The sequence below is a fragment of the Pseudoalteromonas sp. APC 3358 genome (assembly GCF_030408075.1).
Classification (GTDB): Bacteria; Pseudomonadota; Gammaproteobacteria; order Enterobacterales; family Alteromonadaceae; genus Pseudoalteromonas; species Pseudoalteromonas arctica.
Genome location: NZ_JASDCE010000002.1, coordinates 288,358 through 346,028 on the forward strand (window position 1 = coordinate 288,358; position 57,671 = coordinate 346,028).

Consider the following 57,671-nt stretch of genomic DNA (forward strand, 5'->3'; position numbering starts at 1 on the left):
TCCACTTAAGCAAAAGCAATTATTAAAAGGCTTAGTACAGCTTTCTGAAGAAGGTGCTGTGCAAGTATTTAGACCGCTTATAAACAACGATTTAATTGTGGGCGCGGTAGGTGTACTTCAGTTTGATGTAGTTGTAGCGCGCTTAAAAGCCGAATATAACGTAGATGCTATTTACGAAGGTGTAAACGTAAATACAGCGCGTTGGGTAAGCAGCGACGATGTGAAAAAGTTTGAAGACTTTAAGCGCAAGTGCGAAAGTAATTTAGCACTCGATGGTGGCGATAACTTAACTTACATTGCGCCGAGCCGTGTAAATCTTAATTTATCGGTAGAGCGTTACCCAGAAGTGACATTTAACCACACTCGCGAAAACTAGAATCGACTGACTACAGTTAACTGAAAGCCTGCTTTGGCGGGCTTACAAAGGTAAAAAATATGAATATTCGTACTATTTTAATCGAAAAAGCCATTGCCGCAATGGCGGGCGCAGGCTTACCTGAAGATACAAACCCAGCAGTAACACAAAGCACACGTCCACAATTTGGTGATTACCAAATTAATGCAGCAATGGGCGCGGCTAAAAAAATGAAAAGCAATCCACGTGAGCTTGCGCAAAAAATTATAGATAATCTTGATGTAAGCGATATTGCTCAAAAGACTGAAATTGCGGGCCCTGGTTTTATTAATATTCATTTAAAACCTGAGTTTTTAGCGCAAAGCGTTAAAGCAGCTAACAGTGATGCAAAGCTTGCTGTAAACGAGCATGCTAACCCGCAAAAAGTGGTTGTTGACTATTCATCACCAAACCTTGCTAAAGAAATGCACGTAGGCCATTTACGTTCAACCATTATTGGTGACTCAATTGTGCGTGCGCTTGAATTTAGAGGCGACACGGTTGTACGTCAAAATCACATGGGTGATTGGGGCACGCAATTTGGTATGTTAATCGCGCATTTAGAAGATCAAATTAGCGAAGGTGTTGATTTAGATTCTGTAGCGCTTGCCGATTTAGAAACCTTTTATCGCGATGCTAAAAAACGCTTTGACGACGAAGAAGGCTTTGCTGATAAAGCACGTAATTACGTTGTTAAATTACAAGGCGGCGATGCGCACTGTGAAAAACTTTGGAAACTGTTTATAGCTACCTCAGTTAAGCATTCTGAAGAAGTATACAAGCGTTTAAATGTAACACTTACTCAAGCTGATATTATGGCTGAAAGCGCATACAACGCAGAACTTAACGATATTATTAGCCTACTTAAAGATAAAAATATTGCAGTAGAGTCGCAAGGCGCGCAAGTTGTGTTTTTAGATGAACTTGCCAACAAAGATGGTGAACCTTCTGCGTTTATCGTACAAAAATCTGGCGGTGGTTTTTTATATGCAACAACCGATTTAGCGGCATGTGATTACCGTTCAAATAAATTAGGTGCTGATCGTATCTTAATTTTTGTAGATGCACGTCAAAATCTACACTTTAATCAAGTAGAGCTTACAGCGCGTAAAGCAGGTTTATTACGAGACGAAACAAGTTACGAGTTTTGCCCGTTTGGCACCATGATGGGCGCTGATAACAAACCATTTAAAACACGTACTGGCGGCACAGTAAAACTTGCTGACTTATTAGAAGAATCAATTAACCGTGCAGCTGCAAAACTAGCTGAACGTGAATCGGATTTAAGTGATAGCGATCGCAGCGAGATTGCACGTAAAGTAGGTATTGGCGCAGTTAAATACGCCGACCTTTCTAAGCACCGTACCAGCGATTACATTTTTAACTGGGACAGCATGCTAAGCTTTGAAGGCGCAACCGCTCCTTATTTACAATATGCTTATACACGTATACGCAGTATTTTCCGCAAATCAGGCGTTGATGCAGCTACATTAAATTCAGATGTTGCAATTATTGAGCCTCAAGAAAAAGCACTAGCACTTAAGCTACTACAGCTTGAAGAAGTACTTGATTTAATGATCAGCGAAGCAACACCGCACGTACTATGTGGTTACTTATATGAGCTAGCAAGCTTATACATGACATTTTACGAAGCCTGCCCAGTACTTAAAGAGGGCGTAGAGCCAAGCGTGCGCGATAGCCGTTTAGTGCTGTGTAATTTGGTTTCTAAAACATTAGAAACGGGATTGGATTTGCTAGGTATTGAAGTCATGGAGCAAATGTAATCACCGTCGTATTTTAACCTAATACTACGTTATCCACCCCAACTTACCCTAATCACATACAAACCGTATGCTCATAGGGGTAAGTCGGGTTGGACGCCTTGTCTTAGGCTAAACTACTTAGGTGAACCGTCTGCTGCGTGTAGTTCGCTTTGACTGCGTTGTCGTGCTTTTTTAGCCTAAGTCACATACTAAATGTATGCTCCTTGGCATAAAAAAGCACTCCGTCTTGTCAGCACTTCTACACTTGCAGATATCTGAGTTGTGTAGTTCGCTTTAGCTGCGTTAAGAAGTTTATTTAGCCAAAGTCACATACAAACCGTATGCTCCTTGGCATAAATAGTTTTACCGCCTTGCTAGGACTCCTACACTTGCAGATATCTGAGTTGTGTAGTTTACGTTGTAGGTTGGGTTGAGTGAAACGAAACCCAACGATACACCTGAGACTCTATGTTTACTGCTATCGAATACACCCGAGGCTCGGTGTTATTGTTATCGCATACACCTGAATCTTAATATTTGTTACTACTCAACATCCATTGTTTTAAGCTCGCTACTCTAAGCTCTTTTCTAAGGCTTTATTTAAAGGACTTGTTATGAAACTCGAAGATATCCGCCGTGAATACCTGCAAGACGCGTTAAGCGAAGATAACTTGCAAGATGATCCGTTTAAGCAGTTTGAAACATGGCTTGAGCATGCAGTGGCAAGCCAGTTACCCGATCCAACTGCGATGGTTGTAGCAACTGTTGATGAAACCGGTCAGCCTTCACAGCGCATTGTGCTTTTAAAGCATCTGGATGATAACGGTTTTGTATTTTTTACCAATACAGGTTCGCGTAAAGCGCAAGAGCTTAAAGGTAATAACAAAATATCGCTGCACTTTCCGTGGCACCACATGGAACGCCAAGTTATTGTGTATGGCGAGGCTAAACCATTACCTACATCTGCCGTGGCAAAGTACTTTTTATCTCGTCCTAAAGAAAGCCAATTAGCTGCGTGGGCGTCAGCGCAAAGTCGTCCGGTGTCATCACGTAAAGTACTCATGGAAACCTTCGCCAACATGAAAAGTAAGTTTGCTAAAGGTGAAATTCCATTACCTGATTTTTGGGGCGGATATTGTGTAGTACCCACTAAAATTGAGTTTTGGCAAGGTGGGGCGCATCGTTTGCATGACCGCTTTATGTACCAGCGTCAAGCAGATAATAGCTGGCAAGTTACGCGCTTAAATCCTTAATAAATAGATGAGTAAGTAACCGTGCAATTTATTGACTCTCATTGCCACCTCGACTTTAGCGAGTTTGATTCGAATCGTGAATCGCTCATAAACGAGTGTGTAGCAAAGGGAGTTAATCAGTTTGTTGTGCCGGGTATTACGCTTGCTCAATCGCATACTCTCATAAAACTCAAAGCAACTTACCCAAGTATAAAAATAGCCGCAGGGCTACATCCTTACTTTTTAGAGCAACATAAAGAATCGCACATAGAAGCATTATTTGAATTCGCGACTGCAAACAAGCATCAGTTAGTAGCTATTGGTGAGTGCGGGCTTGATCGAAGTATTGAAAACCTTCCTAAACAAACTTATTTATTTGAGCAGCAAATAGGGCTTTCTAATGAGCTTAACTTACCGCTCATTGTGCATCATAGGCAAAGCCATGATTTAATTGCGCAATCGTTTAAGCGGTGTAAGCCAAAAAATGGGGGAGTGATCCATGCATTTTCAGGATCGCTTCAACAAGCGCAATATTATATTAAACAAGGCTTTAAACTTGGCGTAGGCGGTGTTATTACCTATGATCGCGCAGTTAAAACACGCGCTGTTATTGCTGCTATTGAGCCAGAGCACTTAGTACTTGAAACCGACTCACCTTCAATGCCGTTAAGCGGTCATCAAGGTGAAGTTAACACGCCACTGCATATACCTGATGTATTTAACGCGTTATGTGATTTAAAGCCACATAGTGAAAGAGGGACGCTTGCAAAGCAGCTTTACGATTCTTGTTCAGATGTTTTTTGCATATAGCGATTTACCTGCCAACGTTTTAATCCACGCCCTAACTGCCACGTAAAAATACATGCAATCACTAGCATTAATAGTACCTGCCGACCTAAGTCATGAAAATGATTATGGCTGTCTGATATTGCGGCGCGAGTTAAATAAGTAACAGACACAAAGCCTATAGGGCGGTCATCATCGCTTATCACGGGTTCCATAAAAGGTGTTTTTAGTTTACTAATACCCGGTGTAGAGTCAGGGAGTTGTCCATAAATATGATGTGACTGCCAATTGTCACTGCTAGCAATTAAAATGCCCTGTTGATCATAAATAGTCGCAGAAAGTACAAATTCATCTTTACTTATATCGTTACAAATGGCGTTGAGCTGTGGTTTGTTTTTTTCAATAAGCGGTGTTTTAACATTTAAAGCCATAAACTGAGTGAGGCTTTTTGCCGTGCTATCGGCACTATCATAAAGTAACTGATGACTCTGAAAACTACTATTAACACCTACCCAGCTTAGTAATACAAAACAACCAGCCGCTAGTATTAAGCGAACAAGTCGTTTTCTTTGAGAAGCAGTAATAGGGTTTTTAATATGGTTATTTTTCATAGTCACCGTTTATGCTACTGACAGCATTTTGATTTGATGTTACAACTACACTAACTATAACCTTAAACCCCACCTGATGGCGAATTTAGTGTTGAGAATACCAGTTATGATATGCCAATTATCAGGAAAATAAAAATAAACACGGAGATTCCATGTCGCAAATCAACATGGCACAGCAAGCTGCTGAGCAACCATTACAACACTTAACTCTAAATAAATGGTTTAGCTATAGTGGTGGTGTATTTACACCTCTTGATTATATACCAAACAAAGCATTAGGGTTATTTAGCATCGCATTTGCGGGTGATTTTGAAGAAAAACACATTGTTAGCATTATTGATTTTTTAGCTACGCATAACCAAACAGTCAGTGCTATATGTCAATATCAACCAGATTTAGGGTTAGCTCCAGCACTGTGTTTTTACGCGCAAAACTCCGATCAAGCTATAAACCCGTTAGTACTACAAGAGTTTTCAAACACCCTAGATTGTCAATTAGTGCAAGTTTCTACTGCGCCTAATTTATATGAGCCTGGTTTATTGGTTATGGATATGGATTCAACTGCAATAACTATTGAGTGCATAGACGAAATAGCACGGCTTGCGGATGTTTACGACGAAGTTGCCTCTGTAACCGCACTTGCAATGGCGGGTAAACTTGATTTTAGCGAGAGTTTAAATCAGCGTGTAGCTAAACTGGCTGGTATTGAAAAAAGCTTAATTGAAGAACTAAAAAGTGCATTGCCACTCATGCCGGGTATTAAAGTGCTGTGTCAAATTCTAAAACAGCATGACTGGTATTTAGTAATCGCATCAGGTGGTTTTGTACCGTTTGCAGAGCGCGTTCAAGAGCTTATTAATTTAGATGAAGTGCACGCTAATGTACTCGAATTTAAAGACGATAAACTAACAGGTAAAGTACTGGGTACAATTGTAGATGCACAACAAAAAGCAATTATTCTAGAGTCGTTACAACATAAACTAGGGCTTGAGAAGTCGCAAACAGTTGCTATTGGCGATGGCGCAAACGATTTAGTCATGATGGCAAAAGCTGGCCTAGGTGTAGCAGTGCATGGCAAACCTAAAGTAGTTGAGCAAGCACAAGCGGCTATTTGTGAAGGGTCATTATTACAATTGTTGTATATGTTGGCCATTCCGTTAGATAAAGAGCCCGCTCTTTAAAGTTGTTTAAGTTAAACCGCTTAGCGTAAGCGGTTTAACCAAATTAGTTTACGGCGGCCCATTTGTTCAACTTGCTCTTTTTTAAGCTCTAAATGGCTTAGAGCTTCTTCAGTTATATCTACTACGTCCCCCACGCCTGCAACAGCCCATAAAGCTTCCTCTAAATCTTTTGCTTTATGCATAGCGTATTGGCTTACGTATTTTAGCTCGTTTGATAGGTAGTCAGTATCGGGGCGACCTGTGCGCGAAATATACAAACGCATCACAAATATAAGTTGTGATGTAATGCCTTTACTAATTTGTTTATAAAAGCTTGAGTAGTCTTCACCTAAAGCGCATTGGCTAACAATAGCTTCTTCAATTTTACCCTTACGAGGGTCGAAATTAATAGCGAGTGTAAAAGCAAGCGGTGCGTCTTGGCGACTGCGATCTTTAATATTAGGCGTTATTACATTAATAATTTGCTCTTCGGTAAGAATACTCGAAAAGTCAGTTTTGTTACCTAATAAGCCAAAGTTTTGCAAAATAACATGCATAGGACTGGCGTATAAGCCATAACCAATTGCACCTGTTTTAAAGTGTGCAGCTTCTTTGTGTAAATACAGCGGAAATTGGCATACACTTTTTGTAACCATATTTCTAAGTGCGGTAGATAAGCCTTCTACTTTTGGCGCTTCTTCAGATACTTTAAGTTTGTCTTTATTCCCTTCTATTAACTGAGTGAAAAAAGTCACGCCAGCATGGGGTAAATCAGCAACACGATTCGCTTTTAGGTTAATAGTAGTGAATGACTTACTAATGGCCATTATTTCGTACTTTAGTTCGCTAAGTTTATGCTTTTTAGTTATTTTTTGAAGCTCAGGAAATGTTAAAAGTACTATATCACCTTTTTTAAATGTGACTGGTTGCTCGCACTCTAATTGCAAACCCATTACAGAAAAGTCACGTGTATAACCGTTAAATACTTCATCATTAATAGTGACGCTAACCGGTGTTTTATAAAGGTAGCGCTTATGCGAGCGTAAATTTACGTATTCAAGTGGCACAATATCTAAATAAGGTGGCGTTTTATGTTTTGCGTGGCCAAAATGTTTAAGCTGATTTACTAACGCTTTATCAAAAGTAAGTTGTTTATAATCTGCTTGCTCTGTTTTATTGCCAATACTTGTAAGTACAACAATATATTTAACGTCTTTTATAAGGCCTTTAACTCGAGGGGAAGGCGGCTTGTTGAGTTTTTCAATATTAGCGCCAGCACTATTAGGTAATGAAAGCGGTATAAAAGAATCATCTGGATGACTTGGCATTATTTGTATTTTAAAGCACTGCCAACTTTCTTTTTGGCTACCAAAACCTAAAAATAGATCACGTAATTTAGGGTTATTATTTAGCTCAGTTCGTGTCGCAGAGTAATAGTAAATTTTACCCGATGATATATGTGTAAATGTATAGAGGTAATCTTCTTTGACCGCGGTAATTTGGGTTAGTAATTGTGTAATGCGCTGATGATTGAGTATATTGTACAAACACGGTGTTTTTCTTTCATCGGTAAAATAGCGCTGGATAAAAATATTATTTTCAGTAGTAAGGCTAAGGCTTGGGTAGTACTGTTCATCTTTTTTGCTTAAAAATACATATAAAGACGTTACACGAGGGATGTAGTATTGCTCATATCCCTTTGATACTACAGCATCGAGCGTGTTATCTAAATTTACTTTATAACGACGTTTATTACCGTGAATAAAGCTTTCTAAAAAGTCATTAAAGGCATCGTTATTTTCGATATAAGTGCGTTTTAAGCGAATGTGGTTGTATTCACGAGAGATATTTTCAACGGCAACAACTTCGTATTGAATACCGTTTTTTAGGCCAAGTTCAAAGTCTTGTTCAAGGCCTACCAAGCGCATTGCTATTAGTTCACCTTTTTTTATAGAGTAGCGCGTTGCAAGCTTAACTTTACAACCGCTTAAAGATATATCTGAGGTGCTAGCAGCAATGTTCTTTTTATCTTTGTAATCAATAGTTACTTTTATTGAGTAATTCATCCGTTCTTCACGGCGGCTCTCGTAAGAGGCAAACTTAATTACTTCAGTGCTTAAGTTACTTTCTGATTCTTGTAATTCTGATTTTTCGGCGGCTTGTTTTTGTAATACGCGGTGGTTATTTTCTGTATTCATTACGGCTTCGTAAACGGCTAGGGTATATTCACCATGCTGTTTAAGTGCTTTTTCAAACACTTCAATGGCTGTGTCATCCATAAAGTGCTGTTTGCCGTTATGCTCATACGGTTTTACTTGGCCCGTCACTAATCCACGAAGATCAACAAAGCGTGCCACTGGCTGAGATAAGCGTGACATTTCCATTTTCATCAAAAATTGCTCAGGTTTGGTTAACCCAGCGGTTTTTGATTTGAAAATTAGGTCAAATTTAGCATTGCCTAAATATGTTTTTAACTCATTCACGAGGTCTTCGTGTTTGAGCATTATGTCATCAGCCATTTATAAAACCATCACCGTCTAATTGAAAAAGTAGGTATACTGTTAAGTCCATTTATTAGAAGTTCAATAAACGTTAAATCGCGCTATGTTATTAATATAGGTACAATTATTTTAGTTACTACTGTTTAGCTCTTGTTATTATGTGTTATATGCCATTTTGTTGGCAAGTTACTTTAAACTATTTCAAAGCAAAAAGTATGCCCTAAATTATAGCTAAAAAGAAACACCATGTGTATTTAATGATTGTGACGCTAGATTTTTACGCAGGCAAGAGTTTGTTGCTAAGTAAATGCTTGAAGTGGCAAAATAAGTTATTAACAGTAAATGTTTTTAAAATTAGAGAATCGTAGATAAGGTTATAAATGACTAAAGCGGCAAAAATAGAGTTTGTGTGTACAGAATGTGGCATGAACTACCCACGTTGGCAGGGTCAATGCCGCTGCGGTGCGTGGAACACATTAGCAGAATTTAAACCTTCAGCAGGGCAGAGTAAAAAAACGTCAGTTCGAGCAAATGTAGGTGGTTATGCTGGCGGTGCTGGTGGCGGCTCTAAAAAAATTAATGATATTGCTACGTCAGAGGCAGAAAAACAGCTGACAGAAATTGGCGAGCTCGATCGTGTGCTAAGCGGTGGTGTAACTACCGGCTCTGTTAATATAATTTCGGGTGATCCAGGTGCTGGTAAAACAACATTGCTATCTGACCTAGTAGCGAGAATGTCACAACGTATGCCGTCACTTTACTGTACGGCCGAGGAGTCATTATCGCAGTTTAAAAACAGGGTAAATCGTTTAAAGTTAAACTATAACCCTGACGAGCTTTATTTACTTTCAGAAACCAGTGTTGAAACCATCATTGAAGAGCTCGAGAAAAATAAAATTAAGTTTGCTGTTATTGACTCTATTCAAGCGGTTGTAACCGAAACGGCAAATGGTAGCCCAGGTTCCCCTTCGCAAGTAAAAAGCGCCGCCCAAGCATTGACTCAATACTGTAAGCAAAATGATGTAACCATGTTCATTATTGCTCATGTAAATAAAAATAACGAAATAGCAGGTCCTCAAACACTTGTACATATTGTCGATGCGCTTTTACACATAGACACCAATGATGGGCAAATTCGAACCCTTAGGGCAAATAAAAACCGCTTTGGTGATATAGATACCGTTGGCATTTTTAAAATGTGCGAACGTGGGATGTTAAGCGTTGATAACCCGAGCGAAATATTTTTATCGGGGTCTACAACCGACTCGCCAGGCTCTACAATTACCTGTATCCGTAAAGGTAATCGAAATTTACTACTTGAAATTCAGTGTTTAACGACCGAAACCGAGGCGGAATTTCCGCAGCGTGTGTGCGTTGGTTTAAACATGAACCGCATAAAAATGCTGACTGGCATATTACGAAAACACACTAAAACCAAAATATTCCACGATACGTTTTTTAATATTGTGGGTGGCCTAAGAATAGATGAAACAGAAACTTGTATTGATTTAGCATTGGTTACCGCGCTACTTAGCAGCTTAAATGAATTTGTTGTGCCACGTACCACGTGTATTATGGGCGAACTCAGCTTAAATGGCGATGTACGCCCAATTGATAGTGGTGTGCCACGTGTTAAAGAAGCAGCACAACATGGTTTTACAGAAATATATATTCCATTTCGTAATTACCATAAGTCGATGGAAGGGCTGGGCGCTAAAATTACCCCAGTTAAAACAGTACATGAGTTGCTTAGTTTAATTAATTAATACTTACGGGTGTTAATGTGTAATGTTACTCTTAATAAAACTCGGTTTACACAAAGAATAGAATAAGGAAATAACATGAAAAAGTTAGTAATAGTTGCAGCGATTGTAGCTGCGGGCGTTGGTGGCGTGAGCTATGCAAATTATGTAGCTACACAAGAAGTGCGTGCAGAAGTAGATAAGCAACTTGCTTTAGTAAGCGAGCAAACTGGCGCTACATTTAAATACGCTGGTTTATCGGCAAGTGTTATTTCAAAAAGCGTAGAAATAACAAACATGGAAGTAATAAGCCCTGAGGGTGACAATGTTGCTAATATTCAAAGCATTGAAATAACAGGTTACGAGCCAGATAAAATATCACCGCATACATCATTTGATGTAAAAAGCTTTCAGTTTGATAAAGATTTTGTTTCAAAATTACCTGCTGATACAAACGAAATGCTCGCGTCGGCAAGTTACGACTTACATTCATCACTTGATTACGATGAAGAGTCTGGCAATAGTGATGTAGTAGTTAAGCTTGATGCAAAAGACATTGTTAGTTTTAATATGGATATGGGCTTGGCTAATTCAAAAGCATTAATGGATGCTTCATTGGCGATTAGTAAAGCGCAGCAAGAAGCGGGTAACCAGCCACTTACTTATGAGCAAGAGTTACAGCAGCAAACACTTGTTATGCAAGCAATGAGTAAGTTAGAGCCGCGCAATGTTAGCTTTGCTTTAAATAACCAAGGTAAGTTAAAAGACTTACTATCAAGTGAGCTTGAAAAGCAAGGCATGACGCTAGAGCAAATGGAAATGATGTTAGAGCAGCAGTTACAACAAGCTCCTGTAACTGAAAATATTGCAGAGGCTTTAACTAGCTTTGCTAAAGGTTTAAATTCATTCAGTGTGTCTGCAAAGCTACCTGAAGGTAAAACTATGATGGAAATTAACCAACAAGTTATGATGCTAGTAGGGCAACCTGAAGAGCTAGTTAAGTTTATTAACTTAGAAGTTAAAGGTGATTAAGCCTTAGTTTTGTATTAATAAAGGCGCCAATTGGCGCCTTTATTATTTTGTGTTGTTATAAGCAGTTAGTAACTCTGATTGCTAAAGCAGTTTGCTTTTATGATATTGGTGATTATTTGTTGTGATGGTTTTATTTTTTCCATCGCTAAAAACTCATCAGGCTGATGCGCTTGGTTAATTGAGCCTGGGCCCATTACGATTGTTTCACAACCGAGTTGCTGGATAAACGGCGCTTCAGTGCAATAATTTACCGCGACCGCTTTCTGCCCCGCTATTTTTTCAGCCATTTTAACTAAAGCACTGTCGGTGCTACCACTAAATGCCGGGATTGGTTCATGTAAATCAATAACGCTCACCGCATTTGGGTATTGCTGATTTATCTCTTTTGTTGCATCAAGCACTAATGCTTGTAGTTCTTGTACACTTAAACCTGGTAATGGGCGCATATCTATATGCATTTCACAGCAACCACAAATTCTATTCGCATTATCGCCACCATGAATATTACCTAAGTTTAATGTTGGATAAGGAATTTCAAAGTGATTTATTGAATACTTATGCTTTAATTGCTCTTTTAAGATCATCAATTTTGTAATCACTTTATGCATTACTTCAATGGCGTTAAGGCCACGTTCGGGATCTGAGCTATGCCCAGAGCGACCAACCACTCTTATTGCTGTACTCATATGGCCCTTGTGCATAAATACTGGCGTCATATCAGTAGGTTCGCCAATTATACAGCGTGCAGGTTTTAAATTAGGGTGCTTACATATTTGCTGTGCACCTGCCATAGTTGTTTCTTCATCGGCAGTGGCGAGTATTAAAATAGGTTGAGTTTGCTGCTTTTCATCAAGTTCACTAATCGCTTGTAATACAAAAGCAAAAAAACCTTTCATATCAATGCTTCCTAGCCCGTACAATTTATTGTCTAGTTCGGTAAGTTTAAACGGATTGTGGTTCCAGCGGCTGTCATCAAAAGGCACTGTATCTGTGTGGCCCGCAAGCATTAACCCGCCATCGCCTTTTCCACGCTTTGCTAATAAATTAAAGCGGCCTTTACCTCCTTCTAATTCAATAATTTCACACGTAAAACCGAGTGTTTCGCACCACCTCGCAAGGAGTTCAATTACGTTTTTATTGCTCATACACAAGCTGTCTTCAATTGCACTAATAGAAGGGGCTGCAATCAATTGTTGATACATAGAAATAAACGAAGGCAAAGGCATAAAAAAATCCAAAATTATTATTCAATTTAATTGCATAACAATATAAAAGTATTTATGATGAATATCAATTCACTTTTTAAGCATAAATATATTAAAGTAAAGCTATGGAAATAATGCGACGATAATCTACAAATTCATTAAATTAAGTCTTAATTTAGCGTCTTAGCTAGTTTAAGCGAACAACATATATATTTAGCAGTAAATTTTAAAATAACGAGTAATCAATGAATGTAGTTATTATTGGCGCAAGCGGTTATAGCGGCGCAGAGTTAGCAAGCTTAGTTGCTAATCATCCAAACCTTACCTTAACAGGCTGTTATGTATCTGAGGGTAGCTTAGATAAAAATAAATTACTAAGTGATTTATACCCAGAGCACCTTGGCTTACTAGATTGTCCTTTACTTCCTCTTAGTGCATCAGCTTTTGATGACATTCAAAGTGATGCTGACTATGTGTGTTTATGTACCGATCACAAAGTAAGTGTTGATTTAGCGCCTCAATTTTTAGCTATGGGTAAAAAAGTATTTGATTTATCTGGTGGCTATCGCCTAGCAAATAATGATGATTACGTTACTTACTATGGTTTTGAGCATCAACACCCAGAGCTTTTAAATGAAGCGGCTTACGGTTTAGCAGAGTGGAACCATGATGCTATCGCTAACGCAAAGCTAATTGCTGTTGCAGGCTGTTACCCAACAGCGGCGCTCAATGCACTTAAACCGCTTAAACAAGCAGGCTTATTGAGCAGCGAAAGTATTATTATTAATGCCGTTTCGGGTGTTACGGGTGCCGGGCGTAAAGCGAGTGTAGGAACACATTTTTGTGAGGTATCGCTTGCACCTTATGGTTTGTTTAACCATCGCCACGGTCCTGAAATTGAACAACACCTTGGCCACAAAGTATTATTTACACCGCATCTAGGTAGCTTTCCGCGCGGTATATTAGAAACTATTTATGTACAACTTAAGCCAGGCGTTACCAAGGAAAACGTTGCATCTGCTTATCAAGTGCTTGCTAACGAACCATTAATTCGTTTGTTAGGCGATAAAATACCGTCAATTAAAGGTGTTGCTAAGCAACCATTTGTTGATATTGGTTGGCAGCAACAAGGCACGCAGTTAATTGTAATGTCTGCCATTGATAACTTATTAAAAGGCGCTGCTGGACAAGCTTTGCAGTGTATTAATATTTCTATGAATTTAGATCACACTACGGGCTTAAAAGGAGCGTTTTAAATGAGTAAAAAAACGTGGGTTATTAAACTCGGTGGTGCAGTACTTAATACAGAAAATGCAGCAAAAGCGTTATTTGACGTGCTAAGCGAGCAAAAAAATGATGAGTTTGTCATTGTTCATGGCGGTGGTTCTTTAGTAGATACATGGCTAAAGCAAGCGGGTTTTGCTAGTGCTAAACACCAAGGTTTACGTATTAGTCCAGCAGAGCAAATGCCTTATATAGTGGGTGCGCTTGCAGGTTGCGCTAATAAACAATTAATGACTCAAGCTATAAGCGCAGGGCATAAGCCTGTTGGTTTAAGTCTTTTTGAGGCGGGTGTGACTGCAACCCAAAAATTAAAAGCGCTTTGCTTAGTGGGTAAATGCACAAGTAACGACGATTCTATCATCAATGATTTACTTAGAATTTCTCGTTTACCAATTGTTAGCTCTATCGGCTTTGATGAACAAGGCTTGTGGTACAACGTAAATGCAGATGAAGCTGCAGCGGCTATTGCCAGTAATTTAAATGCAGAACTAATTTTTATGACGGATGTAGAAGCGGTACTTGACGCAAATAAACAACCGTTACATCAACTTGACACAAAACACATTGATACTTTAATTACAGATGGAGTAATTGTGGGCGGGATGGAGGTCAAAGTTAAGACCAGCCTTCACGCTGCCCAACATTTACGACGCGGTGTGTATATTTCCAGCTGGCAAAAGCCAGAAAATTTAACTGCTCTGCTGCAAGGCGAGCATGTCGGAACAAAGATTACACCATAGGTTTATTATGTTTGAGAATTTTTTAACGGGTTTAGAATTAGACCAAGAAGGCGCACTTAATTTATTAAAGTTAGCGCAAGATATAAAAGCAAAGCCAGAAAAATACAGCCAAGTATTATCGGGTAAATCAATCGTAACATTGTTTGAAAAGCAAAGTTTACGTACACGTTTATCGTTTGATATAGGTATTAATCGCCTTGGTGGTCATGCTGTTTATTTAGATCAGCAAAATGGCGCTATGGGTGCACGTGAATCAATTAAAGATTTTGCACTTAATATTTCTACTTGGGCCGACGGTATTGTGGCGCGTGTAAATCAGCACAGCACATTAACCACGTTAGGTGAATATTCATCGGTACCAGTGGTAAATAGCTTGTGTGACTTGTACCACCCTTGCCAAGCACTTGCTGATTTTTTAACACTCCAAGAAGTACATGGCGATGTGAGTCAGCTTAAAGTAGCTTACTTAGGTGAGGGCAATAACGTGACTCATTCATTGATGTTACTTGCCGCAACGCTAGGTACTGACTTTGTTGCTGTAACACCAAAAGGGTGTTCGCCAGATTCACAAATACTTAAAAAAGCAGAGCAAATTGCAGCAATGAATGGCGCATCAGTCATGGTGAGCGATAGAGTTGAGGCTGCGGTTGGTGCAAACGTTGTATACGCAGATACATGGGTATCAATGGGTAATACAACGCCGCTTGAGCAAGTAAAAGAAAAATACATGCCTTATCAATTAAACCAGGCATTGCTAGATCAAACAGGTGCGACTACGGTATTACATTGCCAACCGGCACACCGTGAATTTGAAATTACCTCTGAGGTAATGGATGGTCCAGCATCAAAAATCATTCAACAAGCAGAGAATCGCATGCATGCGCAAAATGCTCTGCTAGTTACATTACTAAATCCAAATTTTGTTAAGGAACACCTATGAGTTCAATTAAAAAAGTCGTTTTAGCCTATTCTGGTGGTCTTGATACGTCGGCTATCGTGCCATGGTTAAAAGAAAACTACGGCTGTGAAGTAATCGCGTTTGTTGCCGATGTAGGTCAAGGCGCTGAAGAACTTGAAGGCGTAGAAGCTAAAGCAATTGCCTCTGGTGCATCTGAATGTTACGTAGTTGACTTAAAAGATGAAATGGTAAGTGATTACATTTACCCAACGCTTAAAACGGGCTCAATTTACGAAGGTACTTATTTATTAGGTACTTCTATGGCGCGCCCAATTATTGCTAAAGCACAAGTTGAAATTGCACGTAAAGTAGGTGCTGATGCACTTTCTCATGGTTGTACTGGTAAAGGTAATGACCAAGTTCGTTTTGAATCATGTTTTGCAGCACTAGCCCCTGATTTAAAAGTAATTGCGCCATGGCGTGAGTGGGACTTATCGAGCCGTGAATCATTACTTGATTACTTAGCAGAGCGTGACATTCCGTGTTCAGCATCTGCTACAAAAATTTATAGCCGTGATGCTAACGCTTGGCATATTTCGCACGAAGGTGGTGAGCTTGAAGACCCATGGTGTCAACCAACTGAACAAGTATGGACTTGGACTAATTCTCCAGAGCAAGCTCCAGATAAATCAGAACTAGTAACATTAAAAGTTGTTGAAGGCGAAGTGGTTGCTGTAAATGGCGTAGAACTTAAACCTTACGATTGTTTAGTTAAATTAAACGATATTGCATCGCCTCATGGTGTTGGACGTGTTGATATTGTAGAAAACCGTTTAGTTGGCATGAAGTCACGCGGTTGTTATGAAACGCCAGGCGGCACAGTCATTATGGCAGCGCTTCAAGCCATTGACGAGCTAGTGCTTGATAAAGCAAGCCGTAAGTGGAAAGAAGTACTCGGTGGCGAGTTTTCACATTTAGTATACGATGGCCGTTGGTTTACGCCTCTTAAAGATTCTATTTTAGCCGGTGCAGAAGCACTTTCTAAAGTGGCAACAGGTGAAGTGGTACTTAAGCTATACAAAGGCCAAGTAACTGCAGTTCAAAAGCAGTCACCAAATAGCTTATACAGCGAAGCATTTGCTACATTTGGCGAAGATGATGTGTACGACCAGTCACACGCTGAAGGCTTTATTCGTTTATTCTCGCTTTCAAGCAGAATTTCAGCACTCGCTAAAAAGTAATTTATTACGCCCCTTATAAAAGGGGCACTACAGGGTTTGGAGAGATTTCATGGCATTATGGGGCGGACGTTTTTCTACGGGTCCAGATGAGGCGTTTAAGCAATTTAACGACTCTCTTCCCTTTGACTACCAGTTAGCAGAGCAAGATATTATTGGCTCTGTGGCATGGGCTGGTGCACTTGAACAGGTAAGTGTACTTTCAAGTGACGAGCACACAAGATTAGTGGCTGCATTAAATGAGCTGCTTGAAGAAGTTAAAGCAGATCCACAAGCGGTAGCTACTTCAGGTGCAGAGGATATTCATTCACATGTTGAAGCAGCTCTAATTGAAAAAGTAGGTGATTTAGCTAAAAAATTACATACAGGCCGAAGCCGTAATGACCAAGTTGCCACCGACTTTAGATTATGGTGCCGTGATACGGCTGACCATTTACTAGATGCTATTGCACAGCTTAAAGGCGAGTTTGTAGCGCTTGCAGAGCGAGAGCTTGGCACAATATTACCAGGTTACACGCACTTACAGCGCGCACAACCAGTATTGTTTAGCCACTGGTGTATGGCGTATGTAGAGATGCTAGAGCGTGATGAAAGCCGCCTGCAAGATGCTAAAGCGCGCATGAATTTTTGCCCATTAGGCAGTGGTGCATTAGCAGGTACAGCTTATCCGATTGATCGCCAAGCATTAGCGCATGGACTAGGTTTTACAGCGGCTACAAAAAATAGCCTTGATGGCGTATCTGATCGTGATTTTGTGTTAGATCTTTTAAGTTGTGCGTCTATTTCGATGATTCACTTATCTCGTATGTCAGAGGATCTGATTTTTTATAATTCGGGTGAAGCCGGATTTATAGAGCTTGCTGATAACGTAACATCAGGTTCATCGCTCATGCCTCAGAAAAAAAATCCTGATGCACTCGAGCTTATTCGCGGTAAAACCGGACGTGTGTTTGGTGCATTTAGCGCTATGATGATGACGTTAAAAGCGCTGCCACTTGCATACAATAAAGATATGCAAGAAGACAAAGAAGGCCTGTTCGACGCTATGCCAACATGGCTTGCATGTATTCATATGGCGCAAGCATGTATTAAAGGCGTTAAAGTAAACGGTGATAAGACACTTGCTGCAGCAAAAGGAGGGCATGCAAACGCCACCGAACTTGCTGATTACTTAGTTGCTAAAGGTGTGCCATTTAGAGAAGGGCATCACATTGTAGGTGTACTTGTACAGCTTGCGATTAGCGAAGGTAAAACGCTTGAAGAGCTATCGCTTGAGCAGTACAAATCAGTAAACACTGTATTTGAAGACGATGTTTACCCAGTACTTGAAATTGATGCGTGTATAAAAGCACGTAAAGCCCTTGGTGGGACGTCTATTGAACAAGTAACTAATGCTGTTAAAGAAGCCAAAAAAAAACAGCAAATAACGGTACGTGATGCAAATTTAGATGATGTAGAAGCAATTGCCACACTTATACAGCATTGGGCAACGGTAGGTGAAAACCTGCCTCGTGCAAAAAGCGATATGGTGCACTCTATTAACGAGTTTGCAGTAACAGAAATAAATGGAAAAGTGTCGGGCTGTGCGTCGTTATACATTTACGATACCGGCCTTGCTGAAATACGCTCATTGGGTATAGACCCAAAAAGTAAAGTGTCGGGGCAGGGTAGACAGCTTGTAGATCATCTACTTACTAAAGCCAAAAAATTGGCACTTAACCGAGTTATTGTATTAACACGCGTACCAGATTTTTTTGAACAACAACGTTTTACTTTTTGTAGCAAAGACTCTTTGCCTGAAAAAGTAATGAAAGATTGTGAACTTTGCCTTCGTAAAGAAAATTGTGACGAAGTAGCAATGGAATATATTTTAAAGCTAAGTACACGTGCGGAGATCCCGTGTAAATACGTAGCTTAAACTCCCTGGATACAAAAAACGTACGGTTATCCCTGTGCGTTTTTTTATGTTTGTAGTAAACTGGTCGGAGCTGTTTGGTTTGATTATATAAGTATGTTTTGAGTGAGTTTTAAGGTGTCAAAAAAAGTTGGCACATTGGTTGCTTTGTATAAGGTAGATAGCAAAATAGCTATCACTACTTTAAACAGGTGATGCATTTATCTACATAATAATGTGGTTAAAAGTTGCACCAAATATAATTAAAACTTTTACAAGGATCAATCACATGCAAGTTTCAGCTAATAGCCAAGTACAAATGCAAGCATACAACAAAACACAACAATTAAAGCCTGCAATGGAACAAACTGCTAGCCCTAAAACCCTGCAATCTGATACAGTAAGCTTCTCTCAAGAGGCTATGAGTGCTGCGAGTAATGAATTACAGCGTGGTAATGCAATACTTTTACCTCGACCTAAGTGATACAAAAGGTAGTGAATGTTTTTAACTGATTTTTTTGGTTTGTTCTCTTTATCGGCCCTAGTGACATGGGGGTTTTTAATGGCTTTCTTTTTTAATATCTTCGTCTTTTTCTTAGGGATAAAAAAGAGAACAACTTTATTGTTCAGTTCTTTTATAATGGTCGTGTCTTATTCCGCAACTGATTATTTTTACACATGGCTTTCTTATTACAACACTACTTATCTCGACTGGGCAATCCACGATATTGCGACTATATTCTTTCTTGCTGTTATTTATAAAATAAAAAAAATAACTTCAGCATCATTTTTGTATTTATTGGTTGGTCTTTCGATAAATATGACATTAGCACTTTTAATGTATTGGGATATTTTTATTAATAGAAATATAGAACCGTGGTTTTTTTGGGATATATATACGTTTGGTGTAACAGCTATAGATTTAACAATGATTGTTGCACTCATTGTTGATAGAGACTTCCTAGGTCTTCATAAGTTAAAAAACAAAACCTTTAGCTACTTCAAATCAAACGATACCCACAAAGTAACCTAGCTTAAATGCATGTTACTGAACCCTTAATGGTTTATGTACAAGCTTTCACTCAGTGGGGCTTTTTAATGGCCTTCCTGTATCGTTTGGCCTCTACTATAAATAAAGAAAATAAATCCACTTTTTATTTATCTGCGCTTATGCTTTGCTCATATGTTTCTAGTGGTTATATAAACTTATTAGAAAGTTTATATTTAAACTCGGCGCTCTACGACTTTTTTACAATTTTAGCTTTGTTAACTTTACAGTACTTCAAAGTACTCCAGCGCTCTACAGCTTTTTACTTCATCATCTTTGCATTAACAACAAATGCTGTACTCACCTTAATATTGCATTACGATCTATACGTCTTATATAACTATGAGCCTTGGTGGTATTGGAGTGTTTATTCTATTGGTGTAAATATGTTCGATGTTTTAATGATTCTTTCACTAGTATTCAATAAAAATACCATTTTTAAAAGAGGGGTTACATTGAACTTTAAAAAGTTGAAAAATATTGAATGAGCTTTTAATTAGCCCAACAGTTTCTCTGTACATAGGTGCATTTGTACAATGGGGATTTCTTATGGCTTTTTTGTACTCCCTTGCTCATTCGATTAATAAGCCTAATAAAGAAAGAGTGTATTTGTCTTTGGTTATGAGTGTTTCATATTCGTTTAGTATATTTACAAATATGGATACGGTAACTTATCTAGATTTTTTGTTTTCCGATATTTTAACTCTCCTAGTTATTATTTCCCTTAGGCGGCTCTGGCATGATGGTATTACCTATTTATATATTATTACTGGTTTAGCTATAAACTCAGCTCTACACTTTCTCATGCATTACGACATCTATATATCAAATAATACAAGCTACTGGTGGCTTTGGAATGCTTACGCGATAGGGGTCAACGCTGCTGATTTTATAATGGTAGCTATATTTTTTATAAACAAAGATTTTTTATACTTGATGAAATTTAGAAATGGTTTGATTACTAGTTTGAAAAGGACAGTTGATGGCTGACCTACTCTGGAGTCTTGTCGATTTAGGCGATAATATAGGGCTATTATTTACTTGGTTCTTTTTAATTTCATTTTTATATAATCTATCAGCAAGTATAAATAAGGCAGATAAAAGCCTGCCACAGTTATCATTCATTATGCTGGTTTCTTATACTTCAAGTCTTTTTATGGATCCTCGAACTTCGACTCCTCACTTAAATTACTTTTATTTTGATTTTGCTACCATAGGTACTTTATTACTTTGGCGAGCTGTATGTAAAAATCCTGTCCCCATTGCTTTTGTCTATGTAATTGTTGGTCTATTTATTAATGCGTGTCTGTTCCTGGGTATGCATTACGACATTGTAATCGTTGGCACCCTTTACTATTGGTGGTTTTGGACCATTTACACATTCGGGATGTATTTTGTCGATTTTACCATGGCATTGGTATTAATCATCAATAAGGATTTTTTAGGCTTAAACAAGCTTTTAATATGTGTTAGAAAGTTAAGTTTAGATCGCTGAGGCAGTAAAGCTCAACTTAAAAGAAGAGTGATTTTGTGCCTTTATTTGATGTTGCCGTAATATGTAAAGCGGTATAATAATTTTTTATCTAGTGTTGGAGTAAAATGGTTGAGCTACTTTTAAATACAAATATCTCTTTTTATATAGGTATTTTTGTACAATGGGGCTTTTTGATGGCTTTTTTATATTCTTTAGCAAGTTCGATAAATAGCGCAGATAAAAGCATTGTTTGGCTATCTTTCATCATGGCACTCTCTTACTCTTCTAGTATGTTTATTGATATGGACGCGATTACTTACTTCGATTTTTTCTTATTCGATATTATTACTCTATTTGTTATTATTTTATCTGGTTTTTTTATAAAGATTAGCAGCGTATACATTTATTTATTATTTGGTTTAGGTATAAACACCTCACTATTTTTTGCAATGTATATAGATAATGATGTTATGCACCATTATGAATTTTGGTGGTTCTGGTGGGTGTACATAGTAGGTATAAATTTTACAGATTTGACCATGGTTTTAGTTTTCTTTATAGGTAAAGATATTTTAAAACTTGCTTGGTTAGAAGGAAAGCTAAATAAAGTGTTTAATAAAAGGGCCTATTAGTAATGGATTTCAGTGCTAACAGGCCTTATTTATTATTAACTGGCACCACAGCCCAATTTAGTTTTTAGCGCTTTAACAATTACAGGGTCTACAAACTCGCTTACATCACCATTGTGGCGAGCTACTTCTTTAACGAGTGTTGATGAAATAAATGAATTTCGCTCTGCGGGTGTTAAAAATACACTTTCTAAGTCGGGGTTCAGGCGGCGGTTCATGTTAGCTAATTGAAATTCATAGTCAAAATCAGATACAGCTCTAATACCGCGAATAAGTACATTAGCATTGTGCTCGCGCGCAAGGTCAGCCAATAAACCAGAAAAACCAATTACCTTAACATTATCTATGTGGCTTAAAATAGTATTTGCAAGCTCAACACGTTCTTCAAGGTTAAAGCAGGGTTTTTTACTTGGGTTATTAGCAACCGCAACTAATACAGTATCAAACATTTTAGCTGCACGTTGAATAAGGTCTGTGTGCCCATTAGTTAGTGGATCAAAGGTGCCAGGGTAAATTGCAATAACTTTCATAATGTTCACTATTTATTATTTTAGCGCTAGTTTAGCAGTGTTTATGCCACAAAGCAGCCTAGCTAAAAAAGCATATAAACACTTACTTTCTTTAAACAGGTCAGTCCATGGTGGGAGTGTTTTAATGATTCATATTTGTTTATACTGTTTACCTCTTTTGAGTGTAATGTAGCCTATAGATAATTTGAGTATTAGCATATGAATACCAAGGATAAAATAATACACACCAGTATTTTGTTGTTTAACGAAAATGGTGAGCGTGCAATAACGACAAATCATATTGCATCAAACTTAGGGATGAGCCCGGGTAATCTTTATTATCATTTTAAAAATAAAGAAGACATTATCCGTCATATTTTTGCGCTGTATCGCGATCATTTAAATACTCACTTTAAACCTATTAATAAAGATGATGATGCATTTAATCATTTAACGGCTTACCTAGATTCGTTATTTGAGCTGATGTGGCGCTATCATTTTTTTTACGATAATCTCGGGGATATTCTCTCTAGAGATGCTGATTTAAAACAAGCTTATATTGATTTTCAGTTAGAGTTGTTAGAGCAAGTTCGTAAAATTATTTTAGGACTTCGCGACAGTGAAATGATTGCTATTGATGAGCAAGATGTCATTGATTTAGCACATACACTAAAGTTAACGGTTAGTTTTTGGACGCCTTATATTAAAGCCCGTAGGCCAAGTGGTACGCTTGCTGAGCAAGATATATATCATGGCATTTTAAAAGTACTTACATTATTTAGAGCGTACAGTACCGATAAAAGCATTGATAAAATGAACCTGCTACGTGAAAAATATACTGAATTAGCGCAACAAGCCTTAGGGCCTGTTGACCTTTCAGGATTAAAATTTGTTCAATCTAGGGGCGATTAAATCGCGACGCGAGGTTTGTAACCTAGTGGGCTAAGTAAAAACCGAGCAACAAAGAGTTAATCGCCCCTAGGCTGAACCCTTTGGGCAGCGCTTGTTTGGTATTTATGCTACGTTATCGCCTATTTATGGGGAATAACCACACTACATAGGCTCTGCCTTGCCTAAATACCAAACACACTGCTGCAAATTTAACCTCGAAAGATAAACAGGCCCTAGCTGTAGTTTAATCGATAGTAATAGGCTGTTTCCTAGGCGCTGAATTTTTTGCTATAATCCCGCGCCAAATGCCTGGGAGCGCGAATTCCCGCAGTCTAAGAGTGAACTATGCTTAAATTTATCGTCAAACTACATCCTGAAATAGCCATTAAAAGCCGTTCAGTCCGTAAACGCTTTACTAAAGTGTTAGAAAATAACATTAAAATTGTATTGCGCCGTGTTGACGAAAAAGTACAAGTAAGAAATAACTGGGATAACATTTCAGTTGTTACAAAACTTGAAGACGCGCAAGTTCGCCTTGATTTTATCGATAGCCTTAAACGCATCCCTGGCATTGTTCAATTTATTGAAGTAACCGAAACACAATTCGAAACTCTTGATGATATTTATCAAAAAACCATCGCTTTAGTTGGTCATACTATTGTAGGTAAAACCTTTTGTGTTCGTGCTAAGCGCATAGGGCAACACGATTTTACCTCAACTGATTTAGAGCGTTATGTTGGTGGTGGATTAAATCAACATATCGAAGGCGCAAGCGTAAAGCTTAGCCGCCCAGAAGTAACAATACGCCTAGAAGTAAAAGACGATAAAGCTTACATTGTTTCTCATACGCATTTTGGTATGGCTGGTTTTCCTCTGCCAACTCAAGAAGACGTGCTTTCGCTTATGTCTGGTGGTTTTGACTCTGGCGTAGCAAGTTACCAAATGATTCGTAAAGGCGCACGCACACACTTTTTATTCTTTAATCTAGGTGGCGCAGCGCACGAAATTGGCGTTAAGCAAGCAAGCTACTACTTATGGAAAAAATACAGCTCTACACATAAAGTTAAATTTGTAACGGTTGATTTTGAACCTGTTGTTGCTGAAATTTTAGAAAACGTTGAAAACAGCCAAATGGGTGTTGTACTTAAACGTATGATGATGCGCGCGGGTAGTGTAGTTGCGCAAAAGTTAAACATTCAGGCACTTGTCACTGGTGAAAGTATTGGCCAAGTATCTAGTCAAACATTAGCGAATTTAAGCGTGATTGACCGTGTTACTGAAACGCTTATTTTACGCCCGCTTATTCAACACGATAAGCAAGAAATTATTAATATTGCTCGCCAAATTGGTACGGCTGAAATGGCAGAAACAATGCCTGAATACTGTGGTGTTATTTCTAAAAAGCCAACGGTTAAAGCCAAAATAGACGTTATTCTTGGTGAAGAAGAAAAGTTCGACTTTGATGTACTTGATACCGTTGTAAATAACGCACGTATAATGGACGTGCGTGATATTGACGTTGAAGCCAAACAAGAACTTAAAGAAGCTGAATCGGTTGCTGATTTACCTGTAGGCTCTGTGGTAGTTGATATTCGCTCACCAGAGGAAGAAGAAGCTGCACCGCTTGCAATCGACGGTGTTGAAGTCGTTCATTTACCGTTCTTCCGTCTGGCGACTAAGTTTGGTGATTTACCAAAAGACACCGACTACTATTTATATTGTGATAGAGGCGTAATGAGCCAACTACAGGCACTTATGCTGCACGAACAAGGCTTTGAAACGGTAAAAGTTTACCGCCCATAAGGTTTGTCGTCTTAAAGTTAAGAATTTATATAAGCGTGGTTTATACCACGCTTTTTTTTGCCTGAATTTTGATAAACAACTCATCGTTGTAAGGTGTAGGAATACCGTGAAGTTTGCCTTGTTGGCTAATATAGCCACATATAGCTGATATTTCAGTTTCTCTGCAATGCGCGACGTCTTGCTGCATTGAAGAGTAATTGTCAGACGTTAATTCCATTATTTTATAAGCGGTATTAAGTGCTTTAATCAATGGGATATTAAGCCCTTGTACCTTTGCTATATTGCATGCTTCAGTGAGTGCATTAAAAATTATAGCATTGTACTTAGGTGCGCGTAACTCACCATTTTTTACATTACTTAAAGCGCTTAATGGGTTAATGGCAATATTTACGAGTAGTTTTTCAAAACGAAGCTGCTGAATGTTATTAGTAAACTTGAGGCTGGGTATTACTTTAAAAATATCAGCTATTGGCGCGCTATTTTGAAAAGCTAATTCATTACAAGCACCAATAACACTTTGTCCCTCACCAGTGTGCTGCACAATGTATTGGTTTGATTTAAAGCCCGCTATGCTTGTCGTTAAAAAGTAGAGTGCTTGGTGAGTGCTTAGCTGGCTATTTACCTCATCAACATTACCCATTCCGTTATGCGAAAGTACAACAGAGCAATGATTTGGTAAAAACGGCTTTATTTGCGTAAATGCATCAAGTACTTGAAAGACTTTAACGGTAAATAAAACAACATCAAATTCAGCCGCTTTATTTAGCTGATTTAATGCAATAAATTGTGCGTCAATTTTTTTAGATGTACCCTTACCTCGACTATAAAAGCGGGTATTTGTTGGGCTTTTGCGAGTTAAAACACTGACATTATGCGACGCACTTAGAAAATGACTAAGTAACAAGCCAATAGCACCATCGCCGACAATTAAAATATTAGCCATATGGGTTCTTTTTTCGAGGTGTAAAAATTACTCTAAGTAAAAAGTAGCTTGCGGCACCTGCAAAATCAGCAAAAAAATCACCGAGTGATGCTTGCCTATATGGAAGTGCATCTTGCATTATTTCTATAGAGGCGCCATAACCTGCCAATAAAAGTATTTGCGCATATAAAGGAAGCTTAAACGCTTTATCCATTATTATGGCTAGTATAAAAAAAATCCCAAAATGGGCCACTTTATCAACATGAGGAAATAAATTTACAACGCCACCTTTTATTTCTTTGGCAAATAAAAAGGTAAAAGCTACTATGCTGATTAAAAAAATTGCTTGATAAACACGCCTTGTCACGACAAATCCTAAAATCGCTTAAAAAAGAGGCGCAAGTATATCAAACTAATTTAATATCGCACCTGAACAAGATGCAGAAAAATGTAAAGATTTATAATTTTAGCGTTATAATTACCACATAAAATTAAGATTAAATAGTTAGGAGCAAACCAATGCCTTCATTTGATATTGTATCTGAAGTAGAAATGAACGAAGCTAAAAACGCAGTTGATAATGCAAATCGTGAGCTAGAGACTCGCTTTGACTTTAGAGGCGTTGATGCATCTATTGAGCTAAATGACAAAACAATTAAGCTTAAAGCTGAAGCAGACTCTCAGGTTATGCAATTATTTGATATTTTAGCTAACAAAATATCTAAGCGTGGTATGGATGTATCAAGCTTAGAGCTTCAAGATATTACCCGTGCAGGTAAAAATGTATTTCGTAACGTTGACTTAAAGCAAGGTATCGAAAAGGACATGGCTAAAAAAGTAGTTAAAGCTATTAAAGACTCTAAAGTTAAGGTTCAAGCAGCTATTCAAGGCGAAGAAGTACGTGTAACGGGTAAAAAACGTGACGATCTTCAAGAGGCTATGCAAGTAGTGCGCAGTGCTGAGCTAGGTCAACCTTTTCAGTTTAAAAATTTCCGCGATTAATTAATAAATAGTTTTAAATTAAGCATGCTTTAATCTGTTTATACTTACAGACAGATTGAAGCTACTTACTCTTTTTAAATATCTCACTATTATCCCTCTTTACTGCCTAGATACTCCCGTATGTATTAATCTCCTTTTTGATATTTAAGCTATTATATTTAATCACATGCAATTAAGTACTTCACACTAGAAGGTATTAAAATGAAACGTCATCAATTATTTTTGTTATTTGTTTTGCTTACATTTACCAAACCAAGCTTATCAAAAACAGTTGATATTGATGTACTGGTTGAAGATGGCTACTTTCCCATTATTATTAATGCGCAAAAAAAACAGGGTTTTGCTCCTGAGTTTATTAAGATTTTAAACGGAGCACAGCAGGAGTTTAATTTCGTACTTAATTCTCTACCTGTAAAAAGGCTTGCTTTGTCAGTTGAAAAAAATAATTTTGATGTTTTATTTTTAATGGCACTGCAATGGATCCCACTATCAGCGCAAGAAAACATTGAAAAAACCGAATTTTATACCATTACTAAAAATGAGCTTTATACGCTTAAAGAAAATACAAATGAGCAAGCTTACTTTGACGACATTACGTCATTAACAAAGGTTGGGGTTCTGGGGTACTCGTATCAATTTGCTGGATTTAATACAGATGCTGAATTTTTAAGTGAGGCACATCAAGTAAGTTTAACCATTGATGAATTCAATGTTGTTAAAATGCTGCTATTAAAGCGCGCGGAAGTAGGCGTTTTAAATAATATTGCTTACCAATATTTTAAAAATCAAAATACTTTTAATATGGATTTACTCTATAAAAGTAACGTACCAGATGCCGTTTATAAAACGCACTTTTTAGTTAACTCTAAATCAAATAAGATCACTAGTAATAAAATGGATGAAATACTAAGCTTACCTACTGCACAAATACAACTTCAGAAGCTACTTGATAAATATGGCGTTTCTTCAAACTATACTAGCCCTTAACTGCATTTTAAAGGTTTTTAGCTGTATAGACGTCCATTGACATTTGTAAACAAAATACTCACAATAGCGACATATTTTCAAGGTGCTTGCTAGCCACTTCATGTAATGATTTTTTTAGCAGGATAATCGGGAAGTTGGTGCGTTTTCATGATGACTACAAGCCCAACACTGCCCCCGCAACGGTAAAGTATTGCATATTTTGATGTGCTTACTGAGTCCGGAGACCGGCCTTGATGCAATCTTACTTACTTAAATCTTTGCGGTGGGCAAAGGTAGGGGACATCATGTTAAACAAAACAACTTTAGGCGTTGCTATTTCTGCTGCGCTTTCATTTTCTGTGTCTGGCGCAGAGCAATCAATTGAAAAAATAACCGTTACAGCTAATAAATTTGAGCAATCAATCAATGACGTTTTAGCAAGTGTAAATGTTATTGAGCGCGCAGAAATAGAAGCAAGCAACGTACGCGATTTACCAACCTTATTAAGCACGCGAGTTGGTTTTCAGGTTAATCCAAACGGTGGTTTTGGCCAAAATACAGGTGTGTCACTTCGTGGTACTGGCTCTGGCGATACGCTAATTTTGATTGACGGTGTACGTACAGGCTCAGCAACACTTGGTCAAAAAGCATTAAATAATGTCCCTTTAAATAGTATTGAACGCATTGAAATTATTAAGGGTTCTCGCGCAGCTGTTTACGGCTCTGATGCACTTGCTGGCGTAATTAACATTATAACGCGTGAATCAGATAACTTATCTGTGAGTGCTACGTTTGGTTCTGATTCTTACCAAAATTATCAAGTGGCAGGCTCTGTAAAATCAGGCGATATAACAACAGCATTTAATGCAGGCTTTGAAAAAACAGATAACTTTGATGTACTGCAAGGCGTAGCACCAGATGAAGATGGCTATGAAAATAAAAATCTTGGTTTTAAAGTAAATTATACTGATGCACACTACGGCGACTTTAAGTTATTAGGTCAATACAGTGAAGGTTTCGCAGATTACGACAGCCGCTTTAGCCCAGCCGACAGTACGATTGAACGAGATGATTTTAAAAACTATCAGCTTTCTGCAGGTTGGAGTAAAAACTACACTAACCAAACGCACAGTATTGATTTAGCGCTAGCAACGGATGATTCAGACAATACATATGTCGATTTTTCAGTTGGACCAACAACAAGTACTTTTATAACTAAACGCACACAAATTGATTATAACGGCCAATACCTATTATCTGATGAGCTTAACATTAGTGGTGGTATCAATTGGTACAACGATGATGTATCTCATAGTTCGCAACTATTTGTTGAAGACAGCCGAGATGTACTTGCTGTGTTTGTAGGTGCTTACTACGATGCAGATAAAGTATTAGCTAATTTAACTGTTCGCCAAGATGACGACGAGCAATTTGGCGACGAAACAACGTATACCGCAGCTGCAGGTTATCATTTATCTGAAGATGCAACATTTCGTATAAGCCAAAGTACTGGCTTTAAAGCCCCTACATTTAACGATTTATATTTCCCACTTTATGGTAACCCTGATTTACAGCCTGAAAAATCAGTAAACCGTGAGTTAGGTTTGAGTGTGGACTTTGATATTGCGCAAGTTGATGTTGCAATTTTTAGAAACGATATAGAAGATAAAATTGATTACGATGCAAACTTTGCATTAGCTAATATCGATGAAGCACGTTATGAGGGGGTTGAATTTAGCTTATCTCAGCAGTTTTTTGGTTTTGATAGCAACCTTAACTTTACTTATTTAAGTGCAGAAGACGAAGAAACGGGCGCAGAGTTACGTAATGTTGCTAAACGTACTTTTAACTGGGAACTTGCAAAACAGTTTGGTGCTTTTGATGCAAGCTTAGACATGCAATATCGTAGTGACCGACAAGGTGCTGTGACGCGTTTAGGATCATACACGCTTTGGAACTTAGCGGGTAATTATCAAGTAAATGAGCATATTGAAGTTTCGCTTCGTGTAGAAAACTTATTTGATAAAGAGTATAACGCTGTTGATTCAAATACTGATTTTACAACGGGTCAAGTGTATTACTACAACACTCCAGAACGTCGCTTTTTTGCAGGCGCAAGCTACCAGTTTTAACGGTATTTATTAATATTAAAAAGCCCGACTTACGTCGGGCTTTTTAATGTGTAGCTAAGTTTAACTAATCAATTTAACTGCTCAAATTAGCTAATCAGCTAAGAACTCTTTAAATACGGTTTCAAACTTATGTAATTTAGGTGCTATTAAAATACTACAGTAACCCTGCTGTGGGTTTTCGTTATAGTAATCTTGATGATAATGCTCTGCTGGATAATACGTAGTGGCAGGGCTGACTTCTGTCACAATTGGCTCACTCACATGGCTTTGCAGTTGAGCTATCATTTCATTGGTTTGCTTTAGTTGAGCTTCGTCGTGATAGTAAACAACGCTTCTATATTGTGTGCCTATATCGTTACCTTGGCGATTCAATTGTGTAGCATCATGCAAAGTGAAAAACATTGCTAAAAGTGTTTTAAAGCTAACTACAGTGGTATCAAATTCAATTTTAACAACCTCAGCGTGCCCGGTTGTGCCAGAGCATACAGAATTATAGGTTGGGGTGTCGGTTTCGCCACCGGTATAGCCAGAACTCACATCTAATACGCCATTTACACGTCTAAATGCTGCATCTATACACCAAAAACAGCCGCCACCAAATGTTGCTACTTGCGTTGTTGAGCTCATAAGTATTCCTAAAATGTATATGGAGTTTAAAGGCGAGCATAAATTGTATGCGCCGCAACAACAAGGTTACGGCGCAATAAAGAGATTAGATCTCTTCGAAAGGCTTTTCAGCAGCTTGTTTATTCAGCTTTTGTTGTAAAAACTCAGGTGACTGTGTATTTTTCGATAGAGCATAATACGCAGCAGGTACAACAAAAAGAGTCAGCAGGGTAGATACAATAACCCCTGTAAACACAACTACACCAATTACCATACGGCTTTCGGCGCCGGGGCCTGAAGCAAAAACCAAGGGAACAGAGCTCATAACGGTTGTAAGTGAGGTCATTATTATTGGGCGAAGGCGCTGGGTAGCCGCTTGTAGTATTGCTTCACTAAACTCAACGCCTTTGTCGCGTAATTGGTTAGTAAATTCCACAATCAAAATACCATTTTTAGCACTTAAGCCTATGAGCATGACAATACCTATTTGGCTGTAAATATTTAAGGTCAGTCCTGTAGCCCAAAGCCCAAACATAGCGCCCATTAAACCAAGCGGTACGGTAAGCATAATTACAAATGGGTGCATAAAGCTTTCAAACTGCGCAGCAAGCACTAAAAAGGTAACGGTGAGTGCAAGTATAAATACGTAGGTCATCGCTGATGCACCTTCGTAATAAAGCTGCGACTCACCTTTGTAATCTACTGCGCCATCTATATCGTTTTCTTGCGCGGCTACTTCGTTTAAAAAGTTAAGCGCTTGCTCAAGGGTATAACCGTCGGCTAAGTTGGCGCTTAATGTAATTGCGCGCATACGGTTGTAGCGGTTTAAGCGCGATGCTGTTGCTTCTTCTTTTAAGCTGATAAGGCTATCAAGTGGAACTAGTTCACCGCTTCGTGATTTAAGGTATATATTTGAAATATCAGTAGGATTGGTAAAATCTTCTTTTGTCCCTTTTAAAATCACATCGTATTCTTCACCGCGGTCAATAAAGGTCGTAACACGGCGCTGGCCAAGCATTGTTTCTAGTGTACGGCCTACATCAGATACCGAAACGCCTAAATCGGCAGCTTTGTTTTTATCTATGCTAACTAAAAACTGTGGGAAGGTTTCTTTGTAATCATGATCGATTCTTACTAAACCAGGGTTTTGCTCAGCACGCTTTATTATACGGTCACGCCAATCGGCCAGTTGAGCGTAATCATTACCTTGCAGTACAAACTCAATTGGGCGAGATGAGCCACCACCACCAATACCACGGCGCATAATGGCAAATGCACGAACATCGGTAACTTCTTGCATTTTACCGCTTATTTCGTCCATTACTTCCCAGGTTGAGCGTTTGCGTTTATCCCAATCGGCCATACCAACAATCGCAACACCGCCGCTGCCACCCCAGCCAGGCACTCGAACAAGTACACGACTTAGCTCACCCGCTTGCGAGTAAGGCATTAAGCGTTCTTCAATTTTAGCCATATTAGCGGCGTTATTTTCGTAACTTGCGCCTTCTGGGCCGCTCATCATAATAAAGAACGTGCCACGGTCTTCTTTTGGCGTCAGCTCAGAAGGAACTTGTAAAAACAACGAGTAACTAACAAAGCCAGCTAATAATAGGCTCACCATTAAACCCCATTTACGGGTTATGTTAGTGGAGAGTGAATTACGGTAACTTACTTCAATTTTAGTAAACTGGCGGTCCATCCATTGGCTAAATTTATTTGGTTTGTCTGATACTTTAAGTACTTTAGAGCACAAGGCTGGTGCGAGAGTCAGTGCTGTAACACTTGAGAAAAATACGGCAGCACTAACCGCCATAGCAAACTCAGTAAATAATGCACCTATACGGCCATCCATAAATACTAATGGCACAAACACCGATATTAGTACAAGCGTGGTTGCTACTATGGCAAAACCTACTTCACGCGCGCCTCTAAATGCAGCTAGTAACGGCGGCTCACCCAGTTCAATACGACGGTGAATGTTTTCAAGCATTACAATGGCATCATCTACTACTAAACCAATGGCCAGTACTAAGGCAAGTAAAGTGAGTAAGTTAATTGAGTAGCCCATTGCCAATAAAAACATAAAGCTACCAACAAGTGCGACCGGTACGGTGACCGCAGGGATAAGCGTTGCTCGTATATTGCCTAAAAACAAAAATATAACGAGTACGACTAAACCCATAGAGATGGCAAGTGTACTGTAAACTTCATTAATAGACTCTTTAATAAATACAGACGAATCGTAGCTGTCTTGAATTGTAGTGCCTTCAGGTAGGTTGCGTTTGATTTTTTCAAGTTCACTGCGTGCGTTATCTACTACGGTAAGTGTGTTTGCTTTAGCTTGTTTTACAATACCTAAGCCAATCATATTACGCCCGTTACCACGAAATAAGCTTTCGTCATCGGCAGCTTCTAAACGTACATCGGCAACTTCACCTAAACGTACTAAGTAACCTTCATCACCACGTTTAATTACCAGGTTTTTAAAATCGCGCTGATCTTTATAACTACGGGCAGTACGCACGGTAAAGTCACGATCTATAGATTCTATTTCGCCAGCCGGTAACTCAACGTTTTCTGTACGAAGTGTGTTTTCTATATCGCTTGAGGTAATACCCCGTGCGGCCATTGCTTGGCGGTTAAGCCAAATTTTCATGGCGTATTGGCGCTCACCACCAATACGTACGTTAGATACACCATCTACTACGGCTAAGCGGTCAACAATAAAACGCTGCGCGTAATCAGAGAGCTGTAACGAGTCCATTGTTTCGCTGTTTAATACAAACCAGGCGATTGGGCTTTCATCACTATTTGATTTAGATACTTCTGGCGGGCGTACCTGATCGGGCAAACTATCAAGTGCACGTGCTACACGTTCGCGTACATCGTTAGATGCTGCATCTATGTCGCGGTTAATATCAAACTCAATGGTAATGTTTGAACGTCCATTACGACTCGATGAGTTAATACTTTTAATACCTTCAATACCTGAAATTCGATTTTCTATTATTTGCGTTATTTTGGTTTCTATAATTTCGGCAGAAGCACCTGTGTATTCAGTGCTGATATTTACAATCGGCGTTTCAATATCCGGATATTCACGAAGTGGCAGCATAGTAAACGCAACCAGTCCAAAAGTAAGAAGCAGTAAATTAATTACAATGGCAAAAACGGGGCGCTTGACGCTAGTATCTGTAATTTTCACGTATTACCCCTTTACGCTTACTTTACTTCCAGAGCGAATTTTTATTAGCCCCTCAGTAACAATTTGCTCGCCATCAGTTAGGCCTTCGTCGATAGCAACCCAGCCATTATTTCTGCTAGCAACATGCACTTCAATTTTATTAGCTATCCCATCTTGAATTTGAAAAACAAAGTGTTTGTCTTGCAAAGGTATAACCGCTTTTTCTGGCACCATTAAAGCTTGGTTGCTGCTTAGCTCAAGTGCTGTATTTAGTAACATACCAGGGCGAAGTAATCCTGATTTATTGGCAAAACTTGCTGTTACTTCAACACTGCGAGTAACCGAATCAATACGCGAGCTAATATGCGTTACCTTGCCGTTAAATGTTTGTCCTGGGTAGGCATCGTTTTGCGTAAGCACTTTCATGCCCATATTTAATTGTGCTAAATATTTTTCAGGTACTTTAAAGTCAACTTTAATAATACTAATATCATCAAGTGTTGTGATTATTGTTGTATTACTTACGTAAGCACCTATTGATATTTCACGCTTACCTAACAGGCCTGAAAAGGGCGCACTAATAGTCATTTCGTTTAATTTAGTTTTAGCGCTTTCTAGTTGGGCCTCTGTTGCATCAACACGAGATAACTGCTCCTCAAGTAACGACTTTGCCGTTGATTGCGAGCGTGAAAGTTCGGTTAGGCGATCTAACTGACGTTGTTCTTCACGTAAGTTAATGCCAAGCTCTTTAACGGCAAGCTGTTCTTGTTGGCTCTGTAACTGTACTAACTTTTGTCCTTTACTGACTAAGTCGCCGTCTTTAAAATATATATCTGTGACATAATCGTTTTGCGCACTTTTTATATAGATTGCTTGGTTTGCACGCGCGCTACCGATCGCTTCTATCATCACTGCGTTTTCCTGAGAAGTAACAGTATGAGCTGTTACTTGAGTAGACATTTGTGATAAATCGGCCTGTTCGCCGTGGCTAGCGGGTAGATATAAATAAACGCTAAATATTAGAAGTAACGTAATAATAAATGGAAAAAGTGCTTTACCTGATTGTCTTGAGTACATTGATTTCATACCTGAAAATGAATTGTAAGTATTGTACGAAATAAGACCGGGAAAAGACGGTTATGTGTCTCATAAATTTGTGCGTTAAGCGTAAAAGTAAATAAGATTTATTCATTGTTCCTATTTTGTTGAGGAAAAAGCGGTAATGTATGAAATTTAAAACCACCTGTAACTTATGTATAACAACAAGAAAGGTCATCATTTGGGCTGTTATTATGTTTGTTTTTTATATGGTGTTTTACCAATATGGATAAATCTAACAATGTCATTAAGTTTCGGGCACAAGGTGCGCGAAACGCAATTGAGGTGCTTGTTGCAGGTGCAATTGGTTTAGTTTTTATTATGTTGTTTAATTTACTGAGGCCGGGTGAGATTAGCATACTTGAAATATTTTTAGTAAGCTTGTGTATTGCCGCTATTTTTATTGGATATTTAAAAACTCAAGAGCCATATCATAGCCTTATATTAAATGAGTCTGAGCTCGTTTATTGCCATAAATACGGAGCTTGGTGTATGCCTCATAGTAACTTTCATCACAGTGGTATACCCAAAGTAGAAGATGGCTTTGATTATTTAGAATTAAATGCGGTTGGTATAAAGGTAAACGACATAGATGACTTTTTAACAAGCATAACGCCTCGAATTGCAGGGAAATTATTAATAGAGCAGCGTAATTTATTTATGCAAGTTGTTCAAAAACATTGCAAAAATGGCAATTGCCCATCAGAATGGCTAATAGAAGATACACATTACACATCCCATAAAGGGATAAGCTATACTGGTCTTATAGCTATGTTTGCTAACAGGACTAAGCACCTTCAACTGTTAACCGGTTACGATTTATTATTACCAGCCAGTGTGTTAGATAGAGATATCTGGGCATTTAGTGCTAACTTAAATAAGTGGAAGCGCGAGCCTAGTCAGTTTATAGCGTCGCAAATTAATAATTAAGCTGCGACTGTAGGAAAGAAAAATGAGTCAAGAGAGAGCCTTTTTAAAAAGTGGTCGAAACACCATAATACATAAAGATAAAAAGCATGATTTAGTGATTGTAAACTCTGAAATTCATCCTAAAATTAAAGTGACTCAACATGGCTTAGAGCCATTTAAAGAAGAGTTACCTAAAAACCGCCGTGATGCAAAAGATCGCTATTTAGAAATAGTCTATGTTGGAAGCCCTGATGTATTTGGCGAAGAAAAACAATTACTATTTATTCAAGCTTTAGATGGGCGTGAATACAAAGTAGATTACAGTAAAATCGGTACGAAGTTGTTTGTACGCATTCATCAAGATACATATATGTAGTACTTTAATGGCATCTTTATTGCTAGTAATTACACTATAGTAATTATTTGACATAATAAGGTGCTGCGTATGAAAGCGTTTGCTTTAATCCCCCTCATTTCTTGCGGTTTGCTGAGTGCGTGTGGAGGAGGTGGCGGTGATAGCGATAATACAGTTGTAGAAACATCTGTTAATGCTGGAACCGATTTACAAATTATCGAAAAAACTGAATTTACCATCACAGCACAAGGTTCCCCCGCTGATGGTACGTTTTCATGGCAACAAGTTAGCGGCCCAAGCTTAGAAGGTTTTCCGCTTGATGGCGCAGATCAAACATTGACAGCCCCTGACGTAAAAACTGATAGTGAAATAATCTTAAGAGTAAGCTATCAAAGCACCGGTAGTAGCGCTGTTAGTGACGACATTTCTATTTCAGTGAGCTCTAATAATCAACTTCCTCTCGCTGTTGTTACCCAAACATCTCCTGAAACACTTCCTTCTGTATACAAAGACACAGTGACTTTGAGCGCCCTTGAGTCGAGCGATCCTGATGATAATGGCCAAATTGATAGTTATTTGTGGCAACTGCTATCAGGTCCTGATTTAGATATTGCTAGCTTTAATGAGTCAACTCTTAGCTTTTCTCATCCTTTACTAGAAAGTAACGTAAATTTGTCTTGGCAGCTAACAGTCACTGATGATGAAGGCGGTGAGGCGAGTACTCAATATTCAATGACGCTTAATAAAACAAATGAACTAGTGGATGCAAATGCAGGCGCTGATCAAAATGTCGAAGAGTTTGAAGAAGTAACGCTTGATGCAACGAATAGCGAAACTGTCACCGATACCTATCAGTGTAAGTGGCAACAACTTACCGGTAATAGCGAAACATTAAGTAATAGCGACCAATGTACAACGACATTTTTTGCCTCTGATGTAGATACTGAATCCACGTTGAGCTTTGAAGTAACGGTAACCGACTCAAAAGGACGCACCGATACAGATTCTTTATTTGTTGATGTATCACCAAAAGCGCTTGGGCTTATAAACGATAGTGGTGTTGGTGAGTGCTATAACAACACCCAACGCATTAACTGTGAAAGCGATGACTTTCCAGCGCAAGATGCTGAACTTGGACGCGATAGCTATGCAAACCGCTTAGATAAGGTTGGTAAAGGTAATTTAGCGTTTGATTACACTAAACTTAATCAGTTTGCGGATGAAGTTGGTGATGATAGTAGTGACTTTACCTGTATACGCGATAATGTTACTGGACTTGTATGGGAAGTAAAAAGTGAATCCTCAGGAGTATTGCCAAATACAAGCTTGCGTGAGGGGCAAAATCATTACTTTTGGGATTTAGGCGACACTACTTTTACCGATACTAGTACAGCCAATTCAACTTGTCCGGATGATACCAGTTGCGGCGTGCAAAGCTATATAAACGAAGTGAATAGCTTAGATTTCTGTGGTGGTACAAACTGGCGCTTACCAACTTATAACGAGCTTTTAGGTTTAATTGATTACGGGAAACAAGGGCAAAGCATATTAATTGATGAGGTGTTTTTCCCCAATATGCCAAGTGAAAGTGCATTAAGTCACTTACGTTATTGGACTTCACAAACTGCAGCCGATGGTACAAGTTTATCGCAAGCGTACATTATTGATATGAGTGATGGTAACGATCTTGCTTATCCAAAAGAAAATACTGCGTATGTTCGTTTAGTTAGAAGCCGTTAGGAGAAAATAATGAGATTAAAATTACTCTATGCACTAGCAACTATAAGCTTGAGCTTTAATATTGCAGCGGCGCAAACGTGCTACGACGGTGCAGATACCACAACGCCGACAGATAGATTTACCATAAATACAGATGGCACAGTGTCTGATACCGAAACAGGCCTTATGTGGCAACGTTGTAGTTATGGGCAAATTTATAATACAGAGACGCAGCTTTGCGAAGGCTCTACACCTTCTCTTACTTGGCAAGAAGCACTACGCGGTGCTAAAAATGATACAACCGCAGATTACGATGATTGGCAAATGCCTAACATTAAAGAGTTGGCAAGTATTTTAGAGCACAGTTGCACCGAGCCGAGCATTAATGAAGAGGTGTTTTTTGGTACTAAGCTTCAAAACTATTGGTCAAATACATCGGGTGTGAGCACGATGAGCTCTGCATGGGTTTATCAATTTGATAGTGGGCTGAATAGCTTGCACGCCAAAACTAGTAATGTGTATTTACGGTTAGTTCGCTACGAAGAATAAAGTACTTACTAAGATTAGACAGATGAAAGTGCAGCCTTAAAACCGCTGCATTTTTTTGTTTTACATAAATTTACGTTATTTCAATAATAAAGCGCTTACAACGTTGTCACTTAGTGCGTTTTTTTGCCATTATAGGCCGTGATTTAATTACGAAGGAACATCACGGTGTATTTAAGCTATTTTGGCCTGAATGAAAAACCTTTTTCAATTTCGCCCAACCCTCATTACTTATTTTTAAGTGAACGACATAAAGAAGCCTTAGCACACCTTACCTATGGATTAGGTGAAGATGGTGGTTTTGTATTATTAACAGGCGAAGTGGGTACTGGTAAAACTACAATTACCCGCAGTATGTTAGAGCAGTTACCTGAAAACACGCAAGTAGCGATGATCCATAACCCAGCACTTTCAGAGCTAGAGTTATTGGCTAGTATTTGTGATGAGCTCAACATTAGTTACGATGCTAATAATGCGACGCTTAAAAGTCTTACCGATATTATAAAAAAGCACTTAGAGACCAATAATAAATCGGGCGGGCACACCATACTTATAATTGATGAAGCGCAGTTACTTGCCCCTAATGTGCTTGAACAATTACGCTTGCTGACAAATATAGAAACCGATCATAAAAAATTATTACAAATAGTATTGGTTGGTCAACCTGAGCTACAAGAGCTTTTAAAGCGCAATGAATTAAGGCAACTCGCCCAGAGAATAACAGCTCGTTACCATTTATTACCACTTACACAAGGCCAAACAGTTGCTTACATAAAGCATCGGTTACATGTTGCAGGATGTGATAAAGGAATTTTTTCGATGGATGCCATGCAAGCTGTTCATCAATTAACCGGTGGTGTGCCACGATTAATGAACTTGGTATGTGAGCGAGCTTTGGTAGGCACTTTTGCAAAGCAGCAGTTGATAGTTGATAGCGATATAATAAAAAAATCAGCACATGAGTCATTACCCATGGATTTTGTAGCGCCAGTTAATGAGTCCAACAAAGCAACGTCATTTGTACCATATAGCCTTGCATTCGCTGCTTTATTTGCCGTAGGCATTGGGCTTTCATTTATTTTATAGTTAGGTAAGTTATGTCTTATTTATTAGATGCGCTAAAGCAGTCGCAGCAATCAGATATGAGTGCTGAGCAATACGACTTACAATCAGAGCAGTTAAAGCAACAGCAAGCACTAAAGCGTTATAGACGATTAGCGTTAGTATTTGGTACAAGCTTAGCTGCTTTTATTGCTGTAGCTGGTGGGTTTACTACTGGTAAGTGGTTTCAAGGTACTACTTTATTAAACACATCGGAACCCGCTGTAATTAAGGTGGTTGAAAGCGAAAAATCGTCACCTAAAGAACAAGTTAAAGAGGTAGATGCCGCAGTTGAAAAACAGCAAATAGCTAAGTTAGAACCCGCTAAAGTAGCTCCAACAAATACTGCAACGATTGAAGGGCAACTTGTACATGTGCAAACACCTAACGGTGTACAGCAAATGTTATTAACGCCTAATGGGCAATATATTCCTATGCCATCGAGTCCGGTCACGAGCGCAACGGGTTATAATCAGCAGAACGTGCAACAAGTAATGCCAGTTCAAAATTATAATCAGCCAGTATTTAATCCACAAAATAATTACAATCCAAGTAATACACAGAACGCTTCGGTATTTGGGCAAAGTCAAAATACAGCATCAGCTCAACTAGATATGAGTAAATATAAAGTACTAGGTAAGCCAATTAATGGTAACAACCAATCTCAACAGATGAGCGATCCTGAGCTTGATGAGGTGCCTACAACACTTAAAAATGCGTTTGCGCAAGCTATACAAGACGTCGAAAAAAATCAGGATTATGAAGTTACCCACGCATCAAAAACGTCATCACGTGTTGAGCCTGTAGAATTACTACCAGATGGTTTGCAATCAATGTTGCCTAGTATTAAATATCAAGCGCATATTTATTCATCGAGTGCTGACAAGCGTTGGATCAAGCTAAATGGCCGAGAGCTACATGAAGGAGAGAGCATAGGCGCTTTAACTGTAAGAGAGATTACACCTGAGCAAAGTGTACTTGATTTTGATGGTTATGAGTTTAGCTTAAAGGCTTTGCAAGACTGGCCGCAGTAAACGCTTAGCTATTATGTTGAGAGCTCGGTAGAATGTTGAGCTCTCAATATTGCTTAGGATAATATTGAGTTTTTATAAAAGCGTTCTAAATCAATATTATATTCTTTAGGTTTCACCGCTGATTCAAGGGTGTCTAAGGTTTTTTTATTAGATAAATCGATATCTTTTATCTCTGTATAGCGACTATGTTTGGCGCTGTAAAATGTTTTAACGATAGGCTTTAGTGGTGTACTGGGATTACTCTCGGTCACTAAACCAACTTTTTGACTCGATAATCTAACGAGCGTTCCTACCGGATGAATACCAATACATTGAATAAACTTATTAAGCAGCACGGGATCGAAGCTATCTGGGCATCCGTCTTTTAGTATTTTAAAGGCTTTTATTGGCTCCATGCCTGCTTTGTAAACACGTTCTGCGGTAAGTGCATCATACACATCTACAATTGATGCCATACGTACGTACTGGCTTATTTCATCGCCCTTTTTACCAAACGGGTAGCCTTTACCATCAAGCCTTTCATGATGCATACCTGCAATATCAACCGCAACACCAGTTAAGCCAGACTCTTCTAATATTTCTTTACTGAAAAGCGAGTGCATTTTCATTATTTTAAATTCATCATCGGTAAAGCGACCCGGCTTATTGAGTATTTCATCAGGGATTTTTATCTTACCAATGTCGTGTAAAAGTGCGCCGGTAGTCAGTTCAACGATAATGTTTTTTTCTATACCTAAATGCTTAGCGAAAATCCCCATTAATATCGATACATTAATAGAGTGCTCAAGTAGGTAAGCATCTTTTTGGCGCATTTGGGTAAGGCAGGCTAGGGCATCTTGGTTTCTAAAAACAGAGTCCATAAAGCCACTTGCCAGCTCTTTGAACGGTGCAATATCTATATCGCGGCCTGCTTTAATATCTTTAAATGCTTTTATTTGCAGTGTTTTAGCTTCGTCATACAGTTTTTTTGCCTTTCCCATTTCTTGTTCGGCACTGTGTGTTTTTTGCCAAGGGTCACGCTTTATTTTTGTTGCAGGTACAGCAATAGGAGCTTTTTCAGGGACTGATTCAATGAGGGTTTTATCAGGGTCGATTTCTACTTCTAAAATGCCTGCTTTTATTAGGTTATTAATACCAGCCTGAGTTTTAACCCAGCCTTGATTTTTAATTTTAATACTGCCAGTTTGTCTAGTAACGCTTTGCACAAACATACCAGGCAGTAACTGACCTACAGGAATTATTTTCAAATTTATTACTTCTATTGTTAATCTTTCATTAAGCTAACAAATATATACGTTACTACCTAATAAAAAAGGCACTTTTCAGTGCCTTTTTTATTTTTTAGTTAAAAAGCATTAGCTTAATTATTCATCATCTTCAACAAGCGTCATTAGTGATGTGTTACCACCTGATGCTGTTGTATCAATACTGATTGTTTTTTCAGTAATAAGACGTTTGATTAATGTATCGTAATACTCAGAGCTAATTACTGGTAAAATAGCACCTTTACGCTGTGCAAGCTGTTGACTAAAGTAGCCCAAGCGAGACGAGCGAGCAGCAACTACCGCACCGGCTAAATGAGGGTGCGCCAAAATAGCTTGTAACTGGTTAGGTTTAGCTACTTGGAAAACACCTTCTGCAACACCTGTAGAGATAAATTTATCTTTAAAGGCAACTGCTTCATCATAAAACAGCTCAGACGCTACAGTAATTACCGTATTACCTGCGGCAATAGCAGTGATGATAGACAATGCCCAGAAGTTAAATGATGTGCTCTTATCTGCATAACACACTACACAACCACGTGCTTCTAGATGAAGTGTATTAGACTCACCCGTTGGCCCAGGCAGGGTAGTAAACTTACGCATGTGCTTTTCAAGGCGGTTAAGCTGTGCACGTGCTTCTGATAATGTTAATGCTAAGTCGTCTGCTAAATCGTCGATAATTTCTACCGTCGCGATTTTAGCAAGCAACTGACGTACAGCCGAAACACGGTCGTTTAGTGGTGTTGCACGCCAGATTTTCTCATCGCGCATTGAGTTAGCCATTAGCTTTTTAACTTGCTCATTCGCACCGCTGTAGTGGTGTAAATCAAGTTCGTCAGGCGTTAGGTTAGTCATTTGTACGTTATCTGGTGATGCTTTTTCTTTTACTAAACGTTGTAGGTAGTTAGGGCCACCGGCTTTAGGGCCAGTACCTGATAAACCACGGCCACCAAACGGTTGCACACCAACAATGGCACCAATCATGTTTCGGTTAATGTAAACATTACCCGCACGTGACATTTTAGCAAGGTACTCACAGCGCTCTTCGATACGTGAGTGAACACCCATTGTCAGACCATAGCCCGTGTTATTTATTTGATCCATCACATCATCAAGTTCATTCGATTTAAAGCGAACAATATGAACACATGGGCCAAATACTTCACGTTTAAGTACTGATAAGTCTTTAATTTCGTATAAACGAGGAGCAAAAAAGTATGCGCCATTTTGAGTATTATCAGGAATTTTACATTCGTAATGAAGTATAGAATTACCTTTTAAGTACTCAACGTGTTCATTTAAGTTTTTAAGTGCTTTTTCATCAATTACCGGACCAACATCAGTTGATAGTAACGATGGGTCGCCAATGTGTAACTCAGCTAGAGCGCCTTTAAGCATTTCGATAATGCCATCTGCTACGTCATCTTGAATGAATAAAACACGAAGAGCAGAACAACGTTGGCCAGCACTTTGAAAACCAGAACTGATCACATCGTCAACTACTTGCTCAGGAAGCGCCGTTGAGTCAACAATCATACAGTTTTGGCCACCTGTTTCTGCAATTAACGGTACTTGAATATCGTTACGTGCAGCAAGTGTTTGAGAAATTAATGTGCCTGTTTCAGTAGAACCTGTAAACATAACCGCTTGAATGCGCTCATCTGGAACAATTGTTTTACCTACTTCTGAGCCGCGAGCGATAACAGGTTGAACAACGTGCTCAGGTAAACCAACAGATAGCATTAGTTCAATTGCACGAAGGGCGATTAAACTTGTTTGCTCAGCAGGCTTAGCAATTACAGTGTTACCTGTAACAATCGCAGCAGCAACTTGACCTAAAAATATTGCAAGCGGGAAGTTCCACGGGCTAATACATAAAATAACGCCACGGGCTTCAAAACGCTCATCTTTAGATAACTCTTCAGCGCGCGCTGCGTAGTAACGACAAAAATCAACCGCTTCACGTACTTCATCAATACCATCTTGCGCTACTTTACCCGCTTCTTTAATACAGATAGCGACTAGTTCATCATGATGACGCTCTAAAATGTCAGCAACGCGGCGCAGTAAATTAGCACGCTCTTTTACTGGTGTTTGTGACCATGATTCAAGTGCCGCTTCAGCGTTAGCCAGTAATACTTTCATCTCTTCGCCAGTTTGTAACTTAACGTGGCCGATGATTTCTTTGTGATTTGCTGGGTTTTTAACAGCCAATGAGCCTTCTGGTACTTGGCTCTGCTCAATTAAGTGCTCATTAAACCATGTTTCAAGATTCTCTTTGAAAGGGGTAATAACGTTAATATCGGTTAAATCCATGCCTTTAGAGTTAGCACGTTCTTCACCGTATAAATCAATTGGCATTTTGATTTGCGTATTGTACTTGTTACGCAGGCCTTGCAGTGTTTCTACAGGGTCTGGTAGTAATGATTCAACAGGTTTTGTTGTATCTACAATCGCGTTTACAAATGATGAGTTAGCACCATTTTCTAACAAACGACGAACAAGGTAAGCAAGTAGGTCTTCGTGTTGACCAACCGGTGCATATACACGACATTGAATTTTTTCTTCGTTAACGATTTGGTCGAATAATGATTCACCCATACCGTGCAAACGTTGAAATTCAAAACCGGTGTTGTCGCCTTTCGCTACTTCTAAAATAGTCGCGGCAGTGTAAGCGTTATGTGTAGCAAATTGTGGATAAAGTACGTCGCGCGCTTCAAGCATTTTAATTGCACATGCTTTGTAAGAAACATCGGTTGTTGCTTTACGAGTAAATACAGGGAAATGCTCTAAACCATCTTGTTGTGTGGTTTTGATTTCAGTATCCCAGTACGCGCCCTTAACTAAACGTACCATCATTTTACGACCAACACGGGTTGCAAGGTCTGTTAGCCATTCAATTACAAAAATAGCGCGTTTTTGATACGCTTGAACCGCTAAGCCAAATCCTTGCCAATCACCAAGATCTTCATCACTAAATACCGCTTCAATGACATCTAATGAAATATCTAAACGGTCAGCTTCTTCAGCATCAACGGTAAAGCCGATATCGTATTTCTTAGCAGCAAGCGCAAGTTCTTTTAACTTAGGGACTATTTCTTCCATCACACGGTCTTTATGAGTGAACTCATAGCGCGGATGAATAGCAGAAAGCTTAACTGAAATACCAGGGCTCTTAATTGGACCACGACCATTTGCCGCTTTACCAATCGAGTGTATAGCATTCATGTAGCTGTCAAAGTAACGCTTCGCATCTTTCATTGTGCGCGCGCCTTCGCCTAGCATATCGTAAGAATATACATAACCTTTTTGCTCTGTATCGGCAGCACGTTCAATTGCTTCGTCAATGGTACGACCCATAACGAATTGCTTACCCATAATTTTCATAGCAAAATTTACAGACTTACGAATAACTGGCTCACCTAAACGACCAATGGTCTTTTTAAGCATGCCGAACTGTTGTTCTTTCGTTTTGTCTGTGTAGTTAACCATTTTACCGGTAACTAATAATCCCCAAGAAGACGCGTTTACGAATAAAGAATCGCTGCTGCCCAAATGAGAGCTCCAATCACCTTTCGCTAACTTGTCACGAATCAGTACATCTTGAGTTGCTTTGTCTGGTACGCGAAGCAGCGCTTCGGCCAAACACATTAATACAACGCCTTCTTCACTAGAGAGTGAAAATTCATTTAAAAGCGCATCAACACCGCCTTGCCCATCTTGCTCTTTACGAATGTTTAAAACAATCTGGCGGGCTCTTTCCCAGGCACGACTTCGTGCTTTTACGCCTACTTCTGCAAGCGGTAAAATATGATCAATAACCGCATTTTCATCTATGCGGTAGAAGTCACGGATTCTTTGTCTAATAGGACAAATCGTTGTTAAATCGCCGTTGAATAACATAAGCAACCCTCAGGAGTGTTAAGAATTAAAGTAAAATTAATTACCAATAAATTACCAGTGATATTGTGAGTGCATTCTAATTAAATTTCAGCAGAATATGCTGGTTAAATTTCGCGTTTTACGATAATTTACAGGGCATAAATTTAACTTATCCGCATAAAATTCTGTTATGACAATTCCAAATAGATTACGCATGCTAGATCGTATTGATTTAGCCATACTAGACGTTCTACAAAAGAACGGCAGAATTTCAAATGTTAACCTCGCAAAACAGGTTAATTTGAGTGCAAGCCCGTGCCTAGATCGTGTAAAACGATTAGAGCAAGAAGGCTATATCGAAGGCTACTACGCTAAGCTTAGCGAAGCAAAGCTTAATCAAAGCTTAGTAGCACATGTTCAAGTGTCGCTTGTTGCTTCAAATACAGCAGTATTTAAGGTATTTAGAGAGCATATACTAAGAATACAACAAGTCGTTGAATGCGACATGGTGGCAGGCGGTTATGATTATTTATTAAAAATTCGCGTTTCTAATATGGAAGAATATAGACAAGTTCTTGGCGACTTAGTCGATATTCCCGGCGTGGGCACTCATCATACTTATATGGTGATCGAAAAGATTAAAAAAGACGAAGGGCTGCTAATCGACATTTAAGCTTTTCTCAAGTAATAAAAAACCGCAATTGCGGTTTTTTATTTTAGTAGATAAAGGCTATACCAAATAGTTAGTACATCACCTTATACATAATTTATTACGACCTTCCGACTTCGCTCTATATAAAGCCGTATCAGCCGCGCATATTAATGCCTCAGATGTTCTGTACTGATTATCGTATTCACACGCTAAACCCTGGCTTACACTTATCTTTACATTCGCTGGCAAACCAATATCTCTAAAATTAATGTTGAGTATTTTTTCTTGAATACGTTTTGCGATCATTTCTGCATTTGAGACATGTGAGCGGGGTAATACAACAGCAAACTCCTCACCACCATAGCGTGCTACTAAACTATCTTTTGAGGGGAGGCAGTCTTCAATTGTTTGAGCTACTTTTTGCAAACATTTATCACCCTTTACATGACCAAAATTATCATTAAACAGTTTAAAAAAATCAATATCGATCAAGATAAAACTCAAAGGCTGTTTGTCTACTATGCATTCTTGCCAATTTTTAATAATCGCCTTTTCTAAAGTGCAGCGATTAGCGACGCCTGTAAGGTGATCTATTTTGGCTATGTTTTCGAGTACTTTATACTTTTTAACATGCCTAGAAATATCATGCATAATACAAATAAATAGAGGGATATTGTTTGTAGTTGATGCGGGTATACAAGAAATTGAGAGCTCTATATCTAAACAGTTACCATTGTTTTTTATTATTTTAACTTCTTTCGGGCCATGATTGAGTGGTGTTTGATAGTTGTTTTTCCAACTTTCAAACATGTATTGATAGTCATCGCGATACTGTTCTTGTAAACAATCTTGCCATTTTTTACCTATTAACGAGTCAGACGTAACATTAAAAAAACGAGCTGCAACGGGATTTACTGATTCAAACACTCCATCTGCATTAACAATAAAAATAGCATCGGCCATCACATTAGTGACATTAATAATTGCGCTTATTTTTTCATTGTTAACGGTATTAGAAATGCTGCTCATTAATGCAGATACAGCGTTGTCGGTGTTGTTTGCTCTGCTATTTTCATTATTGTTAGACATGGTGTTGCTCATTTTTATTGTTAATGAAACTTTATGTCTAGGAGTTTATTTAATTTATGGTTTTTAAACCTTTCGGTAACCTTCTTTTTTAATTTGTTGATTTTATTTGTTTTTATTGAAGTGTGTCAGTGCTTAGCTAAAAGGTAGTTAGGTTATAAATAAATTGCACTGGGGAAATTATGCTTGTGCAATTTAAAATCAATAATTAATTTTTGTCTTTATTTATAACTTGTGGGTCAGGGCTTGAATAAGGTTTATCATTACACTCAACGTTAAATATTAAACATGCAGTGCCTGAGTTTTTTGCTGTATCGGTGACGGTGATTGCTTGGCGGTTATCACTAAGTTCATAACTGAAATCTTGGGCACATGTTCCGATTTTATTAGTAATTGTAGCCCCCGTGAAAAAAAAGCCTAGCCTAACTGTTACAGGAGTTAAAGTGTAAGTACCTGCAGTTTCGGCTCTTACTGTACCGCCGCCGTCAACGGCTTTACCATTTTCTGTATAGCTAAAAACGGCCTCTTTTTTATCGTTAAACTCAATATGTACTTGAAAATCGACTTTTTCTAAGGTGGTATTCATGTTATTTCCTTTGTATTTATAGTTTAAAGTCAGTAATGCCTAGTTTTATCAGACTTGCTGTTATTGCTGGTATTTCGTTTGTTCGGTTTAAGCAGGTATATGCTTGTACCTGCGGGTACTTTACGTGAATACTTTGGTTTATTTTTACTGTTTGAGTAATAGCTTTAAGCGCATTTACGCAAAATTGCTCTCGCTGTTCGCTGGTCGAAGCTAATTTAGCTTTGAGCAGGTTTATATTTATGGGAGCTAAGTTATCTCTATTCTTCATTTTATTGGTTATGTAACGTTTATATTCGCCATCATTCTCAAGGGTTGTTAATAACTCTTGCGCTTTAAGAGGGAAGTTTCTGTCAATAAAATAGCGAGCCAGACTAATTTGTGTATTAATAGAATTGATACTATTAAAACCTTGTGATTTTAAGAAGCTAATAATTTTTCCTATTCTTGAATCTACTTTTTTGTCATAAGACAACATTATTAATTGCGCTAAAGAGCGATAATACATATGTTGAAATTCATTATTTTCTGGATCTTGCTTTAAAGCCTCATTTATATTTTCATTCGCAAAGCGAGCTTTTAAATAGGCCATTTTTTTATCAGGTAAATAGCTTAGTAAATAGCCTTGTTGCATATATATATTTGCTGACATATAAAAAAGACTCGCGTCATCAGGGTAGTGATTAGCCACCTTTTTGACCACAGCAACTGCATTGTCCAATATATACACTGCAGTGTTGAAGTTACCAAGCATACCTTCAGTTTTTGCAAGCCAACTAAGGGTATCTGCTTTATCACGCAATAAGTTTTTATTGTTGGGCTTTAGCACAAGCGCTTCGTTTTTAAGAGTAAGTGATTCGGTAAAGCTCTGTTTTGCCGCTTTATAATTAAATTGTTTTAAATACAAAGATCCCAGCGAATTATGTGAATACGACAACTCCATAATGGAATTAAAATCATTCGCTGCTAATGAATACATGGTTTCGCTATACATATGGTACTTTTTAAATAATGGCTCAGTGGCAGCGTAATCACTTTTATCATAATGAAGCTGGCCTAACCAAAAGGCATTGGCACCCGCAAGCGTTAGTAATTCTATATTGTTAGGCTGTATTTTTAATAATGCCTCAAGGCGGGTGCGGGCGTTTTCAAAGGCGGTAAAGGCTTCATCGGTTTTACCCCGTGAATAAGCTACTTCACCCATTGCTTCGAGGGTTTGTGCGTACTGGAAACGGTTGTTAAATTGTGCTTTATCATCGCTAAAGCTAAAGAGTGAACCTGATTCGTCTGTTTGATTTGTAAAATATTCAAGTGCTTTATTACTAATACCATCAAGTAAGTCCATACGCTTTACGCTACGCAGTTTGTCGGCAAAGTCACCCACCATAAACCCCAGTAAGCTTTCGGCCTCAAGCTGTTTTTTTTGCGCATGTTGCTGGGCCTTAAAACTAGTAAAGCTCATTAATAACGCGGTAAATGTAAGTAAGCACAATAAAGCAACGGTCACTCGTTTTACTCTTATTTTTGCTTTTGTTTTTTTAATAGAGCTTTTGATAAGAGCGTGCTCGTTATCATCTAATTTAAACAGTTTGTCGTTAAGTAATAGCTGCGCTTCTTGTTGCGGTTTACCTGGCGCTAGGAGGTAAGCACTACTTTTACCTTCATCTATCCAATTTTGCGCTTGGTGTTGTAAGCGGCTTTTTATTGCTAAGGCATCTTTATGGTCATTAATCCATCGTTTTGCGCGCGGCCATTGACGTAATAATGCCTCGTGAGCAAGGCTAAAACAGGCTTCTTGATTTTGTAAATGCGATACAAATAAACGGCTATCGACCATAGCTTGCACAAGCTCTTTTTGGCTTGTGTTCGTTAATGTTTGCCAGCGGGCAGCGCGGCTCGTAATGGTTTTACCATCTGGATTTAAAGTGATCAGTTGTGATAACACGCTTTTTAGTTGCTGTTGTTGCTCGTTGCTGAGGTCAATAAATATATCTTCTGCTTTTTTGCCTATGGCTCCCTCAATACCCCCGAGTTTTGTGTAAACACTGTGCAGTAGCTCGTTATTATCACTGCGCTGTAAGTACAGCTCTTGCAATGTGTATTGCAGCATGGGCAGTGCGTCAGGGTTATTGGCTGTATCGGCGCACAATATTTCATCCAGTGGTGTTTGGGTTTGTGGGTCATTGGAGAACGTTAAATTAGCGGTTAGCGCTGGCAGGCGAATAATTTGTTGAAGCTCTTGGCGATTTGGCGGTGTTAAATCGTAGTGCGCGCCATGAGCTTTGCCTGCCATTAGACTTGGTTGTTCAACCACTAAAGGGTAAAAGTCGTTACGACACGCACTAAATACAATCACAGTTTTAGAGGTTGCTAAGCGCTCAATAACTGATAAAAAATGGCTGCGTGTTTCGCTACTAAATAAAGGAGAAGAAAGCAGTACTTCTAAGCGGTCAATAAATAAAAATAACTGGGGTGTTTTAAGTTGTGTAGAGGCTTTGCTAAGTGCAATTTGTATGGCGTTGATTACGCCATCGATTGCCAATTCTAGTTGCTCTGCCAGTGTTTGCGCGCTTAATCCTTCAAACACAGGCTGGGCGTTTATATCCCAATCAAGTAATGCAGAAGCTAAGTCTAGAAAAAGTCTATTTTTATGCACATCTGCAAAGTCGATCTGGGTGTAGGAAATAACCCCGATGCCATTATAGCCTCGCTCATCTAGCAGTTTTGGTAAAATTCCAGCATTAACAAGCGAGGATTTACCTGTACCGCTAGGGCCAAGTATTAAGCAAAAAGCACGACCGTAATTTACCTGGCTAGATATCCTTTCCAGCAGGGTAGCTATGGATTGGGTGCGGCCAAAAAAAACGTGGGTATCATTTGGGTTATATGCACGCAGGCCTAAAAAAGGGGATCCTCCTTGCCATGTACTTTTAGTGCTTGGGATAGGATCAGCTAATGGAAAAGATAATTTTGCAATAATGCGGTAGCCACGTTTACGGATAGTCTCAATATAATGTGGTTCATTGGCTTTATCACCGAGCGCTTTTCTTAACTGAGTGATAGTTTTATGTAAAGGATTATCGCCAATATCAGTATTTTTCCAGCATTTATCGAGCAATTCATCGCTGCTTACAATGTCGCCATTTTGTTGACACAAATGCAATAAAACATCCATCGCTTTAGGCTCTAACTGTTTGGCTTTACCAGTGAGCTGAATTGAGTTAGTTGAAGGTGTTACTTGCCAATCGCCTAGGTAGAAGGGGTTGCGCATCATAATTACTCATTATTGTTTTTTTATTATTAAAATTAAGTGCGTATTGGTATTTATTAACACTATTTATATGGCAAATAAATCTATAACACAACTATTTGAGTTTATTCTGAGGAGAGGGGATAGGAAAGAATGAGCTTGCAGATATGCAAGCTCAATATAAAAATAAATTAGCTTTCTAAATCGGCTTTGTTAATTGTAATGACGCGTTGAGGGAATGGGATTTCAATATCAGCGTTATTAATTGCTTTATAAACACCGCCATTAATAGCCAGCTTGGTTTCAATAATTTTAGTAGTAGGCACCCAATATCGGTAGCTTATTGTAACGCCGCTATCGGCAAAGCGTTCAATACCCACTTGTGATAACGGATTTTGTGCGACTAATTCGTGTGCTTTAAGTACGTCTTCAATAAGGCTAATCGCATTATCAGAGCAAGCACTATAGGCTATGTCTATTTCACCTTTGACCAATGAGTAACTAAATGAGTTATGAAGTATTTCACCTACTATATGCTTATTTGGAATGGTGATTTCTACTTTTTCTTCATTGATTAAAATAGTGTAGCCAAGCTCAATTGTTTTAACTTGGCCGCTTACATTTTTAACTTCAATAGTATCACCAACAACAAAAGGTCGAGTGGCTATAATGGCAAGGCCCGCACCATAGTTAGAAAGCATTCCTTGCAGCGCTAAACCAGCACCTAAAGATGCAGCACCAATGGCTGCTACAAATGGCGTAACGCTGATACCTATTTTGCCAAGTGCAATAATTATAACCATTACAATTAGCAGTACTTTTACCACGCTACTGACAAAGTTAGTAAGCGTAATGTCAACGTTATGACGGGTCATTAACGCGGCTACAAATTTGGCAAGCTTTTGTGCTATCCACAAACCAATGAGGACGATAAAAATAGCGCCAACAATTTGCATACTGTAGGTAACCATATACTCAGTAAGCATGGTGTAATATTTTTCAAACTGTTCGATTTCAGAACTGATCATAAAGCGCTCTATGTTAGGGCTATGTTATATTTTTCCAACTATAGCAAAATGTTGACTAAAAATGGATATAACAGCGGCACTATAATTGCTGTTAATAAAGCACTTAGCGCCATTGCAACTGAGGAGTAAGCGCCTACTTTTGGATGCTCAGCAATAGCAGCAGCAGTCCCAATTGCATGACAAGCTGTGCCCATTGCAACACCTTGAGATTCGTGATTAAAAATATTAATGAGTTTAAAAAGCATAAAGCCAAATAAAGCACCTAGTAAACCAATAAAAATAACTAAAGCCGCAGCAAGAGAGCTAATCCCCCCTAATGAGTCAGTAACAATTAAAGATATTGGGGTTGTGACACTGAGTGCAGCAACAGATGCACTTAGCTGCGCAGGCGCATTAAATAATATGCTTAGCAAAAATGCCACAACGGTTGCGTTAACAATACCTAAGCTACATGTTGCGACTATGAGTAATAGATTTTTTCGTACGTGTGTAAACTGCTGATATAAAGGAAGTGCTAAAGCTACAATCGCGGGCTCTAATAACCAGCTTAGTAATTTGCTGTGCGAGGCAAATTGCGCATAAGGCAGATTTAGGTCAATTAGTAATAAAGCGATAATACTAATACTTAAAAATACGGGGTTAGTGAGCGATTTAAATACGCTGTTTTTTATACTTTGGTTTACGGCCCTTAGTGCTAAAAACAATACAATAATAAAAGGAATACTTAGCCACCATAAATTAGGCTGTAGCTCTGAAATAGCGGAAAAAGTAAAATCAGTCATTATTTTCTCTTCCCTTAAAGTACGCAATTACACTGCTAACAAGCAACAAGGTAGTTATAGGGACTAGCACCACAACTGAGGCTAAAAATGCCCAGTGCGACCTTATAAGGCCGAGATGTTCAATAAATCCCACACCCGCAGGAATGAAAAAGATAGGCATAATATTTAAAATAGGGGAGGCGCATGGTTTTACATGTTGCTCTTTTACAATACCCGACAAGAGTAAAACTAATAAAATAACCATAGCGAGTAACGGTGCAGGAAAGCTTCCACCAATAAAGTGCATAATGAGTTTAGCGCAGGCTAAACATAGTAAAATAATAGCGCTACTGAGCAGATATTTCATCAAAGTGGCCCACAGAAAAGATAAGAGCTTAACTTTAACAAATCAAACTCTTTTATGCATTGTGCAATAGTCTACCAGTGCTTTGTATTTGCGTAGGTTATATTCGCTTTTCCTTTTGCTTTAGCAATTGCTTTTTTAGTGTTTGGGTTTAGCAATAAGCGAATTTGGCTGAAGGTTTCTTTAGCGAGTATTTTTCGTTGGTTTGGTTTATAGCTAAGTTGTGTAATGCGTTTAATTGCAGCGAGCGTATCTGGTGAACGCTCAAGTAATGTATTGAGCATGTTTTGCGTTGCTTGCTGAGTATCATCGGTAAGTTTAGTAACCAAACCTAGCTCATTTGCTTGTTGTGCAGTGATTGGGTTTGCGTGGCTTGCAAGCCAAAGTGCTTGGTCGCGCTTAACTAAACCGCTCATCATTACATTTGCGCCCATATCGGGGCACAATCCCCAACGCGCTTCCATAATGGCAAGTTTGGCATCAATATGAACAACTCTGTAATCTGCCCCCAAAGCTATTTGCAAACCCCCCCCTAAACAGTTGCCATCAATTTGTGCAATAACGGGCACACTCAGTGACTGCCAGCCTAATACTACTTTTTGCGCTAAATTTTGATTGCCAGGTAACCATTTAAGCAATAATTTCACTATGTTCATTGGTGTAGCCATTACTGCAGATATATCAAGGCCTGCACAAAAATGCTCGCCATCGCCTTTTATTACCACAGCACGAATACTGCGATCTCTTTTTATATTTTTAATGACTTTGTTTAGCTCTACAAACATTTCAAAACTTAATGCATTTTGTTTTTTTGCTCTGCTAAGCGTGACGGTTGCAATGCCATTTTGTTTTTCTAGTTTTATCATTACACACTCCTCTGACCTGTTGCTTGAGCTTATGTTGTTATAGGAATTAAGTAAAGTGACGGTATTTTTTAAATAAATGGAATTTATTGCTAAAGCCGTAGTCTTAAAGGATTGGTTTTAGATGAGAAAAGGCTAAACAATTCGGACCTAAGATAATAAAAATATTTTACGTTGTTATTTTAACTTAAATAATAAAAGTAATCTTTATATTCAATAGGTTAGGTGAGTTGTTATTTGTCGTTTTAGTTGTATGCTGAATAAAGCATGACTCGGTTACAAAAAAGTCAGTGTTTTACGCTTTTTTTTATCAAAATGATGATGAGATTTGATAATATAGCGCAACTTAAAAGCTTAAGGTTAAGCACATATGTCGGGTCCACGTTTATATACGGTAGAAGAAGCTACTCACCAAGCTTATGATATTTTTTTAGAGTTAGCGCCAAATAACTTGAGTGAAAAAGATGTTGAAGACTTTAATGAGTTTAGAGAAGACCTAGGCTTTATTGAAGAAGACGAGCCAGATGACCAGTGGCAAGACTTTGTAGCCCTTGAAATAGAGCCAGAGCACTTTATTCAGGTGTTGGTTGGTTTAGAATTTGAAAATGATGATGTTTTGTTTGCTAAAATTTTGATTAGTCGTGATAAAGATGCTCCGTTTTGTCATATTTTATGGAAAGAAACTGAATAAGCAATACTGCTTATTTTTATAATTGTGTGCAGAGAGAGTATTGTGCGTAAGTATTTATTTTTAATTTTTTTAATAATTAGCTGCCCAAGTTGGGCCGTTGATCCATTTGAAGATTTTCATGAATATGGCAAGCTCTCTGATGAAGAAATTCATGAGTTACACAAAGGTGACATGTTCTATGGTGATACTGAATTTGGCTTTATTCTAAGTAAAGGTAACACCAATTCGACCAGTTTTAAGCTCAAAGGTAATTTATACCAAGACTTTGAAAAGTGGCGTAACCAATTTAAAATAGACTCTCTTTATAAGCGTGATGAGAACGATGAAAGCGGTGGCACTGATGTTACAGCTAATCGTGTTTTTGTATCAGCGCAAGGTAACTATAAAGTCGGTGTTAAAAACTCCTCATTTTTTATTTACGGTGATTACGAAGAAGATGAGTTTAGTGGACTTGATTTTAAAAGTACGGTGGCAACAGGCTATGGTGCGCGTGTATACCAAGGCTCTAAAAACAAAGTAGATATTGATATAGGACCTGGTTTATACCGTTCAGTAGCCGATGAAAATTCGGATGTGAGCGAAGATGAAATTAATAAAACTGGTTATTTAGTACGTGTTGCAATGCAGTGGGAACGTTTGGTTTCTAAGCGTACTCGTTTTAATCAAGATGTGAGTATAGAGCAGTCGCTCTCAGGTCTTAATTCTCGCTTAAAATCGGAAACCGCACTAATAAGCCAAGTGATTGGTGCGGTATCACTCAAATTTACCTACATGTATCGTTATAATTCAAAACCCGAAGATGATAAACTCAAGTTCGACTCAGAGCTAAGTGCTACATTGGTGTACAGCTTTTAAGTATTTATTTAATTTAGAGAATATTATGTATCAGCATAAACAGTATGCGGTGTTTATCTTTTTTGTATTAGCGTGGATAGGCGGTTTTGTAGCGCTTGCATGGAACTTATTAGGCGCTGATGGACCTTTAATGATATTTGCTGGGATTTTAGTGCTGGTGGGCTTTTTGTTCCATGGTCTAACAGTAAAAGTAGATGATAAAAAAATTAGCTGGGCGTTTGGCCCAGGCGTTGCAGGGCAAAGCATTGAGCTTGGCGAAGTAGTAGAAGCTAAGGCAGTTCAAAACTCTTACAGACACGGTATTGGTATGCGAATTACTCACGATGGTTGGGTGTATACAGTATCTGGCTTTAGTGCAATACAGCTAACGCTTAAAGATGGCACTTTGTATCGAGTTGGCACAAACGATCAAAAAGGTTTACTAGCCGCTCTAAAAGAAAAGAATGTATCAATCGCGCTGCCTAGTAAGGCAAAAACTGAAACGGTTAAGCGCAACAATATGATATAAAAAAAGCGCCCTAGGCGCTTTTTTCTTGGTTTAACAGTGTATTAGTGGTCGTGACCACACCCACCTTCACCATGTACATGACCATGAGTGAGTTCTTCTTCGGTTGCATCACGTACTTCTAGTATCTCTACATCAAAGTTAAGTGTTATGCCTGCAAGTGGGTTATTACCATCTACAATAACTTCTTCATCTTGGATATCGATGATCATTACTGATTGGTCACCATCATCTGTTGATGCACGAAATTGCATGCCGACTTCAATTTCCATACCTTCAAACATCGACTTAGGTACAGCTTGCATTAGGTTATCGTGGCGTTCGCCATAACCTTCATCAGGTTCAACTTTTACGCTAAGTGTGTCGCCTGGTTGTTTGCCTTGCAAAGCATTTTCTAGGCCTGAAATTAAGTAGCCTGTGCCAATGATAAAGTGTAGTGGCTCACCACCGAACGAGTTATCAATGCTATTGCCATCATTATCCATTACCGAATAATGCATTTTTACCACTTTGTTTGCCGCAACGATCATAGTCATTCCTATTTATTCATCTTCAAGAGAGTAGGGTAGAGGCAGAATGCTTAGCTCCACCTGAGGTGTGTGTTTTGCACGAAGTACCTGAGTTACATCAGTATCGTTTGGCAACACAACGAGGCCTGTTAATTTATTTGTTTGTTCATTAAAGCTTTGTGCAATAAGTTTACCCGCACGGCGCCAATTTTCGCCTAATTGGGTTTCTAAATCGGGCTCTGAAAGTATCCCTTCGCTTTGACCTGAGACTATATACATTGCACGCTTATTTTTACCTAGGTACTTCATGCGAGCCACAGTTTCTTGACCGGTATAACACCCTTTTTTAAAGCTTATACCGTCAATAGCATGTAGGTTTACCATTTGAGGAACATACTCGCCAATTGCATCTGCACTTAACTGAGGTTCACCTGCAAGCATAGATGCTTGTTGCCAAGGAGCTTCGTTATCAAGTGTAGATACGTCATCAGGCATACTAAACTGGCTATCGACCATCAATAAAACACGGTTATCAGCTAATTTTAGTGCTTTACCGCTTTCAAAGTCACACGCGCTCGCATCACCTTCAAAGTTAATATCAAGTTGTGCGAGTACATCCGATAAATCATCACCAATGAGACCAATTAATCGCTTTGAACATGCACTAATGTCAACTTTTGCAAATACGGCATACTTTTTTAGCTCAGCTAACGATTTTTCTACTTCGTTTTCGCTGCCTGTAAGGTAGTAGCTGTCTTGATAAGAAAATAATTTAAATACGCCCCAAAGTTTACCTTTAGCGCTGCAATGGCCAGCCCACAAATAATTACTGCTGGTTAATTTATTTAGATCTTGAGTGATTTGCCCGTGTAAATAAGATAATTTATCAGCACCGCAGAGGCTAATAAGTTGATGAGATAACGGACATGCATAAACGCTCGACATAAAAACCTTCTTTGCAATATAAAT

The 57,671-nt window shown here is 38.6% G+C and carries 52 protein-coding genes and 1 riboswitch (1 of these 53 running past the window's edge); of the genes, 32 read left to right on the plus strand and 20 right to left on the minus strand.

The window, feature by feature from the left end; all coding sequences use genetic code 11:
• The 4 genes from prfC to QL995_RS04010 all read left to right on the plus strand — a co-directional run.
• Nucleotides 1-376, plus strand: the final stretch of a protein-coding gene (prfC, locus tag QL995_RS03995; RefSeq protein WP_007581628.1) for a peptide chain release factor 3. 1,214 nt of this gene lie to the left of the window's left edge; the window shows 376 of its 1,590 coding nt (coding positions 1,215-1,590); the start codon falls outside the window, past its left edge; it ends in the stop codon at nt 374-376.
• Nucleotides 377-435: 59 nt separating this feature from the next.
• On the plus strand, nt 436-2,178 hold the full coding sequence (gene argS, locus QL995_RS04000; protein ID WP_197187753.1) for an arginine--tRNA ligase: 1,743 nt from the start codon (nt 436-438) through the stop codon (nt 2,176-2,178).
• Nucleotides 2,179-2,771: 593 nt separating this feature from the next.
• The gene (pdxH, locus tag QL995_RS04005) at nt 2,772-3,410 is read left to right on the plus strand and encodes a pyridoxamine 5'-phosphate oxidase (protein WP_007581631.1); all 639 of its coding nucleotides are present in this window, start codon (nt 2,772-2,774) and stop codon (nt 3,408-3,410) included.
• A gap of 21 nt (nt 3,411-3,431) precedes the next feature.
• Complete coding sequence (locus QL995_RS04010) at nt 3,432-4,199, plus strand: TatD family hydrolase (RefSeq protein ID WP_290293023.1); 768 nt, start codon at nt 3,432-3,434, stop codon at nt 4,197-4,199.
• Here QL995_RS04010 and QL995_RS04015 read toward each other — a convergent pair.
• On the minus strand, nt 4,166-4,786 hold the full coding sequence (locus QL995_RS04015; protein ID WP_007581635.1) for an AhpA/YtjB family protein: 621 nt from the start codon (nt 4,784-4,786) through the stop codon (nt 4,166-4,168). The two genes, QL995_RS04010 and QL995_RS04015, sit on opposite strands and share 34 nt — an antisense overlap.
• 152 nt (nt 4,787-4,938) lie before the next feature.
• On the opposite strand from QL995_RS04015, the gene serB reads away from it, so the two are divergent.
• A complete protein-coding gene (gene serB / locus QL995_RS04020) occupies nt 4,939-5,967 on the plus strand; it encodes a phosphoserine phosphatase SerB (RefSeq protein WP_290293026.1) in 1,029 nt (342 codons plus the stop codon).
• A gap of 20 nt (nt 5,968-5,987) precedes the next feature.
• Here the strand turns inward: serB and QL995_RS04025 are convergent, their stop codons facing one another.
• Complete coding sequence (locus QL995_RS04025) at nt 5,988-8,465, minus strand: PilZ domain-containing protein (RefSeq protein ID WP_010553175.1); 2,478 nt, start codon at nt 8,463-8,465, stop codon at nt 5,988-5,990.
• A 362-nt stretch (nt 8,466-8,827) separates the two neighbouring features.
• Here QL995_RS04025 and radA point away from each other — a divergent pair, with 362 nt between their 5' ends.
• Both radA and QL995_RS04035 read left to right on the plus strand, forming a co-directional pair.
• On the plus strand, nt 8,828-10,213 hold the full coding sequence (radA, locus tag QL995_RS04030; RefSeq protein ID WP_166420897.1) for a DNA repair protein RadA: 1,386 nt from the start codon (nt 8,828-8,830) through the stop codon (nt 10,211-10,213).
• 75 nt (nt 10,214-10,288) lie between these two features.
• On the plus strand, nt 10,289-11,221 hold the full coding sequence (locus QL995_RS04035; RefSeq protein ID WP_024608998.1) for a hypothetical protein: 933 nt from the start codon (nt 10,289-10,291) through the stop codon (nt 11,219-11,221).
• 65 nt (nt 11,222-11,286) lie between these two features.
• Here the strand turns inward: QL995_RS04035 and argE are convergent, their stop codons facing one another.
• Complete coding sequence (gene argE / locus QL995_RS04040; protein ID WP_165734551.1) at nt 11,287-12,447, minus strand: acetylornithine deacetylase; 1,161 nt, start codon at nt 12,445-12,447, stop codon at nt 11,287-11,289.
• A 224-nt stretch (nt 12,448-12,671) separates the two neighbouring features.
• Here argE and argC point away from each other — a divergent pair, with 224 nt between their 5' ends.
• The 10 genes from argC to QL995_RS04090 all read left to right on the plus strand — a co-directional run bounded on the left by argC (nt 12,672) and on the right by QL995_RS04090 (nt 21,634).
• Nucleotides 12,672-13,682, plus strand: coding sequence for an N-acetyl-gamma-glutamyl-phosphate reductase (gene argC, locus QL995_RS04045; RefSeq protein WP_024608999.1), 1,011 nt, complete (start codon nt 12,672-12,674; stop codon nt 13,680-13,682).
• Nucleotides 13,683-14,450 (plus strand): acetylglutamate kinase, encoded by a 768-nt coding sequence (argB, locus tag QL995_RS04050; protein WP_165727586.1) that lies wholly within the window; start codon nt 13,683-13,685, stop codon nt 14,448-14,450.
• Between the two features lie 7 nt (nt 14,451-14,457).
• Entirely contained in the window at nt 14,458-15,390 is a 933-nt protein-coding gene (locus tag QL995_RS04055) for an ornithine carbamoyltransferase (RefSeq protein WP_290293051.1), read from the plus strand.
• Nucleotides 15,387-16,589 (plus strand): argininosuccinate synthase, encoded by a 1,203-nt coding sequence (locus tag QL995_RS04060; RefSeq protein ID WP_007581653.1) that lies wholly within the window; start codon nt 15,387-15,389, stop codon nt 16,587-16,589. Before QL995_RS04055 ends, QL995_RS04060 begins: the two co-directional genes overlap by 4 nt.
• Before the next feature lie 49 nt (nt 16,590-16,638).
• Complete coding sequence (gene argH, locus QL995_RS04065) at nt 16,639-18,504, plus strand: argininosuccinate lyase (RefSeq protein WP_007581654.1); 1,866 nt, start codon at nt 16,639-16,641, stop codon at nt 18,502-18,504.
• 265 nt (nt 18,505-18,769) lie between these two features.
• Nucleotides 18,770-18,964 carry a hypothetical protein gene (locus QL995_RS04070; protein WP_166110394.1) on the plus strand — a complete coding sequence of 65 codons (195 nt, stop codon included), beginning with the start codon at nt 18,770-18,772 and terminating at the stop codon, nt 18,962-18,964.
• A 15-nt stretch (nt 18,965-18,979) separates the two neighbouring features.
• Entirely contained in the window at nt 18,980-19,513 is a 534-nt protein-coding gene (locus tag QL995_RS04075) for a hypothetical protein (RefSeq protein WP_290293063.1), read from the plus strand.
• Nucleotides 19,514-19,518: 5 nt separating this feature from the next.
• On the plus strand, nt 19,519-20,016 hold the full coding sequence (locus QL995_RS04080; RefSeq protein ID WP_290293066.1) for a hypothetical protein: 498 nt from the start codon (nt 19,519-19,521) through the stop codon (nt 20,014-20,016).
• Nucleotides 20,017-20,510: 494 nt separating this feature from the next.
• Complete coding sequence (locus tag QL995_RS04085) at nt 20,511-21,023, plus strand: hypothetical protein (RefSeq protein WP_290293070.1); 513 nt, start codon at nt 20,511-20,513, stop codon at nt 21,021-21,023.
• Between the two features lie 104 nt (nt 21,024-21,127).
• A complete protein-coding gene (locus tag QL995_RS04090; RefSeq protein ID WP_121954216.1) occupies nt 21,128-21,634 on the plus strand; it encodes a hypothetical protein in 507 nt (168 codons plus the stop codon).
• A gap of 35 nt (nt 21,635-21,669) precedes the next feature.
• Here QL995_RS04090 and coaD read toward each other — a convergent pair whose 3' ends face one another.
• Entirely contained in the window at nt 21,670-22,161 is a 492-nt protein-coding gene (gene coaD / locus QL995_RS04095) for a pantetheine-phosphate adenylyltransferase (protein ID WP_010553185.1), read from the minus strand.
• Nucleotides 22,162-22,359: 198 nt separating this feature from the next.
• Between coaD and QL995_RS04100 the strand changes: the two genes are divergently transcribed.
• On the plus strand, nt 22,360-23,052 hold the full coding sequence (locus tag QL995_RS04100) for a TetR/AcrR family transcriptional regulator (RefSeq protein WP_024592300.1): 693 nt from the start codon (nt 22,360-22,362) through the stop codon (nt 23,050-23,052).
• A gap of 324 nt (nt 23,053-23,376) precedes the next feature.
• Nucleotides 23,377-24,834 (plus strand): tRNA uracil 4-sulfurtransferase ThiI, encoded by a 1,458-nt coding sequence (gene thiI, locus QL995_RS04105; RefSeq protein WP_101164302.1) that lies wholly within the window; start codon nt 23,377-23,379, stop codon nt 24,832-24,834.
• A 40-nt stretch (nt 24,835-24,874) separates the two neighbouring features.
• On the opposite strand, the gene QL995_RS04110 is transcribed toward thiI, so the two are convergent.
• Nucleotides 24,875-25,777 carry a 2-dehydropantoate 2-reductase gene (locus QL995_RS04110; protein ID WP_290293083.1) on the minus strand — a complete coding sequence of 301 codons (903 nt, stop codon included), beginning with the start codon at nt 25,775-25,777 and terminating at the stop codon, nt 24,875-24,877.
• Nucleotides 25,770-26,123, minus strand: coding sequence for a VanZ family protein (locus tag QL995_RS04115; protein ID WP_007581666.1), 354 nt, complete (start codon nt 26,121-26,123; stop codon nt 25,770-25,772). The genes QL995_RS04110 and QL995_RS04115 overlap by 8 nt, the downstream gene beginning before the upstream one ends.
• Nucleotides 26,124-26,275: 152 nt before the next feature.
• On the opposite strand from QL995_RS04115, the gene QL995_RS04120 reads away from it, so the two are divergent.
• The 3 genes from QL995_RS04120 (at nt 26,276) to QL995_RS04130 (ending at nt 29,856) form a co-directional block, all read left to right on the plus strand.
• Entirely contained in the window at nt 26,276-26,758 is a 483-nt protein-coding gene (locus QL995_RS04120) for a YajQ family cyclic di-GMP-binding protein (RefSeq protein WP_290293086.1), read from the plus strand.
• Between the two features lie 201 nt (nt 26,759-26,959).
• Entirely contained in the window at nt 26,960-27,745 is a 786-nt protein-coding gene (locus QL995_RS04125; RefSeq protein WP_290293087.1) for an ABC transporter substrate-binding protein, read from the plus strand.
• 63 nt (nt 27,746-27,808) lie between these two features.
• Nucleotides 27,809-27,993: riboswitch (cobalamin riboswitch) on the plus strand.
• 36 nt (nt 27,994-28,029) lie between these two features.
• Nucleotides 28,030-29,856 carry a TonB-dependent receptor gene (locus tag QL995_RS04130; protein WP_290293090.1) on the plus strand — a complete coding sequence of 609 codons (1,827 nt, stop codon included), beginning with the start codon at nt 28,030-28,032 and terminating at the stop codon, nt 29,854-29,856.
• Between the two features lie 90 nt (nt 29,857-29,946).
• Here the strand turns inward: QL995_RS04130 and msrA are convergent, their stop codons facing one another.
• The 3 genes from msrA to QL995_RS04145 all read right to left on the minus strand — a co-directional run bounded on the left by msrA (nt 29,947) and on the right by QL995_RS04145 (nt 34,723).
• Nucleotides 29,947-30,483 carry a peptide-methionine (S)-S-oxide reductase MsrA gene (gene msrA / locus QL995_RS04135; RefSeq protein ID WP_290293092.1) on the minus strand — a complete coding sequence of 179 codons (537 nt, stop codon included), beginning with the start codon at nt 30,481-30,483 and terminating at the stop codon, nt 29,947-29,949.
• 85 nt (nt 30,484-30,568) lie between these two features.
• On the minus strand, nt 30,569-33,667 hold the full coding sequence (locus QL995_RS04140) for an efflux RND transporter permease subunit (RefSeq protein ID WP_010553194.1): 3,099 nt from the start codon (nt 33,665-33,667) through the stop codon (nt 30,569-30,571).
• Between the two features lie 3 nt (nt 33,668-33,670).
• Nucleotides 33,671-34,723: an efflux RND transporter periplasmic adaptor subunit gene (locus QL995_RS04145; protein ID WP_024590017.1), complete on the minus strand. Its 1,053-nt coding sequence runs from the start codon at nt 34,721-34,723 to the stop codon at nt 33,671-33,673.
• A gap of 246 nt (nt 34,724-34,969) precedes the next feature.
• Between QL995_RS04145 and QL995_RS04150 the strand changes: the two genes are divergently transcribed.
• The 6 genes from QL995_RS04150 (at nt 34,970) to QL995_RS04175 (ending at nt 40,408) form a co-directional block, all read left to right on the plus strand.
• A complete protein-coding gene (locus tag QL995_RS04150; protein WP_290293098.1) occupies nt 34,970-35,674 on the plus strand; it encodes a DUF2982 domain-containing protein in 705 nt (234 codons plus the stop codon).
• Nucleotides 35,675-35,696: 22 nt separating this feature from the next.
• Complete coding sequence (locus tag QL995_RS04155) at nt 35,697-36,029, plus strand: hypothetical protein (protein WP_007581673.1); 333 nt, start codon at nt 35,697-35,699, stop codon at nt 36,027-36,029.
• A gap of 69 nt (nt 36,030-36,098) precedes the next feature.
• Entirely contained in the window at nt 36,099-37,748 is a 1,650-nt protein-coding gene (locus tag QL995_RS04160; RefSeq protein ID WP_290293101.1) for a DUF1566 domain-containing protein, read from the plus strand.
• 9 nt (nt 37,749-37,757) lie between these two features.
• Complete coding sequence (locus QL995_RS04165; RefSeq protein WP_024590014.1) at nt 37,758-38,276, plus strand: DUF1566 domain-containing protein; 519 nt, start codon at nt 37,758-37,760, stop codon at nt 38,274-38,276.
• A gap of 165 nt (nt 38,277-38,441) precedes the next feature.
• The gene (locus QL995_RS04170) at nt 38,442-39,359 is read left to right on the plus strand and encodes an AAA family ATPase (protein WP_165734544.1); all 918 of its coding nucleotides are present in this window, start codon (nt 38,442-38,444) and stop codon (nt 39,357-39,359) included.
• A gap of 11 nt (nt 39,360-39,370) precedes the next feature.
• The gene (locus QL995_RS04175) at nt 39,371-40,408 is read left to right on the plus strand and encodes a general secretion pathway protein GspB (RefSeq protein ID WP_290293107.1); all 1,038 of its coding nucleotides are present in this window, start codon (nt 39,371-39,373) and stop codon (nt 40,406-40,408) included.
• A gap of 53 nt (nt 40,409-40,461) precedes the next feature.
• On the opposite strand, the gene QL995_RS04180 is transcribed toward QL995_RS04175, so the two are convergent.
• Complete coding sequence (locus QL995_RS04180; RefSeq protein ID WP_290293109.1) at nt 40,462-41,655, minus strand: HD-GYP domain-containing protein; 1,194 nt, start codon at nt 41,653-41,655, stop codon at nt 40,462-40,464.
• A 117-nt stretch (nt 41,656-41,772) separates the two neighbouring features.
• Nucleotides 41,773-45,576 carry a bifunctional proline dehydrogenase/L-glutamate gamma-semialdehyde dehydrogenase PutA gene (gene putA, locus QL995_RS04185; protein WP_010553201.1) on the minus strand — a complete coding sequence of 1,268 codons (3,804 nt, stop codon included), beginning with the start codon at nt 45,574-45,576 and terminating at the stop codon, nt 41,773-41,775.
• A 169-nt stretch (nt 45,577-45,745) separates the two neighbouring features.
• Here putA and QL995_RS04190 point away from each other — a divergent pair, with 169 nt between their 5' ends.
• A complete protein-coding gene (locus QL995_RS04190) occupies nt 45,746-46,228 on the plus strand; it encodes a winged helix-turn-helix transcriptional regulator (protein WP_024590009.1) in 483 nt (160 codons plus the stop codon).
• 78 nt (nt 46,229-46,306) lie between these two features.
• On the opposite strand, the gene QL995_RS04195 is transcribed toward QL995_RS04190, so the two are convergent.
• From QL995_RS04195 to QL995_RS04225, 7 genes are all read right to left on the minus strand, one after another.
• Nucleotides 46,307-47,296 carry a sensor domain-containing diguanylate cyclase gene (locus QL995_RS04195; RefSeq protein ID WP_007581681.1) on the minus strand — a complete coding sequence of 330 codons (990 nt, stop codon included), beginning with the start codon at nt 47,294-47,296 and terminating at the stop codon, nt 46,307-46,309.
• A gap of 205 nt (nt 47,297-47,501) precedes the next feature.
• The gene (locus QL995_RS04200) at nt 47,502-47,879 is read right to left on the minus strand and encodes a DP-EP family protein (protein ID WP_290293113.1); all 378 of its coding nucleotides are present in this window, start codon (nt 47,877-47,879) and stop codon (nt 47,502-47,504) included.
• Nucleotides 47,880-47,895: 16 nt separating this feature from the next.
• Nucleotides 47,896-51,150 (minus strand): winged helix-turn-helix domain-containing protein, encoded by a 3,255-nt coding sequence (locus QL995_RS04205; RefSeq protein ID WP_290293114.1) that lies wholly within the window; start codon nt 51,148-51,150, stop codon nt 47,896-47,898.
• A gap of 167 nt (nt 51,151-51,317) precedes the next feature.
• The gene (locus tag QL995_RS04210; protein WP_002958733.1) at nt 51,318-52,154 is read right to left on the minus strand and encodes a mechanosensitive ion channel family protein; all 837 of its coding nucleotides are present in this window, start codon (nt 52,152-52,154) and stop codon (nt 51,318-51,320) included.
• A 38-nt stretch (nt 52,155-52,192) separates the two neighbouring features.
• Nucleotides 52,193-52,936: an LrgB family protein gene (locus QL995_RS04215; protein ID WP_197188927.1), complete on the minus strand. Its 744-nt coding sequence runs from the start codon at nt 52,934-52,936 to the stop codon at nt 52,193-52,195.
• Complete coding sequence (locus tag QL995_RS04220; protein WP_197188926.1) at nt 52,929-53,282, minus strand: CidA/LrgA family protein; 354 nt, start codon at nt 53,280-53,282, stop codon at nt 52,929-52,931. The genes QL995_RS04215 and QL995_RS04220 overlap by 8 nt, the downstream gene beginning before the upstream one ends.
• 71 nt (nt 53,283-53,353) lie before the next feature.
• Entirely contained in the window at nt 53,354-54,145 is a 792-nt protein-coding gene (locus tag QL995_RS04225; protein ID WP_024590003.1) for a crotonase/enoyl-CoA hydratase family protein, read from the minus strand.
• A 367-nt stretch (nt 54,146-54,512) separates the two neighbouring features.
• On the opposite strand from QL995_RS04225, the gene QL995_RS04230 reads away from it, so the two are divergent.
• Genes QL995_RS04230 through QL995_RS04240 form a run of 3 tightly spaced genes read left to right on the plus strand, consistent with a single transcriptional unit; the run spans nt 54,513 to nt 56,196 of the window.
• The gene (locus tag QL995_RS04230) at nt 54,513-54,833 is read left to right on the plus strand and encodes an HI1450 family dsDNA-mimic protein (protein WP_007581697.1); all 321 of its coding nucleotides are present in this window, start codon (nt 54,513-54,515) and stop codon (nt 54,831-54,833) included.
• A 42-nt stretch (nt 54,834-54,875) separates the two neighbouring features.
• Entirely contained in the window at nt 54,876-55,688 is an 813-nt protein-coding gene (locus QL995_RS04235; protein ID WP_290293118.1) for a DUF481 domain-containing protein, read from the plus strand.
• Between the two features lie 25 nt (nt 55,689-55,713).
• Nucleotides 55,714-56,196 carry a hypothetical protein gene (locus tag QL995_RS04240; protein ID WP_008168001.1) on the plus strand — a complete coding sequence of 161 codons (483 nt, stop codon included), beginning with the start codon at nt 55,714-55,716 and terminating at the stop codon, nt 56,194-56,196.
• A 41-nt stretch (nt 56,197-56,237) separates the two neighbouring features.
• On the opposite strand, the gene QL995_RS04245 is transcribed toward QL995_RS04240, so the two are convergent.
• A complete protein-coding gene (locus QL995_RS04245; protein WP_007581704.1) occupies nt 56,238-56,723 on the minus strand; it encodes a peptidylprolyl isomerase in 486 nt (161 codons plus the stop codon).
• A 12-nt stretch (nt 56,724-56,735) separates the two neighbouring features.
• Nucleotides 56,736-57,647 (minus strand): folate-binding protein YgfZ, encoded by a 912-nt coding sequence (locus QL995_RS04250; RefSeq protein ID WP_010553210.1) that lies wholly within the window; start codon nt 57,645-57,647, stop codon nt 56,736-56,738.
• Between the last annotated feature and the right edge of the window lie 24 nt (nt 57,648-57,671).

Excerpts from the sequence above, each read along its gene's own strand:
- argS (WP_197187753.1), top strand. The coding sequence starts at position 436 with ATGAATATTCGTACTATTTTAATCGAAAAAGCCATTGCCGCAATGGCG.
- pdxH (WP_007581631.1), top strand. The coding sequence starts at position 2,772 with ATGAAACTCGAAGATATCCGCCGTGAATACCTGCAAGACGCGTTAAGC.
- QL995_RS04015 (WP_007581635.1), bottom strand. The coding sequence starts at position 4,786 with ATGAAAAATAACCATATTAAAAACCCTATTACTGCTTCTCAAAGAAAA.
- serB (WP_290293026.1), top strand. The coding sequence starts at position 4,939 with ATGTCGCAAATCAACATGGCACAGCAAGCTGCTGAGCAACCATTACAA.
- QL995_RS04025 (WP_010553175.1), bottom strand. The coding sequence starts at position 8,465 with ATGGCTGATGACATAATGCTCAAACACGAAGACCTCGTGAATGAGTTA.
- radA (WP_166420897.1), top strand. The coding sequence starts at position 8,828 with ATGACTAAAGCGGCAAAAATAGAGTTTGTGTGTACAGAATGTGGCATG.
- QL995_RS04035 (WP_024608998.1), top strand. The coding sequence starts at position 10,289 with ATGAAAAAGTTAGTAATAGTTGCAGCGATTGTAGCTGCGGGCGTTGGT.
- argE (WP_165734551.1), bottom strand. The coding sequence starts at position 12,447 with ATGCCTTTGCCTTCGTTTATTTCTATGTATCAACAATTGATTGCAGCC.
- argC (WP_024608999.1), top strand. The coding sequence starts at position 12,672 with ATGAATGTAGTTATTATTGGCGCAAGCGGTTATAGCGGCGCAGAGTTA.
- argB (WP_165727586.1), top strand. The coding sequence starts at position 13,683 with ATGAGTAAAAAAACGTGGGTTATTAAACTCGGTGGTGCAGTACTTAAT.
- QL995_RS04055 (WP_290293051.1), top strand. The coding sequence starts at position 14,458 with ATGTTTGAGAATTTTTTAACGGGTTTAGAATTAGACCAAGAAGGCGCA.
- QL995_RS04060 (WP_007581653.1), top strand. The coding sequence starts at position 15,387 with ATGAGTTCAATTAAAAAAGTCGTTTTAGCCTATTCTGGTGGTCTTGAT.
- argH (WP_007581654.1), top strand. The coding sequence starts at position 16,639 with ATGGCATTATGGGGCGGACGTTTTTCTACGGGTCCAGATGAGGCGTTT.
- QL995_RS04070 (WP_166110394.1), top strand. The coding sequence starts at position 18,770 with ATGCAAGTTTCAGCTAATAGCCAAGTACAAATGCAAGCATACAACAAA.
- QL995_RS04075 (WP_290293063.1), top strand. The coding sequence starts at position 18,980 with ATGTTTTTAACTGATTTTTTTGGTTTGTTCTCTTTATCGGCCCTAGTG.
- QL995_RS04080 (WP_290293066.1), top strand. The coding sequence starts at position 19,519 with ATGCATGTTACTGAACCCTTAATGGTTTATGTACAAGCTTTCACTCAG.
- QL995_RS04085 (WP_290293070.1), top strand. The coding sequence starts at position 20,511 with ATGGCTGACCTACTCTGGAGTCTTGTCGATTTAGGCGATAATATAGGG.
- QL995_RS04090 (WP_121954216.1), top strand. The coding sequence starts at position 21,128 with ATGGTTGAGCTACTTTTAAATACAAATATCTCTTTTTATATAGGTATT.
- coaD (WP_010553185.1), bottom strand. The coding sequence starts at position 22,161 with ATGAAAGTTATTGCAATTTACCCTGGCACCTTTGATCCACTAACTAAT.
- QL995_RS04100 (WP_024592300.1), top strand. The coding sequence starts at position 22,360 with ATGAATACCAAGGATAAAATAATACACACCAGTATTTTGTTGTTTAAC.
- thiI (WP_101164302.1), top strand. The coding sequence starts at position 23,377 with ATGCTTAAATTTATCGTCAAACTACATCCTGAAATAGCCATTAAAAGC.
- QL995_RS04110 (WP_290293083.1), bottom strand. The coding sequence starts at position 25,777 with ATGGCTAATATTTTAATTGTCGGCGATGGTGCTATTGGCTTGTTACTT.
- QL995_RS04120 (WP_290293086.1), top strand. The coding sequence starts at position 26,276 with ATGCCTTCATTTGATATTGTATCTGAAGTAGAAATGAACGAAGCTAAA.
- QL995_RS04125 (WP_290293087.1), top strand. The coding sequence starts at position 26,960 with ATGAAACGTCATCAATTATTTTTGTTATTTGTTTTGCTTACATTTACC.
- QL995_RS04130 (WP_290293090.1), top strand. The coding sequence starts at position 28,030 with ATGTTAAACAAAACAACTTTAGGCGTTGCTATTTCTGCTGCGCTTTCA.
- msrA (WP_290293092.1), bottom strand. The coding sequence starts at position 30,483 with ATGAGCTCAACAACGCAAGTAGCAACATTTGGTGGCGGCTGTTTTTGG.
- QL995_RS04145 (WP_024590017.1), bottom strand. The coding sequence starts at position 34,723 with ATGTACTCAAGACAATCAGGTAAAGCACTTTTTCCATTTATTATTACG.
- QL995_RS04150 (WP_290293098.1), top strand. The coding sequence starts at position 34,970 with ATGGATAAATCTAACAATGTCATTAAGTTTCGGGCACAAGGTGCGCGA.
- QL995_RS04155 (WP_007581673.1), top strand. The coding sequence starts at position 35,697 with ATGAGTCAAGAGAGAGCCTTTTTAAAAAGTGGTCGAAACACCATAATA.
- QL995_RS04160 (WP_290293101.1), top strand. The coding sequence starts at position 36,099 with ATGAAAGCGTTTGCTTTAATCCCCCTCATTTCTTGCGGTTTGCTGAGT.
- QL995_RS04165 (WP_024590014.1), top strand. The coding sequence starts at position 37,758 with ATGAGATTAAAATTACTCTATGCACTAGCAACTATAAGCTTGAGCTTT.
- QL995_RS04175 (WP_290293107.1), top strand. The coding sequence starts at position 39,371 with ATGTCTTATTTATTAGATGCGCTAAAGCAGTCGCAGCAATCAGATATG.
- putA (WP_010553201.1), bottom strand. The coding sequence starts at position 45,576 with ATGTTATTCAACGGCGATTTAACAACGATTTGTCCTATTAGACAAAGA.
- QL995_RS04190 (WP_024590009.1), top strand. The coding sequence starts at position 45,746 with ATGACAATTCCAAATAGATTACGCATGCTAGATCGTATTGATTTAGCC.
- QL995_RS04195 (WP_007581681.1), bottom strand. The coding sequence starts at position 47,296 with ATGTCTAACAATAATGAAAATAGCAGAGCAAACAACACCGACAACGCT.
- QL995_RS04200 (WP_290293113.1), bottom strand. The coding sequence starts at position 47,879 with ATGAATACCACCTTAGAAAAAGTCGATTTTCAAGTACATATTGAGTTT.
- QL995_RS04205 (WP_290293114.1), bottom strand. The coding sequence starts at position 51,150 with ATGATGCGCAACCCCTTCTACCTAGGCGATTGGCAAGTAACACCTTCA.
- QL995_RS04210 (WP_002958733.1), bottom strand. The coding sequence starts at position 52,154 with ATGATCAGTTCTGAAATCGAACAGTTTGAAAAATATTACACCATGCTT.
- QL995_RS04215 (WP_197188927.1), bottom strand. The coding sequence starts at position 52,936 with ATGACTGATTTTACTTTTTCCGCTATTTCAGAGCTACAGCCTAATTTA.
- QL995_RS04220 (WP_197188926.1), bottom strand. The coding sequence starts at position 53,282 with ATGAAATATCTGCTCAGTAGCGCTATTATTTTACTATGTTTAGCCTGC.
- QL995_RS04225 (WP_024590003.1), bottom strand. The coding sequence starts at position 54,145 with ATGATAAAACTAGAAAAACAAAATGGCATTGCAACCGTCACGCTTAGC.
- QL995_RS04230 (WP_007581697.1), top strand. The coding sequence starts at position 54,513 with ATGTCGGGTCCACGTTTATATACGGTAGAAGAAGCTACTCACCAAGCT.
- QL995_RS04240 (WP_008168001.1), top strand. The coding sequence starts at position 55,714 with ATGTATCAGCATAAACAGTATGCGGTGTTTATCTTTTTTGTATTAGCG.
- QL995_RS04245 (WP_007581704.1), bottom strand. The coding sequence starts at position 56,723 with ATGATCGTTGCGGCAAACAAAGTGGTAAAAATGCATTATTCGGTAATG.
- QL995_RS04250 (WP_010553210.1), bottom strand. The coding sequence starts at position 57,647 with ATGTCGAGCGTTTATGCATGTCCGTTATCTCATCAACTTATTAGCCTC.